Origin of the sequence: Aestuariibacter salexigens DSM 15300 (assembly GCF_000429145.1) — a bacterium.
GTDB classification, from domain to species: domain Bacteria; phylum Pseudomonadota; class Gammaproteobacteria; order Enterobacterales; family Alteromonadaceae; genus Aestuariibacter; species Aestuariibacter salexigens.
Window position 1 is genome coordinate 57,672 of record NZ_AUBH01000011.1, and the last position, 57,671, is coordinate 115,342.

Annotated in this window: 53 protein-coding genes (1 of these 53 only partly in view); 16 read left to right on the forward strand and 37 right to left on the reverse strand. The window is 49.4% G+C overall.

The annotated features are described in order from the left end of the window. On the reverse strand, nucleotides 1–2,030 hold the 5' portion of the coding sequence (locus G441_RS18745) for a hybrid sensor histidine kinase/response regulator (RefSeq protein WP_051275615.1). 1,063 nt of this gene lie to the left of the window's left edge; 2,030 of the gene's 3,093 nt are visible here — the first part of the coding sequence; the start codon lies at nucleotides 2,028–2,030; its stop codon lies off the left edge, out of view. Between the two features lie 156 nt (nucleotides 2,031–2,186). On the opposite strand from G441_RS18745, the gene parC reads away from it, so the two are divergent. Both parC and G441_RS0113790 read left to right on the forward strand, forming a co-directional pair. Beyond that, on the forward strand, nucleotides 2,187–4,490 hold the full coding sequence (gene parC / locus G441_RS0113785) for a DNA topoisomerase IV subunit A (protein ID WP_026376891.1): 2,304 nt from the start codon (nucleotides 2,187–2,189) through the stop codon (nucleotides 4,488–4,490). Nucleotides 4,491–4,701: 211 nt separating this feature from the next. After that, nucleotides 4,702–6,792, forward strand: coding sequence for a TonB-dependent receptor (locus G441_RS0113790; protein ID WP_026376892.1), 2,091 nt, complete (start codon nucleotides 4,702–4,704; stop codon nucleotides 6,790–6,792). A gap of 36 nt (nucleotides 6,793–6,828) precedes the next feature. On the opposite strand, the gene G441_RS0113795 is transcribed toward G441_RS0113790, so the two are convergent. The 11 genes from G441_RS0113795 to rpe form a co-directional block, all read right to left on the reverse strand. Then, nucleotides 6,829–8,178: a M24 family metallopeptidase gene (locus G441_RS0113795; protein WP_026376893.1), complete on the reverse strand. Its 1,350-nt coding sequence runs from the start codon at nucleotides 8,176–8,178 to the stop codon at nucleotides 6,829–6,831. Nucleotides 8,179–8,346: 168 nt separating this feature from the next. Then, complete coding sequence (locus G441_RS20020; RefSeq protein ID WP_051275616.1) at nucleotides 8,347–9,627, reverse strand: PAS domain-containing methyl-accepting chemotaxis protein; 1,281 nt, start codon at nucleotides 9,625–9,627, stop codon at nucleotides 8,347–8,349. 59 nt (nucleotides 9,628–9,686) lie between these two features. Then, nucleotides 9,687–10,070: a GFA family protein gene (locus tag G441_RS0113805; RefSeq protein ID WP_026376894.1), complete on the reverse strand. Its 384-nt coding sequence runs from the start codon at nucleotides 10,068–10,070 to the stop codon at nucleotides 9,687–9,689. A gap of 3 nt (nucleotides 10,071–10,073) precedes the next feature. Further along, nucleotides 10,074–10,613, reverse strand: coding sequence for a DUF4136 domain-containing protein (locus tag G441_RS19365; protein WP_051275617.1), 540 nt, complete (start codon nucleotides 10,611–10,613; stop codon nucleotides 10,074–10,076). A 49-nt stretch (nucleotides 10,614–10,662) separates the two neighbouring features. Continuing rightward, nucleotides 10,663–12,138 (reverse strand): succinylglutamate-semialdehyde dehydrogenase, encoded by a 1,476-nt coding sequence (gene astD, locus G441_RS0113815; RefSeq protein WP_026376895.1) that lies wholly within the window; start codon nucleotides 12,136–12,138, stop codon nucleotides 10,663–10,665. After that, nucleotides 12,138–13,175, reverse strand: a complete 1,038-nt coding sequence (gene astA, locus G441_RS0113820; protein ID WP_026376896.1) for an arginine N-succinyltransferase — start codon at nucleotides 13,173–13,175, stop codon at nucleotides 12,138–12,140. The genes astD and astA overlap by 1 nt, the downstream gene beginning before the upstream one ends. Before the next feature lie 27 nt (nucleotides 13,176–13,202). After that, a complete protein-coding gene (locus tag G441_RS0113825; RefSeq protein WP_026376897.1) occupies nucleotides 13,203–14,408 on the reverse strand; it encodes an aspartate aminotransferase family protein in 1,206 nt (401 codons plus the stop codon). Between the two features lie 300 nt (nucleotides 14,409–14,708). Beyond that, entirely contained in the window at nucleotides 14,709–15,875 is a 1,167-nt protein-coding gene (locus G441_RS0113830; RefSeq protein WP_034475194.1) for an HDOD domain-containing protein, read from the reverse strand. A 104-nt stretch (nucleotides 15,876–15,979) separates the two neighbouring features. Then, nucleotides 15,980–16,564, reverse strand: a complete 585-nt coding sequence (locus tag G441_RS0113835; protein ID WP_026376899.1) for an anthranilate synthase component II — start codon at nucleotides 16,562–16,564, stop codon at nucleotides 15,980–15,982. A gap of 4 nt (nucleotides 16,565–16,568) precedes the next feature. Further along, nucleotides 16,569–17,576 carry a tryptophan--tRNA ligase gene (gene trpS / locus G441_RS0113840; RefSeq protein WP_026376900.1) on the reverse strand — a complete coding sequence of 336 codons (1,008 nt, stop codon included), beginning with the start codon at nucleotides 17,574–17,576 and terminating at the stop codon, nucleotides 16,569–16,571. Between the two features lie 49 nt (nucleotides 17,577–17,625). Then, the gene (gene rpe / locus G441_RS0113845) at nucleotides 17,626–18,300 is read right to left on the reverse strand and encodes a ribulose-phosphate 3-epimerase (protein ID WP_026376901.1); all 675 of its coding nucleotides are present in this window, start codon (nucleotides 18,298–18,300) and stop codon (nucleotides 17,626–17,628) included. Nucleotides 18,301–18,619: 319 nt separating this feature from the next. On the opposite strand from rpe, the gene G441_RS0113850 reads away from it, so the two are divergent. The 3 genes from G441_RS0113850 to G441_RS0113860 all read left to right on the forward strand — a co-directional run bounded on the left by G441_RS0113850 (nucleotide 18,620) and on the right by G441_RS0113860 (nucleotide 19,960). Beyond that, nucleotides 18,620–19,258, forward strand: a complete 639-nt coding sequence (locus tag G441_RS0113850; protein ID WP_026376902.1) for a TorF family putative porin — start codon at nucleotides 18,620–18,622, stop codon at nucleotides 19,256–19,258. Nucleotides 19,259–19,437: 179 nt separating this feature from the next. Continuing rightward, on the forward strand, nucleotides 19,438–19,764 hold the full coding sequence (locus tag G441_RS19950; protein WP_026376903.1) for a hypothetical protein: 327 nt from the start codon (nucleotides 19,438–19,440) through the stop codon (nucleotides 19,762–19,764). After that, a complete protein-coding gene (locus tag G441_RS0113860; RefSeq protein WP_026376904.1) occupies nucleotides 19,751–19,960 on the forward strand; it encodes a DUF2970 domain-containing protein in 210 nt (69 codons plus the stop codon). Before G441_RS19950 ends, G441_RS0113860 begins: the two co-directional genes overlap by 14 nt. Before the next feature lie 7 nt (nucleotides 19,961–19,967). Here the strand turns inward: G441_RS0113860 and G441_RS0113865 are convergent, their stop codons facing one another. The 9 genes from G441_RS0113865 to pilM all read right to left on the reverse strand — a co-directional run bounded on the left by G441_RS0113865 (nucleotide 19,968) and on the right by pilM (nucleotide 28,668). Continuing rightward, a complete protein-coding gene (locus G441_RS0113865; RefSeq protein WP_026376905.1) occupies nucleotides 19,968–20,795 on the reverse strand; it encodes a Dam family site-specific DNA-(adenine-N6)-methyltransferase in 828 nt (275 codons plus the stop codon). 99 nt (nucleotides 20,796–20,894) lie between these two features. After that, nucleotides 20,895–22,253 (reverse strand): SPOR domain-containing protein, encoded by a 1,359-nt coding sequence (locus G441_RS0113870; protein WP_026376906.1) that lies wholly within the window; start codon nucleotides 22,251–22,253, stop codon nucleotides 20,895–20,897. A gap of 19 nt (nucleotides 22,254–22,272) precedes the next feature. Next, nucleotides 22,273–23,352 (reverse strand): 3-dehydroquinate synthase, encoded by a 1,080-nt coding sequence (aroB, locus tag G441_RS0113875; RefSeq protein WP_026376907.1) that lies wholly within the window; start codon nucleotides 23,350–23,352, stop codon nucleotides 22,273–22,275. Nucleotides 23,353–23,376: 24 nt separating this feature from the next. Further along, nucleotides 23,377–23,892, reverse strand: a complete 516-nt coding sequence (aroK, locus tag G441_RS0113880) for a shikimate kinase AroK (RefSeq protein ID WP_026376908.1) — start codon at nucleotides 23,890–23,892, stop codon at nucleotides 23,377–23,379. 245 nt (nucleotides 23,893–24,137) lie between these two features. Next, the gene (locus tag G441_RS0113885) at nucleotides 24,138–25,904 is read right to left on the reverse strand and encodes a type IV pilus secretin PilQ (RefSeq protein ID WP_026376909.1); all 1,767 of its coding nucleotides are present in this window, start codon (nucleotides 25,902–25,904) and stop codon (nucleotides 24,138–24,140) included. Further along, nucleotides 25,897–26,433, reverse strand: a complete 537-nt coding sequence (locus G441_RS0113890; RefSeq protein ID WP_026376910.1) for a pilus assembly protein PilP — start codon at nucleotides 26,431–26,433, stop codon at nucleotides 25,897–25,899. Before G441_RS0113890 ends, G441_RS0113885 begins: the two co-directional genes overlap by 8 nt. Continuing rightward, nucleotides 26,430–27,032 carry a type IV pilus inner membrane component PilO gene (locus G441_RS0113895; protein WP_026376911.1) on the reverse strand — a complete coding sequence of 201 codons (603 nt, stop codon included), beginning with the start codon at nucleotides 27,030–27,032 and terminating at the stop codon, nucleotides 26,430–26,432. The genes G441_RS0113890 and G441_RS0113895 overlap by 4 nt, the downstream gene beginning before the upstream one ends. Continuing rightward, nucleotides 27,029–27,613: a PilN domain-containing protein gene (locus G441_RS0113900; protein ID WP_026376912.1), complete on the reverse strand. Its 585-nt coding sequence runs from the start codon at nucleotides 27,611–27,613 to the stop codon at nucleotides 27,029–27,031. Before G441_RS0113900 ends, G441_RS0113895 begins: the two co-directional genes overlap by 4 nt. Next, nucleotides 27,601–28,668, reverse strand: coding sequence for a type IV pilus assembly protein PilM (pilM, locus tag G441_RS0113905; protein ID WP_026376913.1), 1,068 nt, complete (start codon nucleotides 28,666–28,668; stop codon nucleotides 27,601–27,603). The genes G441_RS0113900 and pilM overlap by 13 nt, the downstream gene beginning before the upstream one ends. Nucleotides 28,669–28,805: 137 nt before the next feature. Between pilM and G441_RS0113910 the strand changes: the two genes are divergently transcribed. From G441_RS0113910 to G441_RS0113920, 3 genes are all read left to right on the forward strand, one after another. Further along, entirely contained in the window at nucleotides 28,806–31,436 is a 2,631-nt protein-coding gene (locus G441_RS0113910; RefSeq protein ID WP_026376914.1) for a penicillin-binding protein 1A, read from the forward strand. Between the two features lie 76 nt (nucleotides 31,437–31,512). Continuing rightward, nucleotides 31,513–33,201, forward strand: coding sequence for an NAD-dependent malic enzyme (locus tag G441_RS0113915; protein WP_026376915.1), 1,689 nt, complete (start codon nucleotides 31,513–31,515; stop codon nucleotides 33,199–33,201). A gap of 4 nt (nucleotides 33,202–33,205) precedes the next feature. After that, entirely contained in the window at nucleotides 33,206–33,673 is a 468-nt protein-coding gene (locus G441_RS0113920) for a YaiI/YqxD family protein (protein ID WP_026376916.1), read from the forward strand. 2 nt (nucleotides 33,674–33,675) lie between these two features. Here G441_RS0113920 and G441_RS0113925 read toward each other — a convergent pair whose 3' ends face one another. Genes G441_RS0113925 through argC form a run of 7 tightly spaced genes read right to left on the reverse strand, consistent with a single transcriptional unit; the run spans nucleotide 33,676 to nucleotide 40,641 of the window. Further along, complete coding sequence (locus G441_RS0113925; protein WP_156896380.1) at nucleotides 33,676–33,894, reverse strand: hypothetical protein; 219 nt, start codon at nucleotides 33,892–33,894, stop codon at nucleotides 33,676–33,678. Nucleotides 33,895–33,931: 37 nt separating this feature from the next. Next, nucleotides 33,932–35,257: an amino-acid N-acetyltransferase gene (gene argA, locus G441_RS0113930; RefSeq protein ID WP_026376918.1), complete on the reverse strand. Its 1,326-nt coding sequence runs from the start codon at nucleotides 35,255–35,257 to the stop codon at nucleotides 33,932–33,934. Continuing rightward, entirely contained in the window at nucleotides 35,257–36,663 is a 1,407-nt protein-coding gene (gene argH, locus G441_RS18760) for an argininosuccinate lyase (protein WP_051275618.1), read from the reverse strand. Before argH ends, argA begins: the two co-directional genes overlap by 1 nt. A 2-nt stretch (nucleotides 36,664–36,665) precedes the next feature. Then, nucleotides 36,666–37,886 (reverse strand): argininosuccinate synthase, encoded by a 1,221-nt coding sequence (locus G441_RS0113940; protein ID WP_026376919.1) that lies wholly within the window; start codon nucleotides 37,884–37,886, stop codon nucleotides 36,666–36,668. 3 nt (nucleotides 37,887–37,889) lie between these two features. Beyond that, nucleotides 37,890–38,813 (reverse strand): ornithine carbamoyltransferase, encoded by a 924-nt coding sequence (locus G441_RS0113945; RefSeq protein ID WP_026376920.1) that lies wholly within the window; start codon nucleotides 38,811–38,813, stop codon nucleotides 37,890–37,892. Further along, the gene (gene argB, locus G441_RS0113950; protein ID WP_026376921.1) at nucleotides 38,810–39,610 is read right to left on the reverse strand and encodes an acetylglutamate kinase; all 801 of its coding nucleotides are present in this window, start codon (nucleotides 39,608–39,610) and stop codon (nucleotides 38,810–38,812) included. The genes G441_RS0113945 and argB overlap by 4 nt, the downstream gene beginning before the upstream one ends. Beyond that, nucleotides 39,607–40,641 carry an N-acetyl-gamma-glutamyl-phosphate reductase gene (argC, locus tag G441_RS0113955; protein ID WP_034475195.1) on the reverse strand — a complete coding sequence of 345 codons (1,035 nt, stop codon included), beginning with the start codon at nucleotides 40,639–40,641 and terminating at the stop codon, nucleotides 39,607–39,609. The genes argB and argC overlap by 4 nt, the downstream gene beginning before the upstream one ends. Nucleotides 40,642–40,953: 312 nt before the next feature. Between argC and argE the strand changes: the two genes are divergently transcribed. From argE to trmL, 4 genes are all read left to right on the forward strand, one after another. Continuing rightward, a complete protein-coding gene (gene argE / locus G441_RS0113960; RefSeq protein WP_026376923.1) occupies nucleotides 40,954–42,096 on the forward strand; it encodes an acetylornithine deacetylase in 1,143 nt (380 codons plus the stop codon). Between the two features lie 17 nt (nucleotides 42,097–42,113). Next, nucleotides 42,114–43,103: an alpha/beta fold hydrolase gene (locus G441_RS0113965; protein ID WP_051275619.1), complete on the forward strand. Its 990-nt coding sequence runs from the start codon at nucleotides 42,114–42,116 to the stop codon at nucleotides 43,101–43,103. A 100-nt stretch (nucleotides 43,104–43,203) separates the two neighbouring features. Next, the gene (locus G441_RS19370; RefSeq protein ID WP_084407386.1) at nucleotides 43,204–45,606 is read left to right on the forward strand and encodes a PAS domain-containing protein; all 2,403 of its coding nucleotides are present in this window, start codon (nucleotides 43,204–43,206) and stop codon (nucleotides 45,604–45,606) included. Nucleotides 45,607–45,717: 111 nt separating this feature from the next. Continuing rightward, nucleotides 45,718–46,182, forward strand: a complete 465-nt coding sequence (gene trmL / locus G441_RS0113975; protein WP_026376925.1) for a tRNA (uridine(34)/cytosine(34)/5-carboxymethylaminomethyluridine(34)-2'-O)-methyltransferase TrmL — start codon at nucleotides 45,718–45,720, stop codon at nucleotides 46,180–46,182. A gap of 12 nt (nucleotides 46,183–46,194) precedes the next feature. Here the strand turns inward: trmL and G441_RS19375 are convergent, their stop codons facing one another. The 5 genes from G441_RS19375 to G441_RS0114000 all read right to left on the reverse strand — a co-directional run bounded on the left by G441_RS19375 (nucleotide 46,195) and on the right by G441_RS0114000 (nucleotide 49,721). Next, on the reverse strand, nucleotides 46,195–47,328 hold the full coding sequence (locus G441_RS19375; protein ID WP_084407387.1) for a GGDEF domain-containing protein: 1,134 nt from the start codon (nucleotides 47,326–47,328) through the stop codon (nucleotides 46,195–46,197). Nucleotides 47,329–47,423: 95 nt separating this feature from the next. Next, nucleotides 47,424–48,428, reverse strand: a complete 1,005-nt coding sequence (gene gpsA / locus G441_RS0113985) for an NAD(P)H-dependent glycerol-3-phosphate dehydrogenase (protein WP_026376926.1) — start codon at nucleotides 48,426–48,428, stop codon at nucleotides 47,424–47,426. 5 nt (nucleotides 48,429–48,433) lie between these two features. Then, nucleotides 48,434–48,952: a protein-export chaperone SecB gene (gene secB, locus G441_RS0113990; protein WP_026376927.1), complete on the reverse strand. Its 519-nt coding sequence runs from the start codon at nucleotides 48,950–48,952 to the stop codon at nucleotides 48,434–48,436. A gap of 61 nt (nucleotides 48,953–49,013) precedes the next feature. After that, entirely contained in the window at nucleotides 49,014–49,277 is a 264-nt protein-coding gene (grxC, locus tag G441_RS0113995) for a glutaredoxin 3 (protein WP_026376928.1), read from the reverse strand. Nucleotides 49,278–49,292: 15 nt separating this feature from the next. Beyond that, entirely contained in the window at nucleotides 49,293–49,721 is a 429-nt protein-coding gene (locus G441_RS0114000) for a rhodanese-like domain-containing protein (RefSeq protein ID WP_026376929.1), read from the reverse strand. Nucleotides 49,722–49,991: 270 nt separating this feature from the next. On the opposite strand from G441_RS0114000, the gene gpmM reads away from it, so the two are divergent. The 4 genes from gpmM to G441_RS0114020 all read left to right on the forward strand — a co-directional run bounded on the left by gpmM (nucleotide 49,992) and on the right by G441_RS0114020 (nucleotide 54,076). Next, nucleotides 49,992–51,524: a 2,3-bisphosphoglycerate-independent phosphoglycerate mutase gene (gene gpmM, locus G441_RS0114005; protein WP_026376930.1), complete on the forward strand. Its 1,533-nt coding sequence runs from the start codon at nucleotides 49,992–49,994 to the stop codon at nucleotides 51,522–51,524. Between the two features lie 13 nt (nucleotides 51,525–51,537). Next, the gene (locus tag G441_RS0114010) at nucleotides 51,538–52,683 is read left to right on the forward strand and encodes a murein hydrolase activator EnvC family protein (RefSeq protein WP_240485145.1); all 1,146 of its coding nucleotides are present in this window, start codon (nucleotides 51,538–51,540) and stop codon (nucleotides 52,681–52,683) included. A gap of 42 nt (nucleotides 52,684–52,725) precedes the next feature. Continuing rightward, nucleotides 52,726–53,577, forward strand: a complete 852-nt coding sequence (locus tag G441_RS18775) for a divergent polysaccharide deacetylase family protein (protein ID WP_051275622.1) — start codon at nucleotides 52,726–52,728, stop codon at nucleotides 53,575–53,577. Between the two features lie 94 nt (nucleotides 53,578–53,671). Then, on the forward strand, nucleotides 53,672–54,076 hold the full coding sequence (locus tag G441_RS0114020; RefSeq protein ID WP_026376932.1) for a MerC domain-containing protein: 405 nt from the start codon (nucleotides 53,672–53,674) through the stop codon (nucleotides 54,074–54,076). Nucleotides 54,077–54,085: 9 nt separating this feature from the next. On the opposite strand, the gene G441_RS0114025 is transcribed toward G441_RS0114020, so the two are convergent. The 4 genes from G441_RS0114025 to rsgA form a co-directional block, all read right to left on the reverse strand. Next, entirely contained in the window at nucleotides 54,086–54,784 is a 699-nt protein-coding gene (locus tag G441_RS0114025; RefSeq protein ID WP_026376933.1) for a glycerophosphodiester phosphodiesterase, read from the reverse strand. Then, on the reverse strand, nucleotides 54,781–55,650 hold the full coding sequence (locus tag G441_RS0114030) for a DMT family transporter (protein ID WP_026376934.1): 870 nt from the start codon (nucleotides 55,648–55,650) through the stop codon (nucleotides 54,781–54,783). The genes G441_RS0114025 and G441_RS0114030 overlap by 4 nt, the downstream gene beginning before the upstream one ends. A gap of 13 nt (nucleotides 55,651–55,663) precedes the next feature. Further along, nucleotides 55,664–56,536: an archaetidylserine decarboxylase gene (asd, locus tag G441_RS0114035; RefSeq protein WP_026376935.1), complete on the reverse strand. Its 873-nt coding sequence runs from the start codon at nucleotides 56,534–56,536 to the stop codon at nucleotides 55,664–55,666. A gap of 69 nt (nucleotides 56,537–56,605) precedes the next feature. Then, the gene (gene rsgA, locus G441_RS0114040; RefSeq protein ID WP_026376936.1) at nucleotides 56,606–57,634 is read right to left on the reverse strand and encodes a small ribosomal subunit biogenesis GTPase RsgA; all 1,029 of its coding nucleotides are present in this window, start codon (nucleotides 57,632–57,634) and stop codon (nucleotides 56,606–56,608) included. Nucleotides 57,635–57,671: the final 37 nt, after the last annotated feature.

Below are 57,671 nucleotides of genomic sequence, written 5' to 3' on the forward strand. Positions count from 1 at the left end.
GTCAGCATTGTGGCAGTGGTTTTACGCGTAAATGGATAGGGATCGTAAATGACAATCTGCTTATCTTGCCAGTCAGGCTGAGGACTCAGATAGCGTTTATTACTCAACAAATTGGTTCTCAGGCTGATGCTAAAGCGACTGCCCTGACCCGGCGCGCTGTGCAACTGCAACCGGCCGCGCATCAGCTTGACCAGCTCCTGACAGATCACCAGTCCCAGCCCGGTGCCCTGATAGGAACGGCTGAGCGCGTCATCTACCTGCGAGAATGCACTGAACAGTTTTTTACGGTCTTTATCACTGATGCCAATCCCTGTGTCTTCAACATCCAGAACCAGCTCATACATTCCATGTTCCAGTTCTCTGCCACTGGCATGCAGACAAATATGTCCACTTGGTGTGAACTTGATAGCGTTACTCAACAGATTGTTGAGTACTTGTTTTATACGGAAGATATCACCGATCAACTTATCGGGCAGCGGCTCAAGATCAAAAATGAACTCAAGTTGCTTAAGGTGTGCTGATTTGGACATCAATGTGACCAGTTCCTCAAGCAGCTTATTGGGCGAAAAAGGCTGATTATTTACCTGCAGCTTGCCCGCTTCAATTTTTGAAAAGTCCAGCACATCATTGACGATGGTCAGCAGGTTGTCGGCCGCGGCATTAATAATGCGAATCTGCTCCTGTTTTTCTGGAGGCAGCGACAGCTGTGTAAGTTCTTTACTGAATCCGAGAATGGCATTTAAAGGCGTGCGGATCTCATGACTCATATTGGCCAGAAATTGCGATTTAACATTACTGGCTTTAATGGCATCTTTGCGGGCGATATCGAGTCTGGCATTCTGCTCTTCTATCAGTTCCATATTGTTGCGCAGGTCGTTAGTAGCTTGTTCTATTTCTATCTCAAGCTGGCCTCGCGTCTTGTCCATCAATGCTAATGAAAATAATCCAGACTCCAGAAACACACCGACCTGGAAACAATAAGTGGTAAATCCGTTTGATGGCAGGATACCGAGCAGGCTGAACATGCCAATCAACGCGCCCAATGCCAGCATGCCCCACGCAAAAATAAAATATCGAGCAGCATGAAAGCGGTTCAGATAGCTTTCAAAACCGGCCCATATATAGCTGCTGATGGCAAGGATACCCGCTACGTAGACCAGGCCGTTTTGCCACATCGACGGCAGTAGCTCTGATACAGACAACAGACCTAGTAATGCAAGTGCAGCAATGAAGGTCTTAATAAATGGGTAGGCGTTGGGCGCGGTTTGTCGGGCATCCAGAAAACTTAATGTGAATATGCCCGAACCAATTCCTATCAGCACGAATATCAGATCAATGTGGCTACCAAGCCAGACCGCTGCGCTGGCAGGCAGCATTAACGGCATATGTCCGCCCCACACAAATTGCCAGAACACCACGGTGATAATGTAGCCAACGTAGGCCAGCAGACTCTTTTCTTTGACACCGAAATACAGCACCAGATTGTATATGGCCAGAATGATCAGTCCGCCATAGAACAATCCCCACATCAGGTTATCAAATAGCACGGCCCGGGTATGGCTATCTTCAGGTTGTAAATCGACCGGTGCGACCAGACTGGATGATGAACTCTGGATACGAATAAACAGTTCAAGGCTACTGGCAAAAGGGAGCTCTGCCTGCATGGCAGGTAAGCGAGAACTACGTTTATTACTGTATTTACCCTGTTCGCTGAAGGCGATCACCTCACCGTCGCTCAGCAAATAAAAGTCGACCTCATCAAGTTGGCTGAAGCCGATATCGAATACCCAGTATTGTTCATTCGTCAGATTGGTAAAACTGGTATACAGCCATAGCCCATTTTCACTGAATCCATAATTAGGATTGCTACCTCTTGCCCAGGTAAATTGCTCCTTGGCGGCAATCACATCTTTCAAAGAGAGTCGCTGACCATCTTCATATAACAACCTGAAATGATCGGAAAGACGAATAACCGAGCTATCGTCTGTCACCTGGAGACGGTGTTGGGCATGGATCTGCAGTGACAACATTATTGTAACTAAGCCAATAATGCAGCGTAGAACAGGGGTCATAGTCTTGTTATTATCACGCTATGGTTATCGGTATTTAACCACTGCGCATGGGCGAATGGCAAACGCACTCAGCTCGCTACGACAATAACAACGATAAGTGAAGCATCAAAACACATGAGTAATGACATTACGATCAGCCGTGAAGGTGTAGAACAGCTCCCGATCAGGAATTTTGCTGAAGACGCCTATCTGAACTATTCCATGTACGTCATCATGGACCGTGCACTGCCGCATATCGGTGACGGGCTTAAACCTGTGCAACGCCGTATTATATACGCTATGTCGGACCTGGGACTGAGCGCAAACGCTAAGTATAAGAAGTCGGCACGTACCGTGGGTGACGTATTGGGTAAGTTCCATCCGCATGGTGACAGTGCCTGCTATGAGGCAATGGTGTTGATGGCGCAGCCGTTTTCCTACCGCTATCCACTGGTTGATGGACAGGGAAACTGGGGCGCACCGGATGACCCTAAATCCTTCGCCGCCATGCGTTATACCGAGGCCAGACTGTCCCGTTTCAGTGAAGTGTTGCTGACAGAGCTGGGGCAGGGCACCGCAGACTGGATCCCCAACTTTGATGGCACATTGCAGGAGCCCAAGGTATTACCCGCTCGCCTGCCACATATTTTATTGAATGGTGTCACCGGTATTGCCGTGGGTATGGCAACGGATATTCCTCCCCATAACGTACGCGAGCTGGCCAACGCCTGCGCCCATTTGTTGGACAATAGTCGCGCTGAGCTTGGCGAATTACTGGAGTTTGTCAAAGGCCCTGATTATCCCACTGAAGCAGAAATCATTACCCCTACCGAAGATATCCAGAAAATATATGAAAGCGGTCGCGGCAGTATAAAAATGCGCGCGGTGTTCCAGCAGGAAGGTGGAGAAATTATCGTTACCGCGCTTCCACATCAGGCCTCAGGTGCAAAAATCCTCGAGCAGATAGCAGGTCAGATGCAGGCCAAAAAATTACCGATGGTCAGTGACCTGCGCGATGAGTCCGACCATGAAAACCCGACCAGGCTGGTCATTACGCCGCGTTCCAACCGGGTCGATACGGAACAATTGATGCAGCACCTGTTTGCGACCACCGACCTTGAGAAAAACTACCGCGTTAATCTTAATATGATCGGTCTGGATGGTCGTCCACAGGTTAAAGACCTGCGCATGATCCTCAACGAGTGGTTGCAGTATCGCAAGCAGACCGTTACTCGACGACTGCAGTATCGTTTAGACAAAGTGCTGGCGCGACTGCATATCCTCGAAGGCTTACTGATTGCCTATCTGAATATTGACGAGGTTATCGCCATTATTCGCAATGAAGATGAGCCTAAAAAGGAATTGATGTCCCGTTTTGGTCTGTCAGACAAACAGGCTGAAGCGATCCTTGAACTGAAGTTACGCCACCTTGCTAAGCTGGAAGAAATCAAAATTCGCGGTGAACAGGATGAACTCAGTAAAGAGCGTGATGAACTGCAGCTTATTCTGGGCTCTGACAGACGTTTGAAAACACTGGTCAAAAAAGAAATCCTCGCTGATGCTGAAACCTATGGCGACGACAGACGCTCACCACTGGTGCAGCGTAGCGAAGCCAAGGCGTTGTCTGAGAAAGAATTGGTGCCTTCAGAGCCGGTTACAGTTGTGCTATCTGAAAAAGGTTGGGCACGCTGTGCCAAAGGCCATGATGTCGATTCGCCGGGATTGAGTTATAAGTCGGGCGATGCGTACCTGGCCAGCGCAAAGGGCAGGAGTAACCAGCAGGCGGTGTTTATGGACACCTCAGGCAGAACATTCGCCTGTGACGCGCATAGCTTGCCATCAGCTCGCAGTCAGGGTGAACCGCTAACGGGACGCTTCAATATTGTTGGTGGCGAGCACTTTGCCCACGTGATCATGGGCGCTGAAGAGCAAAATTATCTGATTGCGTCAGACGCCGGGTATGGCTTTGTTGGTAAGTACACTGACATGATCAGTAAGAACAAAGCGGGTAAGGCGTATCTTACCCTGCCTACCGGCGCCAAGGTGATGACACCCAAACCAGTGTTTCATGTCGAAAGCGACTGGTGTCTATGTATTTCCAACGAAGGCAGGATGCTGATGTTCCCGTTGCGGGATTTACCTATGCTTGGCAAAGGCAAGGGTAACAAGTTAATCAATATCCCGTCAGCCAAGGCGCAGAGCCGTGAAGAGTACGTCAAAGTTATTGCTGTAGTGCCGCAGGGCGCTGCAGTGAAAGTGATGGCTGGCAAGCGGGGTATGACACTCAGCGCGGCTGATCTGGAACACTATAAAGGTGAGCGTGGACGTCGCGGTAATAAACTACCCCGAGGCCTGCAACGTGTTGATGGAATTGAAATTGAGTTGCCACAACAGCACACGGGGCCCGCAGAGGAAAGCGAAACGCCTCCTGAAGAATAAGCGGCTCCGCAACATCCGTTATCCCGGCTCCGTAACTTTCGTCATCCCGGCTCCGCAGCATCCGTCACCCCGGCCACCGAGCCGGGGTTCTTCATTTTTGCGCAATGATCTCTCTTCAAGGTTGCAAATGATAATAATTCGCATTAACATTGTTGTTATCGAACGCTAATGAGGTGTTTACCACCTCCCCCTGAGTAATGGAGAGTGTGTCTTGAAATTTAAGATAAGTAGCATTGCCGTCGCAGTAATGCTGGGCAATACCGCTGTTGCAGAAGAAATGGCCGACATTGAGCGTGTTACCGTAACGGGCCAGTATTTATCCATTAATGAATCAAATTCTGTCAAAACACCTACCCCTGTTATCGACGTACCGCAGAGTCTTTCCATTATCAGTGCCGAGGAAATGACGCTGCGCAATATCAATAGTGTAGGACAGATTATTGACTACACGCCGGGTGTGAATACCACTCAGGGCGAGGGGCATCGTGATGCCGTTGTATTCCGTGGTGTGCGCTCTACTGCCGATTTTTACCTCGATGGTAATCGCGACGACGTGCAGTACTACCGCTCTTTGTACAATATTGAGCAGGTAGAAATTCTGCGCGGTCCGAACGCGTTATTATTCGGTCGCGGGGGGACAGGCGGTATTTTAAATCGCGTATCGAAAAAGGCTGAACTCAATCAGGCTTTCACCGGGTTCCAAACGTCCTTGAACTCGTTCGGCGGCTACGATGGTCAGATTGATACAAACTTCACTACAGGCGATGACTCAGCAGTTCGGATCAACGCCATGATCGAGCATCTTGAAAACCATCGCGACTTTTACGATGGCGACCGCTACGGCTTTAATCCCACAGCGCGCTTTTCACTGTCTGACAAGACGCTGCTCGATGTCTCTTATGAGTATATTAATCATGAGCGGTTTATCGACAGGGGTATTCCGACCGGTACAGACGGTCGACCCGTTGAAGCCTTGGAAGATATCGTCTTCGGTGATCCCGAAAATAACTATCACGAGCTTGAAGCCCATGTGTTCCGTGCCAACTTACAACATCAGTTTACGGACGGTGTGAAGGGCAACTTCAATGCCTTTTATGGTGACTACGATAAAGTGTACTCCAATTTTTATGCGACAGACTATAACAAGGGCAGTCGCACGGTCGAACTGGACGGATATATCGACTCAACGGTGCGCGACAACCTTATTTTGTCTGGCAATCTGATCGCAGAGTTTGACAGCGGTAGCATTGGTCATACTGTCATTATTGGCAGTGAATACATTGCTACAAACTCTGATCAGAATCGCTTTAACCCGCTGTTTAGCACCACTGGTAACGACAGAGAGCGTTTCCTGGTTGAAGATACGCTGAATTTCCGTGGTATGTCTGGTGTGAACCGAGACGGTCTTAACTTCACTGTTGGCTTTGATAGCATCAACGACGACACGCGCGTCGATCTGGATGTGTTGTCAATTTATGTTCAGGATGAAATTGAAATATCAGAGCACCTTGATGTTGTCATCGGTGCCCGTTTCGACCGCTTTGATATTGAAGTGTTTAACGCCGTTGCGATGGATACGCGTTCCAGAACAGATAACGAAATCTCACCGCGTGCTGGCGTCATTTTCAAACCACGTGAAAACTTGTCTCTGTATGCAAGCTACAGCGAGTCATTCCTGCCCCGAAGTGGCGAGCAATTCACTGATATCAATGGCAGTAAAAACCAATTGGAGCCTGATACCTACTCTAATCAGGAGGTTGGCATAAAATGGGATATTAATGATGCCATAAGCTTTACTGCCGCCGTGTTTGAGAACGAGCAGAGCTCTCCTCAGGTAGCCGATAACGACCCCGCTACCCTTGATGTGATCGATCAGGAGATCTCTGGCTTTGAAGTGCAGTTGAATGGTTATCTGACGGATGACTGGCTGATGACGGTGAATTACAGCAACCTGGATGGTGAAATTGTTGACCGTACCGGGCCGACCGGTCGCACACCGCGAGAGCTGCCAGAAAATACCTTCTCTGTATGGAGTACCTATCAGGTTAACGATGTATTTGGCTTTGGCATCGGTGCAACCTATCAGGGCGAGAGCTTTATTGATAATGGTAACAACGCGGTGCTACCAAGCTATACGCGAGTCGATGCAGGGCTGTTCTACGATATTTCAGACACTATGCGTGTACAACTGAATGTAGAGAATCTCACCGACGAGTTGTATTTCCCTAACTCACACTCGACGCATCAGGCAACTGTGGCTGCGCCGCTAAATGCAACGCTGACATTGGTTGGAAACTTCTGATAGAAATAAGTAGGCCGCTTAAAGCGGCCTTATTTTTTAGTGAATAACATGCCATTGGGTTTGTCGTCCGGCCAGATACCACACGCTCTCACCATCAAATACCGCACTTTGTTCCAGTTTGATCTGTACCCATTGATCATTCCATTCGGGAACCTGTGCTTTGATATTACCCTCAATCGCATAGGCCGTATTTGGATACAACAACCAGTCACCCTGCACCGGAGTTGGTCCCTGATTATCCCACATGCCAATGGTGGGTCCGGAAGCGTGACCCACGAAGCCTAGCGGATGCGTATAGGTACTGCTGAGAATACCCTCAGACTCACTCTGTTTAATGGTGTTGGCCAGGATAGTGTTCCCGCTGTCACCCGTGGTGAACTGCTCGGTGAGGATATCCTGCCAGCGATTCCCTTTCGCCAAAGCTTGTTTTAATCCTGGCGGGGCGTCGGTCTCACCTAGCTTAAGTACATAGCCCATCTCCTGCGTGTCAGTACACAGATTGAGGTAGCAAATACCAACGTCAGTATGCAGAACGTCACCACGCAAAATCGTGCGCTTGTCTTTACCCATAAACACGTCGTCTTCGCTGGTGTCGTCGCCCTGTCGCTGGATATTTACATAGGGCTGAAACCAGGGACGTAATTGCAAATCTTCAAACCGCTGTCGGATAAACCAGGCAACGTCATCGGTCGTCGTCGCGCCGGGTGTGATCACTTTATTAGAAAATGCCTCAGCGATAACACCCCGTGCTAGCGCAACGATGTGTGGGTAAACCTGTAACTCTTTTTCACTGCGTGTTTCCATCCAGCGCACCACCAGATTTTCGGCACTGGTTAGTCGCTGCTGATATTTCTGGGGCAAGTATTCGAGTAGTTTTTGATGTAAACCGACGCTCAGGCCATCCGCTAGCGCCCAGTTCTGACTGACATTAATACCAATACGAGTGGGATCCCGTTCTTCAATCACCTGTGCAAGCCTTTGCCACTGTTCCTCAGCTGTTCCACCCTGCCAAACAGTAGGATAAAAATCGCCAATCGGGTAACGACTCACGCTGAAACGTTCCACGCTACCGTCATCTTTACGATAAAAGACCAACAAGGTCGTGCGTCTGGCGGCAAATGTAGGCTGTGGCACAAGCGTATAGAACAATCTGTCCTCGCCATACTCGCGATTTATCACCAGCCACATATCCAAATCGGCTTCAGCCATCAATGTTGGCAGCAGGTTATCCAGTCGGTCTTTCACCATGTCATTGATGGGGGCGACACGGTCTTTAAATGGCAGGACATCGGGAAGCGCAGTGATCATTTTTCCCTGAGTGAAACTGTTGGCCGCAGCAGACACGCTAAAAAGGCAGCAGACAAGTAAAAGCATTTTACGCAACATATTGATCTCTCGTGCTTAATTTGAATTCAGTATGCCACCGATTATGGTGAATTACAGTAGGGGAAGATGCCCGCCGGTGCGCGGGCATGACAGAACCTTAACGCGGGCATGTCGGATGCTGGTGACGGGTCTTAACGCAGGCGATGATGACAAGGTAATCTTGTGTTTCTAGGCTTCGCCCACTTCCTGAATCACGTCTTTTAACACCTTATTCAGTTCATCAATGACCGATACCACATCTTCAATCATGGTCATGGCCTGTTCTGATTCAGTCTGTGTCGACGCAATGCTCTGCGTCACGCCTTTGGTCAGATTTTCATTCTCGTTGACTACGTCAGTGATTTCCGACGTTGAATTGCTGGTTCTACCGGCAAGTTGACGCACTTCATCCGCAACCACCGCAAACCCTCGCCCCTGGTCGCCAGCCCTGGCTGCTTCTATCGCTGCATTCAATGCCAACAGGTTAGTCTGGTCGGCGATAGAGGCGATGGTGCTAACCATGCTATTGATCTTTGCAGATTGCGTATTCAGGTTGCTCATTTGTCCCGATACTGACGTAACTTGCTCTGTAACCCGTCGCATCAGGTCAACCATGTCAGAGAGGACATGATTGGCTCTGCCGGACACCTCTTCGGCACGCTCTGACGCTTCTTTCACGCGTTGCGCTGATGCCTGCTCAGCTAACACTCGAGGCGTCACATTTTGTCCGAACTGAACAATCTTATAAAAGTGACCTGACGCGTCTTTTATCGGATTATAGTTACCGCCAACAAATACCGGGTCGCCACTCCTGGACATGCGAGGAAAAAGTCCTGGCACAAAATCCCCATTCTGTAATTTTTGCCAAAACCCCCTGTATTCGGCGCTATTAGCGAAACTCTCTGCACAAAGACTTTTGTGATTGACCTTACCCAGATCGTTACTGCTTAGTCCAAACGTGTTGAGGAAGTTGTCGTTCGCTTCAATGAGCGTACCGTTCATATCATATTCGGCGACTGCCATGGCCCTGTGCAGGGCGCTAATCAGTCTGCCTTGTTCATCGCTGTGATGTGCGTCTGCACTGATATCCTGGAACAACACAATATGCTGTTCATGAAATGCAAACACCTGTGCATCAAATACCTTGGCACTGCCATTATTCAAGTGATTGTGTAACTTAACTGAAGTCGCTTGATCAGAGGCACGGTTAAATAATGTATCCACTGACAGTTCTTCAGGTGCATAGACGCCAAATATATCAGCAAAACGCTTGCCAATCATGGACGTAGCGTCAGCGCTGACGCTTTGCATCGCTGCGGAGACTTCCTGAATAACACCTGTTTTATCGCAAATGGTCACGGGCACTGCATTTTTTAGCGCGTGCAGGAAATCAAGCTCGTGTTGCTTAGCATCCGTCAACAGTAAACTTGGATCGACGTTAGATTGTGATCGGTTAAAAAATGACAGCATGAAAAGGTAATCAATTGTTGTTGAAATTACCCTTAAGCGTAGTCTCGTTTTCGCGTTTGTTAGGTCGCTTTACTTTTATGTGCCAGTTTATGTGCATTTTTTTCCCAGTTGCTGCCATCAAAGGCGGTAACTGTCATATCCGCAATAGGGGTATCGATGCAATTCACGTTAATATCAATACCATCCGGATTAGACCGAGGGGTATAAAATGGCTTTACGCCGCAATGACGACAGAACGTGTGCCTGGCGATGCCGGAGTTAAAGGTGTAAGTCTCTAGCGCGTCTTCACCGCGTAGCAGCGTAAATCTTTGCAGTGGCACAATCAGATGCAAATACCCGCTTTTACGACAAATTGAACAATTACATTGGTCTACGTCTAAATGCTCAGGTGCTTCGACGCTGAATGTGACCCGACCACAGTGACAGCTTCCCTCGTATTTCATGTTCTATTCTCCTCGCGACGGTGGTGGAAATTTTTCCAGGATAGTGCGTATCAGTTCCAGCTGCGCATGCTGCGCCGCCTGTGCAGATTGCGTATCGAGTTTTAGCTGGTGGCGGCCCTGCCAGATAATCTTACTGTCTGCGACAACACGCACTTCTGCCCATTGATAATCCAGCCACTGTTGGCCAACTGGCACGCTAACGGAGCCTCCAATGCCTATACCTCCTGAACGTCCCCAGCTGCCACTGCCCAGTCCTATCGAAAAACGTGACTCATTGGCCTGCTGGGTTTGGCCGCTGACAATGTCGACCAGAAAATCACTGCTTCCTTCACTACGCTCAAACCCTTTGCCAATCAAATTGTCTATCACCGCCTGTCTCATGCGCTGCGTCTCCAGACCGAGTGGCTCTGATGCAGGTTCGGAAAGTTGGAAACTACGCAGCGATGAAAAATCAAATGCGGCGTTATAATCGATGGTAACTGAATGATTGGCACAGCCGCTAAGGGCAATGAAAAGTGTAAAAAAGATGAAGGGTTTGAACATGATGAATGGCGTGTAGACTTTTACTCAGTCTACACGCCACCGCCATAGTTTAGAAGTGCAGGCCCGGGCTCAGGGTGGCAGGCATAGAAACCTGTTCGAGTTCTACAGATGCTACCGGATAGGCGCAGTAATCCGCTGCGTAGTAGGCACTGGCACGATGGTTACCACTGTCTCCGATACCGCCGAATGGCGCCGCGCTGCTCGCACCGGTAATTGGACGGTTCCAGTTTACAATACCGGCACGAATACGAGCGAAGAAGTAGTGGTAATCAGCCTCACTGTCTGCCAATAAACCCGCTGACAATCCGAAGCTGGTATTGTTAGCTTGTTCTATTGCCTGGTCAAAGTCGCTATAGCGGATGACCTTAAGCAGCGGACCAAAGTGTTCTTCATCCGGCATGCTATCGACAATTGCTGTGACGTCCACGATCCCTGGTGAGACAAAGCCGGTCTCAGGATCAAGGTGCTCAAGCTCAAGCAAACTGGTTGCACCCATTTCTAACAATTGCTCCTGCGCAGCTGCCATCATTGCTGCCGCACGGGCTGAAATCATCGCACCCATGAAAGGTTGCTCTTCGTCATCATAGTGACCGACTTTGATTTTGCCGGCGACATCCAGCAATCTTGCTAAAATGGCATCGCCTGCTTCACCTTCCTGAATGAACAGGCGACGAGCGCAGGTGCAGCGCTGACCAGAAGTGACAAATGCAGACTGCACGATATCGTGTACTGCGGCATCGACATCGGTGACATCCTTAACGATGAGCGGGTTATTACCGCCCATCTCCAGGGCCAGAATTTTACCTGGATGGCCAGCGAACTGTTCATGCAGCACTTTGCCGGTGCGTGAGCTACCAGTAAAGAACAAGCCGTCAATATTGGCATGCGATGCCAACGCCTTACCAGTTTCGACCTCACCCTGTACCAGATTCAGTACGCCATCCGGCAGGCCAGCCTGTTGCCATAGTCTGACCGTTTCTTCGGCGACCAGCGGGGTCAGTTCACTTGGTTTGAAAACGATAGTGTTACCCGCAATCAAGGCTGGGACGATATGTCCATTTGGCAGGTGGCCGGGAAAGTTGTAAGGGCCAAACACGGCTACCACACCATGCGGCTTGTGACGGATGAATGCTTTACCCTGAGGCATCGGGTTTTCGACGATGCCGGTACGCTCGTTATAGGCACGCTCTGAAATCGAAATTTTGCCAATCATGGCTGCCACCTCGGTAGCGGTTTCCCATTCTGGCTTGCCGGTTTCCCTGGCGATCACTTTGGCCAGGGCTGGCTTGTTTTCTTCCAGCAGTGCGGCGAATCGCTTAATGATCTCAAGGCGTTGCTCAACGGTCAGTGCAGCCCACGCTGGAAATGCCTGACGTGCCGCGTTAACTGCCTCATTCACTTGCTCGCTGGTGGCACTGTGACCGTGCCAGATTACGGCTTTTTTGGCCGGATCTACCGACTCTACTGCGTGTCCCTGACCTGTCTGCCAGGTACCGTTAATAAAGTGTATTGTCTGATGTTGCATTACATACCTCGCAATGACACTGGGGCAAATCGAACTGCATCGCCCTGTTTAACATTGAGGGCTTCGGCGGTGCGCGGTGAAATAAGTGCGGTCTTATTGTCTTCATCAACCGCCAGTGGCGCAGCAACACCTCTAAAGCCTTCGATTTGCGTATTAATAATAAATTGTTCTGTGCCGACAGAGTCGGCATGTTCCACTATGGTTACAGGCAGTCGTCTGCTGGCCCGTGCCGTCTGGATATTGTGCAGATTCGCCTCAACGGTTGGGCCTGCATCGAATATGTCGACGTAGCCCCGACAGCTAAAGCCTTCCTGTTCCAGCAATCTCAGTGCAGGTTTGGTCTTCTCATGTACCTGACCAATCACTGCCTGCGCTTCAGGACTGAGCAGGCTGACGTAAATCGGATATTTTGGCATCAGCTCTGCGATGAACACTTTATTGCCTATGCCGGTCAGATAATCTGCGGTGGGGAAGTCCATCGAAAAGAAGTGCTCTTCAAGCCATGCCCAAAAAGGAGACTTGCCGTTCTCATCGCTGACGCCGCGCATTTCAGCAATGACGGTTTCGGCAAAACGTTGCTGATGCTCCATCATGAACAAGAATCTGACTTTTGACAGGAAACGTCCATTCAGTCCGCCTCTGGCCTGCTCTCGCAGGAACAGCGTGCAAAGCTCAGTGACGCCGGTGTAGTCATTACAGAAGGTCAGGATATCTACCGCATTGTGGATATCCAGCTCCCGTGACGCGTGCACCACTTTACCAATATGGTAGTGATAGAATGCGTCGTCCAGACCGACTGCCGCTTCGATACCGGTAGTGCCTACCACCTGCCCGGTATCAGTGTTTTCCATGACGAAAAGGTAGCTTTCACAGCCGGGTGCAGTCACCTCTTTGCTGAAAGATTCTTCCGAACGGACAATCTTGTTAGTTAGCAGCTCCTGATTGACCGGCAGTGAAGTAAAACCTATTCCGGATTCTTCAGCAATGTCGTGCAGTGCTGGGTAATCAGCCTGCCGGATCGGGCGAATGACAAACATGTTCGCTTACCCCCAGTGAGGTTGATATCAGGCGTTTACAACGCTGCTAATGGCTTTTTCAAAGCGCTTTAAACCTTCCAGAATATCTTCATCCGGGATCACCAGTGACGGTGCAAATCGAATAACGTTAGCGCCCGCTACCAGACACATCAGATGCTGCTCAGTCGCTGCCATCATAAAGTCACGAGCACGGCCTTTGTAATCTTCATTGAGCGCACAACCAAGCAGCATGCCTTTACCGCGGATTTCACTGAATACGTGATACTTCTGGTTGATTTCTCCCAGTTTTTCACGGAATAGCTGCTCTTTGGCAAGTACGCCTGATAGCACTTCAGGACTGTTGACGATATCCAATACCCGTTCTGCTACAGCACAGGCTAGCGGATTTCCGCCATAGGTACTGCCGTGGGTGCCGGGCTTGAGGCTGGCGGCAATTGTTTCGGTAGTCAGCATCGCGCCAATGGGGAACCCGCCACCCAACGATTTCGCAGTGGTAAGAATATCCGGCGTTACGCCAAGGCCCATGTATGCATAAAGGTGACCAGTACGCCCAACTCCGGCCTGCACTTCGTCAAAAATCAGCAGCGCATTGTGTTTGTCACACAGTTCTCTGACGCCCTGTACGAACTCCATGGTTGGGCTGATAATACCGCCTTCACCCTGCAACGGCTCCATCATCACTGCACAGGTGCGGTCTGAAATCAGCTCTGCCAGTGCATCAAGGTCATTATAATCAACGTGATCGACAGCACCTGGCTTGGGACCAAAGCCATCGGAATAAGCTGCCTGGCCGCCAACCGTAACGGTGAAGAATGTACGGCCGTGGAAACCTTGTTTAAAAGAGATAATCTGATCTTTGTGCTCACCATAATGGTCCAGAGCGTAACGACGGGCCAGCTTGAGTGCCGCCTCGTTTGCTTCTGCGCCTGAGTTAGCAAAATATACACGGTCGGCGAAGGTCAGGTCGGTCAGCTTCTTGGCCAGTCTGATGGCCGGTTCGTTGGTAAACACATTACTCAAATGCCAGAGCTTACCGCCCTGTTCGTTAAGCGCTGCGACCAGCTCAGGGTGGCAGTGGCCAAGCGCATTAACAGCAATACCGCCCGCGAAGTCGATATACTCGTTGCCGTCCTGATCCCATACGCGAGAGCCTTCACCCTTAACCGGGATCATTTGCGCTGGATTGTAGTTAGGTACCATTACCTGGTCGAATAATTCACGAGTTACTTTCATCGAAACACCCTCTGGTCACTGGTCAGTTTATGCATCGGCTGACCAAACTTGCGACGGAAACACGTTCTTCCATCATGAAATTTGCTCACTATTATTCCAGAAAATAGCCGGTTTGTCTCCCATCAAACCAAGCTGTAGCCCTTTAAAATTAAGGGTTTACGTAGATTTGCAAGAAAAATGAATAACTATTTACTGTTATTTATCAAGGGTTGGAATAGCTTACCACTGCTCCCTGAGTATAGACGCAGATAGCGGTGAAAATTCGGGTTTGCATGAATATCTGTAAAAACAGATAAAAAATTACTGGCTGTCGTCCATATCCAGATGCATGTGGCGCAGATCAACGGTCTTGAGCGTACTTAGCGCACCGTTAGGCATTCTTAATGGTACTAAAAAGGCTTTTGCTTCTTCGACGTTGATCAGTCGATAAGCTTTCAACATGCGGTATTTGGTGTAATTAACGCCTTGTAATAACACGCGGGACAGTGGGGTCATTTCAGTCACGGGGACGTTTTGCGCGTATTCCTGCATGGCAGTGGAAATAAATACCCGCTTCAGATCCATCATCGATACCATTTTTGCGCTTAGCGATGCCCCGAGTTCGTTAATCAACTCCAGCAGGTAGTCACCGCTAGGGGCGATCTTTGTTAACGCGTCATGCTCGTCATGCTTCTTGTCGCGTTGTGCCTCCACCAATGCCGCACGTTGCGTTTTATCGAACAGTCTGAAGTACAGTTTCGTAACAATGTTACGGCCCAAATCGTGAAATAACCCGAGGGTATATGCGTGGCTTGGGTCCACTTTGCACAACGGTGCGATAGCCTGGCAGCTCAATGCAGTACCCAGTGCAAACTCCCAGATGCGAGTTTTCAATTGCGGGTAAGGGTCGGTAATTTGCGGAATGGTGCGTCTGAAGGAGAGGCTGGGAACCACAATTTTCAGGTTATCGATACCCACAAAACTCAACGCCGTGCGCAAGGTATCTACAGTCACGACGTTGCCTTTGGCATCCAGACGACGGTATTTAGGACTGTTGACGAATTTGGTCAGATCATCGAACAACCAGGGTATGGCGACTGCCGCAGACTCGATGCGAGGGATAGTCGCCGCTTTTACTGTCAGTAGATCTAAAAGTGGCGCAAGTTCATTGTCTAGGCCGAGCACTTTTCGAAACAGGAAATCCGTATCTTTGAGGACGTCATCAAGCTCTTCACGCAGGGCGACGTGCACCATGTCGCGCATACTATCAATGTAGCTTTGTTCAGATTTTGCATTGAGCTCTTTATCGCGGATCGCCAGTTTTTCCACACGCAATAATTCGCGACGTGCATTGGCCTGCTCTGTTTGCTCAAAATTGACTTTGCCGGCCAGAGAAACACCCAATTTCTCCTGTACATTATCGAGCCCTAAAAACAGCTGATCAAAGCGATAATTGATGGTTTCTTGTACTGACGGTTGCTGGCTCACACTGCTCTCTCTGAAGGTGCCAGTTCAGTTACTTGCTGGCGATTTGCTCTGCATATTATAGTTTTCGGCAAACCCCAAGAATATTGCAGGGCTAGGCGCATAATTCAACCTTTATCCGCTATTTTCAGGAAGTTCTGCAATATTTGATGGCCACAGCTGGTGAGAAGTGACTCTGGGTGAAATTGCACGCCCATAATGGGCAATTCACGGTGTTCAATAGCCATCACTTCATTTTGTCCATTTTCTGTCGTCCACGCGGTGACAGTAAACTCTTCACTAATGGTATCTTCAGCCAACAACAACGAGTGGTATCGGGTAGCTTCAAATGGATTACTGATATCCGAAAATAGCGCGCTGTTGTTATGCATAACCTGTGAGGTTTTGCCATGCATGATATTTGCTGCGCGCACTACTTGCGCGCCAAACACCTGTCCCAATGCCTGATGACCCAGGCATACACCCAAAATGGGTAAACTGTTAGCGAAGGTTTCAATGGCGCGCAGCGAGATACCTGACTGCTCTGGCGTACACGGACCCGGTGAAATCACCAGATGGTCAGGATCCATTTGTCGAATTTGGTCAATGGTGATGGCGTCATTTCTGACCACGTTCACCTGCTCACCAAGCTCAACAAAATAGCGCGCCAAATTGTGAGTGAATGAATCGTAGTTATCAATCAGTAACAGCATGAAGTTACGGTTTGGCCACAAACCCCAGTGCCTGATAAGCATTGGCCAGTGTTTTTGCGGCTCTCTGGCTGGCTTTGTCAGCACCGTCACGCATTATCTGGTCAAGGGTCGGGCGATCGTGTCGAAGCTGCTGATAGCGCTGTTGAATGGGTTCAAGCAATGCAACAACTGCGTCGGCGACATCGCCTTTCAAGTGCCCGTACATCTTATCTTCATAATCCGGTATCAGTGACTCAACGCTTTTGCCTGTCGCGCACGAGAGCAGCGTTAGCAGGTTAGAAACGCCAGGTTTTTCTTCTGTGTCGAAGTAAATACGCGCCTGTTCATCGGAGTCGGTAACCGCACGCTTAATTTTTTTGGCGATCTTTTTAGGGTCTTCAAGCAGGCCAACAAAGTTATTCGGGTTGTCGTCCGACTTCGACATTTTTTTGGCCGGATCTTGCAGGCTCATGATGCGAGCGCCGAATTCAGGAATATAGGGATCGGGTATTGTGAACACATCGCCGTATAAATTATTGAAACGCGTCGCGATATCCCGGGTAAGCTCAAGATGTTGTTTCTGATCCTCGCCCACAGGTACGTGGTTAGCCTGATAGAGAAGAATGTCAGCTGCCTGAAGAACGGGATAGCCGTACAGACCGACGTTAATGTTGCTGACATTTTTGGCTGACTTGTCTTTGAACTGGGTCATACGATTCAGCTCTCCCATCTGCGTGTAGCAGTTGAGTATCCATGCCAACTGGGCATGCTCTGGGACGTGAGACTGAACAAATATGGTACTTTTTTGTGGGTCAATACCGCATGCCAGATACAGTGCCAGTCCGTCCAGACAGGCTTCGTACAACGCCTTAGGGTCCTGGCGCACGGTAATGGCATGCAAATCCACCAACATGTACAGGCAATCGTGATCCTGTTGCATGTTTACCCACTGACGCAATGCCCCCATGTAGTTGCCGATAGTCAATTGTCCGGATGGCTGGCAGCCGCTTAGTACGATGGGTTGTGTGGTCATGGGCGTTTTTCAGTTCAGTTTGTCGGTTAAAAGAAACGTGATGTAAATATTAGACGTTGGCGTTGGCCAGTTCGCTGCGCATTTCACTGATCACCTGTGCATAATCTTGCTGATTGAATATGGCTGACCCGGCAACGAACATATCGGCTCCCGCTTCCGCGATGGCGCGAATATTATCGACTTTTACGCCGCCGTCAATTTCTAGCCGGATATCTCTGCCACTGGCGTTAATCAGGGCGCGAACCTGACGCAGTTTATCCAGTGTCTGCGGAATAAATGACTGACCACCAAAGCCGGGATTTACTGACATCAGCAACACATAGTCCAGCATATGCAGGGTATGATCCAGGTAGTGCAGTGGCGTAGCGGGATTAAATACCAATCCTGCCTTTAGGCCTCGGGACTTAATGAGCTGGAGACTGCGGTCAATATGCTCGGAGGCTTCCGGATGAAAGCTAATATAGCTGGCACCTGCATCCGCAAACATCTCAATCAGTGGGTCGACTGGCTTAACCATTAGGTGCACATCAATATCAGCGTTAATCCCATAGTCCCTGAGCGCTTTGCAGACCATAGGGCCAATGGTTAGATTAGGTACGTAATGATTGTCCATCACGTCGAAGTGCACTACATCGGCCCCCGCCGCGAGTACAGCGTCCACCTCTTCACCCAACCGTGCGAAATCAGCGGATAATATTGAAGGCGCAATAAGATAGGACGGCATGACAGTGATCCGTAAAAAATTTGCGACACTTTACCGAAAAAGCCAATTGATAAAAAGGCGTGACCTTGCCCAAAATTGGGGCTAATGTATCAACGTGGTGCAACCCAACGTAGTGCAATGGGACGGCACGAATTCTTTCTGTTATGAAGGTGCGTAAATATCCTATATAAAACAATGGGATATATAAGCTTTGCTGAAAAAAATAGAGAGTTGGCTGATACGGCATCATCTTTGCTCAACTCCTGTACGCAATAATAAAAAGTTCAGACAGAAACGTAATAATTCCAAAAGGTTACTTTTAATAACGGAGAACACACACATGAAAACTTTCAAGCATGCGTCAATCGCAGCGGCTGTATTGGCAGCAGCGTCATTCAGCCAAACAGCATCAGCGGCATGGACGGCCAATCTTGGGTTAATGTCTGACTACCACTTCCGTGGCGTTCAGCAGGCAGAGTCTGCGTCTGCGATGGGCGGCGTTGACTACGAAAATGAAGGCTTTTATTTCGGCACTTGGGCTGCTGAAGTTGAGGATGGTCTCGAAGTTGACATTTATGGTGGCTACGGACTCGAACTGGAAAGCGGCGTAGGTCTTGGCATTGGCTATACGACCTATCAGTACACCGGCGATTTCGACAGCGCCTACAACGAGGTCAACCTCAGCGCGTCTTACGGTATGCTGAGTGTTGGTTATAGCATCGGTTCATGGGACGGCGTAGTAGGAAACGAAGCGGCAACAGAGTCTGACTACACGTTCCTTGAGGTGACCCTTTCACACAATGGCTTCTATGGCACCTTTGGTTCATGGGGCGATGAGTTTGAAGGCGAGTATGGTGAAATTGGCTATGGTACTGACGTCGCTGGATTCGACGTTGGTGTAGCACTCGTAGTCAGTGGTAACGACCTGGATAACAGCGAATCACTGTACTTCAGCATCAGCAAGACATTCGATCTGTAATCACCTCATACAGACGTAAAAACGCCCCTTTGTGGGCGTTTTTTTGTATCTGCAGGAACTAATTTGTCACAAACCGTGTCCATTGCGGTAGAATTCACGAAATTTGCGCTTAGTTGACGTCCGAAAGCGCCAACATCGCGTATACTTTATCAACAGTTTCAAATACGAGTGACAACGAAATGAACAGGAAGTCCATTTTTAAAACCTCTGCGTTAGCCGCTGTGCTGGTTGGCGTTGTAACAATTGGCCAGGTAGCCGAGAGTGAAGAGGATAACGCACTATGCCAGGCATCAGGCTCTTTCGCATTTGACCATTCATTACCAATGAGTCACCCGGTTAACCGCTGCGCGGCACAGCAGGAAAATGGTATTAGCTGGCTGACGTGGTTCAGCGGTCGCTCGTCATCTTATCAATTTCATTTTTTGGATCTGCTAGAGCTATTGTCCAGAAATACGGCATCAACCTCTTCACATGGTGGCAATGCCCCTACCGATGGCGGACAATAAGCCACAGCCTGGTAAACAACAGAGCTGGAAGGATGTGCTGAAAAGCGTCGCCGCCAGCGCTTTCGGCGTGCAGAGCTATCGAAATTATCAGCAGGATTTTGCACAAACGTCCGTTGCACCGTTTGTGATTGTAGGTGTGCTTTTTGTCATTGTGCTGGTGGTTGGTTTGACGTTGCTTGTCTCTCTTATCGTATGAACAGAGCCTAACACCGGTAAAGTGCCAGTAGTTCGCCTACCTTTACCCGTTTCTCACCTTTTTGACTTATCGAGCGTCGCACCTGTAGTTCGGTCAGCCTGGCATGCCGGTAAATTTCACGGGTGAAAGGCGTATCGTGATTGCTGATTAACACCGGAATGTTGCGTTTGTGACCAGCGCGCATGGCCAGCCTGGCCAGTTCTATTTGATCCTGGGCACTGAAGCCGCCTTTGGCATAGTGGGTAAAATGGGCAGTATCGCTTATCGGTGCGTAGGGAGGATCGCAATAGATCACGGCATTCTGACGGGCCTTGCTGAATACTTTCTGAAAAGGTAAGCAGGTAAATTCAGCGCGCTGGGCCTTTTCGGCGAAAAAGTACAACTCATCGCGCGGAAAATAGGGCGCCCGGTATCTTCCGAATGGCACATTGAAATAGCCACTGGCATTGTATCGACACAGGCCATTGTAGCCGTGTCGGTTTAGGTAAAGAAACAATACTGAGCGGCTATAGCTATCCTGACTTTGATTAAACTCTTTGCGAAGGGCTTCATACCGTTCACGCTGATTATTGGCGGCACAAAAAAGTTGCTGTGCATCGCTAATAAACTGCTCGGTATTATGCTTGAGAGTATTGTAGAGATTGATCAGGTCGGGGTTGATATCGTTCAGTAAGTATTGCTTGTAAGACGTGTTCAAAAATACTGAACCCGCTCCGACAAAAGGCTCGATGAGCTTGTTGGCAGAGGGCAACTGTTCATTAATTTCTGAGACAAGCGAATACTTACCTCCAGCCCACTTCAGGAATGCGCGTTTTTTCTTATTATTTGATTTCATTCTTGTGCGACTAGGTAGCGCCACTCCATGTGGATGATTCAAGCGCAATACTGCGTGGCTGGTCACATTGTACGAACTGTCGCTGTAAACAACAATGCTTTACTGCGATACCAGAGACAGCTCCTGCTGAATGGCTGACAGACGTTTCACAAACGCTGAAGGAGCCTGCCTTGAACCGCTTTCTATAGCGGCACGCGCCTCTTCCAGAGTCGCGTAAGCCTTTGCATCCAGCACGACATACCAGTCCCCGCCATAGCGCCTGGTGTGGTAGACGAGCGAATCCTTAGCAGCTGTGTAAGATGAGAGGAACGACTGTAATACTTCCTGTGACGACATCGCGGAGCGCTGGATAAAGAACTTCTCGCCACTCATAGCCATCAACGTTTGGTTAGACAAATTCAGTGTTGCGTCGTCCTGTGGCGCTGCAGACATGGGTTGTTCCAGTTCTGTATCCTCCTGAACGGGAATATCAATCTCTGGTTCGACAGGCGGCTGTTCCTGAACAGGTGTTGTGATGTCGGATAACCCTTTATCCGCAGCCGCTATGCCTTGTTGTTCTGTGGTATCTGATTGCTGCGCGGGTGGCAATGACTGAATTGCTGTCTGCCAATCAGTGACACGCGGCTCGATACTCCCAGACGTATCGACGACAGGCTGTGCTAATTCATCGACGACAGCCTCCTCAACAGTTGGTACAGCGGACTGGAGTTGTTCAGCTGCTATCTCTGCAGCGGGCTGTTGTGGGTCCTGCGGCGAGACCATCGCTGTTAGATCATCTCGATATACCCAGGCCAGAATGGCCGAAAATAACACCAGAAATAACGCCACGATGGTGATTTTTGCCCACCAGTTGGCCAACAATGAAGGTGGAACCTGTGGGTTGGCACGTGCGATTCGTCTGGCTTCCAACTGAGCACGTTTAGCTGCCATCATCTGTTCTAAATCAGATTGTTCGCGCTGTGGGGAGACGACTGACTGACTGCTAAGCAGCAGGGGTTTGTCGCTGTTGCGAGCTGGTAGCCACGCTTTAGCTTTTTCAGTCCAGCTTGTCTCGCCAAATAGCAACACATTAAGGTGTTGCTTGTTACTTTTAAAACGGCTTTGTAAAACTAGATCCCAAAGCTCCTGAACAAATGCATCGGGGAGCAGCTCTGAACGAGAAATACAAAGTAATACGGGACCCTCATGATGATTCAGCGAAGCAAGCAGCTCATTGAGGGGACGCATAAACGCGCCGACTGACTGACCGAGTAGCTGACGACAGATCTGGCGGCGCAGGTCACTGATATCGCCGTCCTGCTCTGCGATGACATAGGCGACTTCGGCTGTTTCGCTTTGTTGACTTAGAAAGGCCTGTACGGTGCGATTCTGCAGGGCAATAGTATCCCCGCTGACAAAAATCAGTTGTGATGAATAGTTGACCAGATGTTCAAGTCTGCTCTGAAATTCTGTGTGCACGTGACCCTCACGCTACCGATTATCCCAGTACGTTTGCAAGCAGAGTGTCATCTACGTCATCAGTCACGACAGCCTGCCCAATGGATTTTGGCAGGATAAAACGTATTTTGCCACGCAGTACTTTTTTATCATGGCGCATGTGGCGAATGTAATCGTCACTCGACATATCAACTGGCCCCTCTACAGGGAGATTAAACTGCGCTAGCAAAGTGCTCACTCGTCGGGTTTCTGACGCTGATAACCACGCTTTTTGCTCTGCTACCTGACAAGCAATAACCATGCCTGCGGCCACGGCTTCGCCGTGCAGCCATTCTCCGTAGCCCTGTTCCGCTTCGATCGCGTGACCAAATGTGTGCCCTAAATTTAACAGCGCACGCTGACCCTGCTCGCGCTCATCATTTGCAACGATCTCAGCCTTTATTTCACAGCAGCGTTTTATGGCGTAGACCAGGGCATCGGTATGTTTGCTTTGCAATGCGTCGATGTTTTGTTCCAGCCAGGCAAAGAAGTCAGCGTCATAAATGATGCCGTACTTTATGACTTCAGCCATACCGGCCGCAAACTCTCGCGCCGGCAGGGTATGTAGTGTATCGGTATCGATGACAACTGCCTGCGGTTGGTAAAACGCGCCAATCATATTCTTGCCGAGTGGATGGTTGACCGCCGTCTTGCCACCTACTGATGAATCAACCTGAGAAAGCAGCGTTGTGGGGATTTGCACGAATGGTACGCCACGCTGGTAGCACGCTGCAGCGAAACCGGTCAAGTCACCAATTACGCCACCTCCCAGCGCTATAATAAGGGTGTCACGGGCTGCATGTTGCTCGAGCAGGGCGGTCTGAATATTTGCAAACCACTCCAGGCTTTTGTTGGCTTCTCCATCAGGAACAATAATGGTGTTTACCGAGTCTGCCGCGAGGCTACGTTGGCACGCATCAAGATACAATGGGGCGATAACATCATTGGTAATGATGGTCACTTTTTGCAGAGATAATGCGTTTTGCAGAAGTGTATGCAATGCGCGGGGCGTAGTCAGGGTTCCCTGACCAATGTGGATAGGATAGCTGCGCTCTCCCAATTCAACACGAACGATGGTCATGAGCACAGCCTCCGAAATGTAGGATTAGATACCTATTTTGTCGATAATCTGGTTAGCTACCGCACGCGCGCTCTGGTCATCGGTATCGACAACATAGTCGGCCACTTCTTCATACATTGGATTACGTTCTTCCGCCAGTTGACGCAATACCTTTTCAGGGTCGTCATTTTGCAGAAGTGGACGTCGCTTGTCTCGCTGAGTGCGCGCGACCTGTTTGTCGATAGTGGTCTGTAAATACACAACGATGCCGCGTGCTGATAACCTGTTGCGAACGGCTTTATTTACCACTGAGCCACCGCCAGTCGCAAGCACGATGCCTTGCTTGTCAGTCAGCTCGTAAATCATATCTTCTTCGCGCTTGCGAAAGCCTTCTTCACCTTCAAGGTCAAAGATCCATGAAATATCAGCACCAGTGCGGCGTTCAATTTCCTGGTCTGAGTCGAAAAATTCAAGATGCAATTCGTCGGCAAGGTGTCTGCCAATGGTACTTTTACCGGCGCCCATTGGGCCTACAAGGAAAATATTTCGTTTTTCAGCCATGTCTGCTTATTTCACTACTTTGAATGCTATCGGGCAGGAAAAATAACGCTAGCACCGCCCACACAAATGCTTATGGCACGGGCCAAACAAGCACACTTAAATACCTCGTCAAAATTTCGAGGGCGGGATTATCTCAGTTTTGCGCGTCAAGATGCAAGTTTTGTCTGCCGGCAGCCTGTAATAGGAGGGATTAAGGGCTAAAGGGGAGATAGGCAGTATGGTGTCAGCATACTGCCTTGCACAATTTACAGTGAGTCAGTCAGTATTTTGGGCGTCACGAAGATTAACAATTCCCGTTTTTGATCCAACACTTGCTTGTTTCTAAACAGAGCGCCAACAACGGGCAGGTCGCCGAACAGTGGCACTTTTGACTCTGCCTGGGTGCTCTGCTGTTGGAAAATACCGCCTAACACGATGGTTTCGCCATTGTTGACCAATACCTGCGTGCTGATTTCCTGAGTATCAATCGCTACTGCAGGACCGGTTGATGTCTGCAGTGTTTCACCACGCGTATCCTGTGTTACAACCAGATTCAGAATGATTCGGTTATCCGGTGTGATATGCGGTGTCACTTTGAGACTCAATACAGCCTTTTTGAATTCAACAGAGGTGGCACCGCTTGATGTCGCCTGAACGTAAGGAATTTCAGTACCTTGTTCAATGTAGGCTTCCTGCTGATTAGCCACAGTAATGCGCGGACTGGCAATGATTTCACCTTTATTCTCTGACTCCAGAGCGGAAAGCTCGAGATCAAGAATGGTGCCGTCAACCAGACTGGCGACCTGGAAGCCGATGCGGCCCGCCGCACTGGTCACTGGCAGGTTCACATTGAGTCGGTCAGAAAGTGCAGGGATCACACCACCGGCGACGGTTTCTGCACCCTGCAGTGAGCCTGATACGCCATCATCATTTTGCTGGTCTGTGAATCCCCAGCGCACACCTAACTGTTCATCAACGTTATCGCGAACGGTCACCATCCGAGATTCAATCAGTACCTGTCTGACTGGGATATCTAACGCTTCAATCAGCGCACGGGCTTCATCAATTGATTCCTGTGTGTCACGGATCAGCAGGGTGTTGGTGCGCTCGTCAACGCTGACAGTACCACGTGCTGACAGAATGCCGCCTTCTGCATTGCGCAACAGCGTTGCCATCTCTTCGGCTTTGGCATAGTTAACGGTTACATTAGCGATACGCAGTGGCGCAAGTTCCTGCACCTGCTGCTGCGATTGCAGCTCCTGAGTCTCTCTTGCGGATAGCTCTTCACTAGGCGCGATAAGTAATATATTGCCTTCCAGGCGCTTCCCTAACCCTTTGATTTTCAGAATCATGTCTAGAGCCTGGTCCCACGGCACACTGTTCAGATTGATGGTCACATTGCCTGAAACTGTATCTGTCGTGACCAAATTAAAGCCATTAACCTGGGCGATGATCTGTAACACCTGTCTGACGGGCACGTCTTGGAAATCCAGAGAAATAGGCTTGCCCGAGTATAGGCTGTCGGTCTGTTGTTGCTGTTGCTCTTGTTCACTGACTGGTTGAATTTCAACGATAAGGCTGTTGCCATCGCGCTGTTGAGTAAAGCGCGTGGCGCCAGTGGTCAACATTTCGATGCGACCGTCTTTATCTTCCTGGAACGTTTCGATAAGCGTAATCGGGGTGCCAAATTCCACTACGTCGAGTTGGAATAACTGGTCGTCAGCAATCGCAGTGGCTGGCATTTGAATAAACAGCTTATTCTGCGCTTCAACAAAGTTTGATTTGAAGTCGTCGTTATCGAAAGTAAACACCGTGCGACCAGCGCCGTCCGATGTTCTGGTGAATGCCACGTCAATCAGCGTTGCCGCAAAATCTTGCTGCGTTTCGGCATAGGGATCCAATAACGGTGGAGGCGTGTTCTGCTGGGCAACCGATGAAAAGGCGACGGCTATCATTGCCAGCAACGCCAGCATCATCCACAGTTTGTGGTGTGATCTGTTCAGTTTTTTATTAAAAATATATCGCTCAGACATTATTAGATTCTCCTGCCGTCGACGACATGGTCAGCGTGGTTTGCTTCTTCTGCCAGCACCCTGCACCATCGGGCAGCATTTCAGTAATAGCTACCTTGCCATTTTGAATTGACGTGATTTCACCAAAGAACAAACCGATATGGTTGCCCACCGTTGCTTTATATAACGAACCATCATTGGCTTTGACCAGGATCCATTGTGTGCCCTGACTGGTAAACATGCCCGCCATAGACAGTGCATCAATACCATATTGCTCAAGTGGCTCTTTTTGACGGCTAAAGTCGGGTTGCAAACAATTGGCTTGCTGTCCGGTGACTTGTTCTACCTGTTGATTGCGAGGACGTGTAAACGGACTGCGCAATTCCTGTGCGGCATATTCAAACGCCGGCATGGTTTTAAATTCTGGGTAAGGTTCAATAGACACCTGCGTGTTGGCCTTAACCTGTTCGGTGTACTGACGTAAATCTTCGGTACCGCCCTTACATCCGGCCAGCAGCAAAACCGTAGCGATGATCAGCCACTTTTTCATTGCTTAACCTCCGCTGCCGTAGATGTGCGATAGGTTTTTGCCTGCATATTCAAACTCAGCTCACCTGTGCTTTGGGTGATATCAAAATCATGCAACGTGACGATACGGGATAGATTCGCTACCGCAGAAGAAAACTCGCCAATCTCATGGTAGGTGCCACTGACCTGCAATTGTATAGGCAGCTCAGTGTAAAACTCTTTCGGCACTTCCTGCTGCCAGTTAAGTAGGCGGAAGTTAAGTCCGGCCGTTGTGCCGACACGCGTCACGTCGTCCAACAGGCCCGGCGTTTCATTGCTGGTTGGCAATGACTTGAGCATTGAAGAAAAGTCTTCTTCGATTCGGGCAAGTTGTTCCTCATAGGCAGCAAGATTGACGGCGATACGATACTTAGCGGCGTACTGCTGCTTGAGGTCTATTTCCTGCGCCTCAGCTTTTTCAAGCACCGGGATTTTATCACTGACAACGGTGTAATAACCGAGTACGCCCACCAATATGGCAACTACTGTGGCGACAACGATTTTAACTTCGGCAGGCCAGACCGGGATTTGCTCGAAATCCAGGTCATTCATTTCCTTTAATTTTGTGACATCAAATTTCATTTGGCCTTCTCCTGCTCAACCACCGACACAATGGGGGCAATTGACGGACTTATGCTAAAGGTCAACTTGAAGTCGCTTACGGCATCAGTGCCCTCTGTATCGGCAACAATTGAAGATAGTACGCCTTGGGTGAACACCTTGGAGTCTTCCAATTCGCGCATAAATCTGGACAGGCGATTATTTGATTCGCTGATGCCTAGTATTTCAATCTTGTTACCGGTGCGTTTCATGGTTTTGAACGCAATGCCCGGCGGCAAAATCCTGGCCAGTTCGTCGAACACGATGGGCGCAATGTTACGACTAGCCTGAAGCTGCTCAATCAGTGCCATACGCTGTTCGATAGCGGCTTTATTGTCTTTAATGTCGCGGATTTTAGCGACCTGCGCATCGAGGATGGCAATCTCATCCTGCAGATAGCGGTTACGCTTGTTCTGCTGATCTATCAGTGCGTTGAAGCCCTGCCCGATGAACCAAAATAGCAAAAACGTGATTATCGCGGTGGCAAGCAATGCCATCATGTATTGCTGCTTTTTATGTTGACGCTGAGCATCGCGCCACGGCAGTAAATTTATATGTGCCATGGTGTAAAGCTCCTGCTTGCAAGCCCAGCTGCAATAGCCAACTGAGGGGCGAAGTCAGTCAGTGTCTCAGAATTGACTTTGTCACTCGTTGCCATATCAGCAAAAGGATTGAATACACTGACACCAATACCCAGATCCTGACTCAGGTCGTCAGCAATGCCGGTGATACACGCACCGCCGCCGCATATGACAATGGAGGCAGGGCGTTGCGCATGTGTGGAGGACGTATATAACTGAATGGCACGATTAATTTGTTGCTGTAAATTGGCCAGAAACACCGGATAAGTGTCGGTGCGCCAGTTGGCAGGCAAGGTACCCTCAAGCAGCTGCTGTTCAGCCTCATCTTTCTCGAGTGAGTGCACCAGTGCCAGGTCCTGAATCAAATTATCCAGTCCGAACGTATGCTCTTTGGTGTATTTCACATTGCCTTCTTCATCTAATACGCACATTTGCATAAGCGATGCGCCGATATTGAAGCAACAGGTTTCCTCACCAGCCCCGGAAGGATTGAAGAATTTCAGCGCGTTCGCTAACGCGTTGCTTTCGACATCCATCACTTTAGGCTCAAAAGGTGCCTCTCTGAGCAATAACATTCTGGAATCAATCAAGTCTTTATGTGCAGCAGTCAGCAATACTTCTACTTTGCTGTTATGTGATGCACTTGGCCCAAGTTCTTCAAAGTCGAGATACACTTCATCAAGCGGGTAAGGGATCAGACTATCCGCCTCTATCTCAATCTGACCCTCTAACTCATAGTCAGTTTGCTCAGGCTCCATAAACACAATTTTGCTGATCACTGAAGGGCCCGCGACAGCTGTCGCAATAGCTTTATTCTTGATTTTCAGGCTCTTCTTAACTTTCGCCAACGCCTTGCTGACGGTGTCAAAATCCTTGATTGCTCGGTCATCGAAAGCGTTGCCACCAATAGATTCACATACGGCTTGTTGAATCTTATAGCCATCGCCATCTTTTTCCAGCAATACAGCTTTAATGAAACGGGTCCCGATATCCAGGCCGATCATCTGCGGTATTTGTTTCTGAAAAAGCGCTTTAATCACAATAATTTCCAATCATAACGATAGCGTTGAAACGACATTATTACCGAATTTTTTCATAAGTATGGTTCTAATAACGGTACATAGGTATAAAATATAAGCCATTTCAACGATTTTGCCTTGGTATTATAGTCTTTGTGAAGTACATAAAGCCTTTGTTTTACACAATTTCTGTTGCAGCACTGGTCGGGCTGGTAACAATTACAGGTATTTATTTTTATATCAAACCTGAGTTACCGAGCGTCGACGTTCTCAAAGATGTGCGTTTACAGACACCCATGCGCATCTATACCAGCGACGGTAAACTGATCTCGCAATTCGGTGTAAAACGGCGTATCCCGTTGACTCTGGACGACGTACCAGAGCAGCTTATACAGGCTGTTCTGGCCACAGAGGACAGTCGCTTCTATGAGCATCCTGGTATTGATCCTATCGGCATCGTGAGAGCTGCCATTAATCTAATTATTACCGGTGAGAAACAACAGGGTGCCAGTACGCTGACAATGCAGCTTGCGCGCGGCTTTTTTCTGACTCGTGATAAAACTTACATCCGTAAAATAAAAGAAATTTTTATCGCCTGGCATATGGAGCAGCTGTTATCCAAGCGTGAAATTCTTGAGCTGTACCTCAATAAGATTGAACTTGGTCATCGGGCGTTCGGATTTGGTGCAGCCGCGCAGGTGTATTACGGCAAAGATATAAAAGACCTGACGCTTGCTCAGCTTGCCACTATTGCTGGCTTACCGAAGGCGCCTTCCACCATGAATCCCATCAGCCGCCCAGACCGTTCGATTGAACGTCGCAGAGTGGTGCTGCTGCGTATGCTCGACGAAGGTTATATAGACCGGGCGCAATTTGAGCAGGCTGCCAATGCGCCGGTGACCGCCCGCAAGCATGGCGCTGAGATTGAGCTGGACGCTCCCTATTTGGCCGATCTTATCTATAACGAAATGGTCGAGCTGTATGGCAAGGAAGAAGCAGAAACTGGCGGATATAAAGTCTATGCAACCGTACCGTCGCACTTGCAGCAAGCGGCGCAAAGAGCGGTGGTTCAGAATCTCCATGATTATGATGAACGGCATGGCTATCGCGGGCCGATTAGGCAGCTATGGCAACCGATTGATTATGAAAATCTGGATGAGCCAGATATTACCGAAGGTCCGATAGACGACCCTGCCTGGAGTGAACAGCAAATGCTTGAGGCATTAGCCGACGTCAATGCTATTGATCCGCTGGTGCCGGCTATCGTGACACGCGTCGACCATCAAAATATCGAAGTGTTTGATGCCAGCGGTCAATATATCGACATTGGCTGGGACGGGCTGATGTGGGCTCGCCCATACATTGCTGACAATCGCCAGGGGGACGACCCCAAGGTCGCCGCAGACGTGGCTCAGCAGGGACAGCTGGTGTGGATAAGAAAACGTTTTGATGACGGTCGTTGGCAGCTTTCGCAAATGCCGGAAGTGAGCGGAGCCTTTATTGCCTTGGACCCGCACAACGGTGCCGCGCAGGCAGTGGTTGGCGGCTACAGCTTTTATGAGAGTCAGTTTAACCGGGCGACGCAGGCTAAGCGTCAGGTTGGCTCAAATATTAAGCCTTTCGTTTATTCTTCCGCGCTGGAAAACGGTTACACGATCGCCAGTATCATCAACGACGCGCCAATCAATCAGTGGGATAAGAGTTCAGGCGTTGCGTGGCGTCCACAAAACTCACCTGCTGAGTATGACGGCCCAATCAGAATGCGCGTTGCACTGGGCAAATCCAAAAACGTAGTGTCGGTACGCTTACTTCGCGGTGTGGGGCTAGACAATGCTATCGATCATTTGACTCGATTTGGATTCCAACGCGACGAAATCCCTCGTGATGAGACCGTATCTCTTGGTTCCGGCTCACATACGCCGTTAGAAGTGGCCAGAGCCATGGCGGTGATCGCCAATGGCGGCTTCCTTGTGGAACCCCATTTCATTCAACGTATTGCTGATGATCAGGACAACACCCTGTGGGCGGCTAACCCTCCGGTAGCGTGTGAAGACTGTGAGCTCACTGCGCAGGTTAACCAGCCGGTAGACGATACTGACGTGGAATCCTTGCTGGAAGCCGAGTTGTCAATCCTGACCAGTGAGCCTATGAGAAAGGAACCTGTTATTCCTGCGCCAAGGGTAATTTCCGAACAAAACGCATTTTTAGTCGCAGAGATGTTGCGCACTGCGGTGCGTGCAAACGGTAACTGGAGCAAGAAAACCTACTGGATGGGCACCGGATGGCGGGCCAGAAATATTCTTGAGCGTGAAGATATTGCCGGCAAAACAGGAACGACCAACGATTCCAGAGACACCTGGTTTACTGGCTTTACCCGGGATCTGGTTGCAACCAGTTGGGTCGGTTTCGATGATATGAATCGTCAGCTTGGAAGAACGACCCGCAATCAGAATCTGGTCAATCTCAATCCGGAAAAATTCAATTGGATTGGCAATGCGTTAATTGGCGCTGAAGATGGTGCAAAAGCGGCGCAACCGGCTTGGATCCGCTTCATGCAGGTGGCGCTGGAAGATGTGCCGGAATCTTTCATGCCCATACCGGATGATATCGTCACCGTGCGAATCGACCGCAATAGCGGCAAGTTAACGCGACGCACTGATCATACTGCGATGTTTGAATATTTCATGAAAGGAACTGAACCTCAGGTCTATGTATTAGACGAGGAACTGGTCGATCCACTTGAATCTGAAGACGAAGATCGCCCAGAACCGGTAGAAATATTTTAAACTTCGCGCACAACAACAGACTAACTTGATTATCACACCCTGATTTCACGTATGTGCTCGGGGCTTGGGATACACCATGACACAACAACAAAACTACCTGTATATACCACATGCCGGACCGTCTCTGCTTGAGACGCCGCTGCTGAATAAAGGCAGTGCATTCAGCGCCCAGGAGCGCGTCACATTCAACCTGATGGGGTTGCTTCCGCCTCGGTATGAAACGATCGACGAGCAGGCCGAACGCGCCTATATGCAGTACCGCAGCTTTTCAGAAACCATCAATAAGCATATTTACCTGCGCTCTATTCAGGACACCAATGAGACGCTGTATTACAAGCTGATCCAGGATCATATCGACGAGATGATGCCGATCATCTATACGCCGACGGTGGGCGATGCCTGCGAGCAATTCTCAGACATCTATCGCAGTTCACGAGGATTATTTATTTCCTATTCTGAGCGCCACCAGATTGATGACATCTTACGAAATGCGACTAAACGCAAAGTGAAGGTTATCGTAGTGACAGACGGCGAACGTATTCTGGGACTTGGCGATCAGGGTATTGGCGGTATGGGGATCCCAATCGGTAAACTGTCTCTGTATACCGCGTGCGGCGGTATTAGCCCTGCCTATACGCTGCCAGTGATGCTGGACGTGGGTACCAATAATGAAAAGCTGCTGAATGATCCTATGTACATGGGGGCACGGCACAAGCGTATCGAACAGGATGAATATAACGAATTCGTCGATATGTTTATGCAGGCCGTGTATCGCCGCTGGCCAGAGGTGATGGTGCAATTTGAAGACTTCGCCCAGCCCAATGCGATGCCACTTCTGACTCGCTACCGAGATAAAGTATGCTGTTTCAATGACGATATTCAAGGTACCGCGGCCGTCACGGTGGGTACCATTCTGGCTGCCTGTCGTATTAAAAACGCTAAGCTTAGCGAACAGAAAGTGGTATTCGTGGGTGCAGGCTCGGCAGGGTGTGGCATTGCCGAGATGATCATTGCGCGCATGGTACAGGAAGGCATTAGCGATGCGCAGGCCCGTAAACAGGTGTTTATGGTTGACCGCTACGGCTTGCTGACGGAAGGCATGCAGGGCTTGCGGGACTTCCAGCAGAAATTGCAGCAGTCGCAGGACGATTTGGCATCATGGCAATACAGCGGCGAATGGCCAACCCTGATGGATGTTATTCACTGTGCCAAGCCGGATATTCTCATTGGCGTATCTGGTCAGGCTGGATTATTCACCGAACAGGTTATCCGCACCATGAAACAGCAGTGTGAGCTGCCAATCATCTTCCCGCTGAGTAATCCATCACGACAGGTTGAAGCGCGACCTGAGCAGGTGATCGAGTGGACTGATGGTAATGTTATCATTGCTACCGGCAGCCCGTTTACGCCAGTGAGTTACGGTGACAAGGTGTATCCGATTGCGCAGTGCAACAACAGCTATATTTTCCCGGGGATTGGGCTTGGTGTGGTGGCTTCAAAAGCAAGGCTCATTAGCGATGCTATGCTGATGGCCGCCAGTGAGGCTCTTGCCGATGCCTCACCGCTGGCGAATACCGGCGAGGGCGAGTTATTGCCCTCACTGCGTGATATTGCTGCACTGAGCCGCAAGATTGCCTTTGCAGTCGGTAAAGTAGCGCAGCAGGAAGGACTGGCGCTGGAAACCTCTGATGATCAGTTGCAAAGCAGAATTGAACGGAACTTTTGGACGCCGGAATATCGTCCGTACAAGCGGGTGAGTATCTAACCTTATGCAACAACGCGCTGCGCAAATATGGGTCGATGCGGATGCCTGTCCGGTTCCGATTAAAGAGATCCTGTTTCGCGCAGCCGAGCGACAGCAAGTGCAGTGTACATTGGTGGCCAACCAATCTATGCGCACGCCAGCGACGAAGTTCGTCAATTTATTGGTGGTAAGTCATGGGTTTGACGAGGCCGACAATGAAATCGTGCGCCGTGCCGGAGAAGGTGATCTGGTGGTGACCAGTGATATCCCGCTAGCGGCTGACGCATTGGCGAAAGGTGCACAGGTCGTCAGTGCCAGAGGTGACGAATTCAGCCGTGAGAACATACGCTCGCGTCTGAATATGCGTGATTTTATGGATACTATGCGCGCCAGTGGCGTGCATACCGGAGGCCCGCCGCCGCTCAGTCAATCCGAAAAACAGGCATTCGCTAACTACCTGGACCGTTGGCTCACTAGACGACGCATATCATAGCGCTATTTGCTGCGGACGATCAAAACAAGCCCGCCGATGATGCCGAAGGCTGCCATACCGCCGGCGATTATCAATGTACCTCTGTACCCTTCAGGATCTTCACTAGCCTGCACCGCACCGTGTGTACGTACATAACGAAACTGTTTATCATTCACCAGGCGGTAGGTACCGTAGGCAGCAAATAAGCCAATGGCAAGTAACATGATGCCGAGCTTTTTCATGGTGTTTTCCATTTAACGTCATCGCAATGACAGTCTGTCATACCGGCGAACCTGTGTGTAAATCCAACGTGAAGACCTTCGAATTGCGCTGATAGTTGTACAGCGACTTCTTGGACTCAGGCAATGCATCAGGCGTAGACGGTGCAAAACCTTGTTCGAGGAACCAGTGCGCGGTCGTTGTAGTGAGTACGAACACATAGTCCAAGCCGAGCTCAAGAGCACGTTGTTTGAGTGCCTCCATCATCCGTTCGCCACGATTTTTGCCACGATAATCCGGATGCGTGGCGACGCATGCGATCTCTCCGCAACGATCGTCGATGTAGGGATACAGCGCTGCGCAGCCAACAATAGCGCCATCGCGCACCAGTACGGTGAAACGTTCAATCTCATTTTCTAACAACTCGCGAGAACGTTTTACCAGCACCCCCGACTCTTCCATCGGCTTGATCAGCTTTAGGATCCCACCGACATCTTCGATCACCGCGTTGCGTAGCTGTTCATAATGCTTTTTCATCACCAGTGAACCGGTACCATCGCGGGTAAAGAGCTCCTGCAACAGTGCCCCATCCTGACGGTAACTAATATAGTGACAGCGAGGCACACCGGCCTCTACGGACTTGGCAAGCGCGTCCACGATCCCGTGCTCTTTCTGCAAATGCGGATGACCGGCCAGTTCAATGAGTTGTTCCAGCTCAATGGTGCGCTTTAACTGGCCTTCGTCTGTCATGATCCCCTGACTGGGACCAAAAATGATGAGCTTATCTGCCTTGAGCGTGATAGCCGTTTGGGTGGCAACATCTTCATGAGACAGATTGAATACCTCGCCTGTCGGAGAGTATCCCATAGGTGACAGCAATACGATGGAACCGTCATTGAGGTGATCATTAATGCCCTCTGCATCGACACGCCTGACCAAACCTGTATTTTCAAAGTCTACGCCATCACGCACCCCAATCGGTTTGGCGACCACTAAGTTACCCGAGCACACTCTGATCTGTGAGCCATGCATGGGTGAATTAGCCAATCCCATGGTCAGCAGCGCTTCGACCTGCGCCCGCACTGAGCCAGCCGCATCCTTGACGCACTCCAGCGTTTCTTTGTCGGTAATGCGGATATCCTGATGAAAACGTGCGTCGAGCCGTCTTAGTGCTACACGCTCGTCAATTTGTGGTCTGGCACCGTGCACCAGCACAAGGCGCACGCCGAGGCTATTCAACAGCGCGATGTCATGAATAATATTGGCGAAATTACTGTCTTCGATCGCTTCGCCGCCAAACATTAGCACGAAGGTTTTGCCGCGATGCGCGTTAATATAGGGCGCTGAATGCCTGAACAGCCTGACGCTATCACGTTGTGAAACCATTAACCTCTGTCCTTTTCGGCTGCTGCCATGAGTGCTTTCAGATGCGCTTTCTCGCGTGCAAGAGCCTGCTGAACCGGCTTTTGTCCTGTGCCACCAAGGATATTGCGCTTATCAACCAGATAATCGAGCTCCAGAATGGCATACACATCGTGATCAATTTTGTCACTGAACTGTTTGAGGACATCGAGCGGTAGCGACTCTATCGCCACACCCTTGTCTAATGCAGCCAGCACAACCTGCCCTGATATATCGTGGGCGGTGCGAAACGGAATGCCTTTATCGACCAGATAATCAGCCAACTCCGTGGCGTTGGCATAGCCAGCCTGGGCGGCTTTTGTCATGACATCAGTGTTAAGCTCCAGACTATCCAGTACTTCACTGCTAATGCGCAGGCAAATATGCCATTGGTTGACACTGTCAAACGCACCTTCCTTGTCTTCCTGCATATCTTTATTGTAAGCCAATGGCAGGCCTTTCATGGTGACTAACAGCGCCTGCAGGTGACCAAATACCCGTCCGCACTTGCCTCTGACTAGCTCCATTGCATCGGGGTTTTTCTTTTGGGGCATCAGTGATGAGCCGGAGGTCACCGCGTCTCCCATGCGAATAAACCCCGCTTCACCGCTGTTGTAGAAAATCAGATCCTCAGCCATACGCGACAGATGCATCATGCTGGTGCTGGCAACAAACATCAGTTCCAGTACAAAATCTCTGTCCGATACCGCATCCAGGCTATTCTGACAGGGAGCGTCAAAGCCCAACTGGGCGGCAATGTCTTCGCGGTCGACAGGATAGGTCGTGCCTGCTAATGCGCCGCAGCCCAGTGGACACTGATTAAGGCGCTTGCGTAGATCATCCAGGCGTGACAAATCTCGCTTGAGCATTTCGACATACGCCAGACACCAGTGCGGGAAGCGCACTGGCTGGGCACGCTGCAAATGAGTATAGCCGGGCAGGATAGCGTGCTGATGACGAGTGGCGCTATTCAGCAAAGACTGAATGGTGGACAAGACGTCCAGACGAAGCTGGTCTATATGTTCACGACACCAGAGTCTGAAATCCGTCGCCACCTGATCATTGCGACTGCGTCCGGTATGCAGCTTCCTGCCAATATCGCCAAGTTTGTCGATCAGGGCAGCTTCTACAAAACTGTGAATATCCTCCTCGCCGCTGCTGGCAAAATCGAGCTCATTGCGTTTTGCACTGTCCAGCAGCTCACTTAACACCTGCTCTATTTTTTGCTGTTCATCACTGCTTAGCACACCGGCCTTGGCAATCGCTCTGGACCAGACAATGGAGCCAAAAATATCCTGTGCGGCCATGATCTGATCAAACGGCAAAGAGTCATTGACCTGCCTGAACATGTCACTGCTATCAGATTGGAAGCGTCCTCCCCAAAGCGCCATGATTATTTTCCTTTATCCAAATCGTGTAAGGCTTTGATGCGACTGGACAAGCTGAACAGACGAATAAAGCCTTCTGCGTGACGCTGGTCATATACATCGTCAGCACCAAAGGTGGCAAAGTCCTCCGAGTACAGACTGTTCGGAGAGCGACGCTGGATCACTGTGGCCTGACCTTTATAAAGCTTGACCACAATATCGCCGGTGACCAGTTTGGCGAAGCTAGCCGCGCCAGCGAGCAGAGCATCGCTTAAGGCCGTAAACCAGCGCCCGTCATACATCACGTGAGAAAACTCCAGGCCGAGCTGCTCTCGATGTTTCAACGCTGCCTTATCCAGCACCAGCGTTTCCAGTGCTTTGTAGGCCTTGAGTAAGACGGTGCCGCCGGGCGTTTCATAACAGCCCCGTGATTTCATACCGACCAGGCGGTTTTCGACGATATCGATGCGGCCGACCCCATGCGCACCGGCAATGGCATTGAGGGTGACCAGCGCATCATAAGGACTCAGTGGTTGATTATTCACCGCAGTCAGGCGCCCCTCTGAAAAGCTTAAGGTTACCTTTTCCGGCGTATCGGGCGCATCTTCGGGATCCACCGTCATAGTCCAAACCTGTTTGGTTGGCTCACACCAGGGATCTTCCAGTTCTCCACCTTCATGACTGATGTGCCATGCATTGGCATCACGGCTGTAAATTTTGGTCGCTGACGCCGAGGTTTTTATGTCTCGGGCAGCGAGGTACTCGAGCAGATCTTCGCGGGACACCATATCCCATTCGCGCCATGGAGCAATCACCGTGAGGTCGGGCGCCAATGCCGCAAAGGTGCTTTCAAAACGCACCTGATCATTGCCTTTTCCGGTACAGCCGTGGCTAAGCGCATCGGCACCAACTTTACGAGCGATCTCAACCTGTGCCTTGGCAATAACGGGGCGTGCCATCGAGGTACCTAGTAAGTACTCACCTTCATATACCGCGCCGGTGGTGATGGTCGGGAAGATATAATCAGCAACGAATTCCTGTTTTAAATCGACGATATGACATTCACTGGCACCAGAGCTAATCGCTTTTTGCTCAAGGCCTTCAAGCTCTTCGTCTCCCTGTCCAACATCGGCTGCAAACGCGATCACTTCACAGTCATAGTTTTCTTTTAACCAGGGAATGATGGCTGAGGTGTCTAATCCCCCAGAATAGGCCAGCACCACTTTATTAATATTTTTCGAGGGCATTGATTACTCCACGTTAGGCTCAGCAAGCAGGTTGACCAAAATGGCATTCTGGCCATGCATACGGTTTTCTGCTTGCTGCATTAGCAATGAATATTGACTATCGATCAGACTGCCGGTTATTTCCAGATCGCGATGTGCCGGCTGACAGTGCATCACATATTGTGCACCGGTTGCAGCCATTAACTGATCGTTGATTTGATAAGGCATAAAGGTGTCTTTGATTTGTTCAAGCGGCGTTGTATCTCCCATAGACAGCCAGGTGTCCGTATACAACACTTGTGCGCCCTGTGCAGCCTGCAGATCATTACTTACTGTCAGCGTTGTCTGATTGTGCTCAGCCAGTTGAGCCGCCAGGTGCGTGATCTGCACATCGGTTTCATAGCCTTTGGGCGTGACCACGGTGACATTACAACCGGCCAGTGCCGATGCGATCATCAGCGAGTGGGTGACATTATTGCCATCGCCAATGTAAGCCACGGTCACGTCTTTAAGGTCACCATACACCTCAGTTAAGGTGAGTAGGTCAGCCAGTGCCTGACAGGGGTGGAAACGATCACACAGGGCATTAATCACCGGTACCTTGCTGGCTTGGGCGAACATTTGCAGCGTTTCATGCTGATAAACCCGGGCAACAATGGCATCCGCCCAGCAGGCAAGATTGGCCGCTACGTCCACATTGTCCTCACGACCGGATAAATTATTGGCCTGGCTATCCAGGTACACCAGATGTCCACCAAGCTTGTTGATCCCGACGTCAAAGCTGACCCGGGTGCGCAACGACGGTTTTTCAAACAGCGCAACGACTGACTTTCCTGCCAGAGCATCGCGGTACGCTAATGGCGTTGTTTTAATAGTTTGTGCCAGCGAAATAAGAGCCTTAAATGACTCACTGTGCCAATCGCTGAAGGTTAATAAGTCACGTTTCATGGCGTTGCTCCTGCAGCCTTATTTGAAGGTAAAATACGTGTCCCGGGTAAATCTCCTGACAATAATCCCAGTAACTGTGAGGGTTGTTGCCAACTAGCAATGGTCACCGCCTGATTTAATGTGTTTGCAGCATCCTGTGCTGCTTTGACTTTGACCAGCATGCCGTCTGCGATAACCCCGTCGGCAACCATTTTGTCGACTTGTTGCGGGTCGAGTTGCTCGCACAGCTGTTGTTCACTATCGAGCACGCCGGTGACGTTTGATAATAAAAATAGTCTTGCGTGCAATAAGGTGGCCAGTGCCGTTGCAGCCTGATCGGCATTCACGTTAAGTAGCCGGCCACTGCCATCAGCCCCAATAGAACTGACGACAGGCAGATAACCTTGCTGCAGTAATAATTTGGGTAAGGCATCATTCGCGGGCGTAGCATCGCCCACTGCACCCAGGTGCTCCGATAAGGGATGGCTCACAATCATGCCGCCATCGGCCAGACATAGCCCCACGGTGTTAAGCCCAGCTCGTTGAGCCAGTGCACAAAGCTGTTTATTTGCGGTGCCACCGAGAGCTCCGGCAATATATTTCATATGCTCGTCGGGCGTGATACGAAGACCCTGATATTTTTCACTGGGCAAATTCAGGCTTTGCATCAACTCTTCAACCAGTGCACCCCCGCCGTGCACCAGCACGATGAGAAAGCGCTGCTGGAGCTGCTCAAGGACATGTAGAAAATCGATAGCAATATCGGGTTTTTGCAGCAGTTCACCGCCAACTTTTATGACCAGGGTGTTGCTACTCATAGCGCACCATCCTGCTTGCTGGAGACTAATCCCTGATGTGAGGGCAATCCAGCCACAATATTGGCACACTGCATTGCCTGGGACGCCGCGCCTTTAAGCAAATTATCAATCGCTGACGTTACTACCAGATATCTCGACTGTGGATCGTACTTCCAGTGTAAATCGCAATACGGTGATCCCACTACATCATCGAGTTTGGGAAATTGCGTGCGCATTCTGACAATAGGCGTCTTTGCATAGGCTTCATAGTACGCATCATTGACCTGTTTAGCACTGATACCTGCCGCCAGCTTGGCGGTGATAGTGGCGAGTATGCCGCGTTTGAAGTTACCAAGGTGGGGCGTGAAGATAACCGGACATCCCAGATACGCTTCGATTTCAGGAGTGTGACGATGCTGCAATACACCGTAGGCCTGTAGGCTGACTTCACAGAAGCTGTTACTCAGTGCTGCTTTGCGCCCGGCACCGCTGACACCCGATACTGCATTGATAATCGGCCTGACACTGTCATCCAGCAAGCCGTTTTGAAATAAGGGTTTAAGCGCTGTCAGAGCGGCAGTCGGATAGCAGCCGGGTACAGCAATGAGTCTGGCATCTGCAATCTGTGCGGCGTGCCAGTCTGCCAGTCCATACACTGCACTGGATAAAAGCTCGGTATACATGTGGTCAAAGCCATAAAATGCCTTGAACGTTTCTGTATGCTTGATTCGAAACGCACCGGATAAATCCAGTATCTTCGCCTTCCCCGAGGTCAGAACGGGCATCCAGTCATGGCTGGCCTCGTGAGGTGTAGCCAGGAAAATCAGGTCCATGTCATTGGCAAGCGAGGCAAGCGCTTCATCCTCCAACGGCTGCAGGGGAAGATCAACCGTGCCTGCAAGCTGACCGTGTAAATCACTTAGCAATTTGTGTGCATCAGCACTGCCAGACGATACGTACACGTCAGATAATTCAAATAAAGGATGGTTGGCGAGCAGTCGACACAGCTCTGCACCGGTATAGCCACTGGCCCCAATAACACAGGTTTTCATAAGCACTTTTATAACGTAAAAAAGAAAAAATCGCCCTTCTCTGGAAAGATACGCTGTCGTACCTAGGCAACACCAGAAAAGGACGGGCTATGCATGCGTCAAGTTATTCATCGTCGCATGATGTGATGCGCATAGCCAGGCTGGGAGAAATCTTCAATGTGGCAACAATTCATACTGTGTAAATCTTCAAAACACGCTACTGTTAATGGAATAACTCCATGCAGACGTGCTGTTAATAGTTAAGTTGCTTGCTAGTATCCTTTAATGTGGATATATATGCAATAAATTAGAATAAATATATTTAAAGATTTTATGCGGATCCCTGATTTCATAGAACGTTACCGTCAAATTATTAGTGTCCCAAGCATTAGTGCTTTCGACCAAAAAATTGATCTTTCCAATCGGCCTATGCTGGATCTCCTAGCAACCTGGTTTGCTGATGCAGGATTCGACATAACTATTCAACCTGTGCCGTCGGCACAAGGTAAATACAATATGCTGGCCAGGCTTGGTAGTGGGGAAGGCGGATTATTGCTAGCCGGACACAGCGACACGGTACCGTTCGACGAAGGACGATGGCAGCAAGACCCATTTACCCTGCGACAGGCCGACAACCGGCTTTACGGCCTGGGCAGTTGCGATATGAAAGGCTTTTTTGCGTTTATTCTCGAAGCGGTAAAAGACATTCCCGTAGACGCATTGAAAAAACCGCTGTATGTGTTGGCCACTGCAGATGAAGAAACGTCCATGGCTGGCGCCCGCTTTTTTGTTGAACAACAGCTGATAAAACCCGACCTGGCCATTATTGGTGAGCCCACCGAATTAAAGCCGATATATAAACACAAGGGCCATATGGCCCACACCATTAACGTGGAAGGCAAAGCCGGACACTCTTCTGATCCGGAACGCGGTGTCAATGCCATCGAAATTATTCATCAGGCTATTACTCAGTTACTAAAAGTAAAGCAGCAACTTAGCCACTATCGGGATGACGCGTTCAGCGTGCCACAGTCAACGCTGAACCTTGGGCATATTCACGGCGGTGACGGTGAAAACAGAATATGTGGCCACTGTTGTCTGAATTTTGATGTGCGCACTATTCCTGGCCTGTCAGACAGTGAGGCACTGGCTCTGATCGACGATGCATTATCTGAAGTGCAGATCCGCTATCCAAATCGTTTGACCCGCGAGTTTATGTATCCGTCAGCGCCTTCTTTTGCGTGCAAGAATGAACACGGCATTGTTGAGCTGGCAGAACAATTGACCGGATTTACCGCCACGTCTGCAAATTACAGCACTGAAGCGCCCTATATTAATGAACTGGGATGTGACACGCTGGTGCTTGGACCGGGCAGTATCAATCAGGCTCATCAGCCAGATGAGTATATTTCACTGGATTATGTTGCACCGACAACCAGTATGTTGCAGGGTTTCATTAAACGTGTCTGTCTGTAGTGGTCCGAGAGTAAGCAATGTCTGTGACATCCAAGCAATGGCAACTGACAACGGAGTCAGAGCTGCCGACAAAATATCAGGCTGAGATTGAGCCTTTCTGGCAGCAGCACGTGAATCATGGGCATTTCAATGGCCGTGACGATGTGCAAATCTACTATGCCAGCGCAATACATCCTAATTCACGCGGCGATATTGTGATCTCGAACGGGCGCATCGAATCTCTGCTCAAATATAAAGAAGTGATCTTCGACCTATACCAAAACGGCTTTTCTGTATTTGCGCTCGACCATCGAGGTCAGGGTAAGTCAGGCAGGATGCATAGTGATCCACATCGAGGCTTCGTCCGGCACTTTGATGATTATGTTGCTGATCTTGATCACTTTGTGCGTCATGTCGTGAAGGACATGAGTCAGCACCCTCTGAATTTATTGTGTCATTCGATGGGCAGTGCGATTGGCGCAATGTATCTTACTCAACATCCCAACATGTTTTGCAAAGCTGCCTTTTGTGCGCCGATGTTCGGTATTCAGCCGGTACTGCCGCCTTGGTTGAGCAGAGCGATGGGGCATACTCTGATTGGTATCAATCGTTTGCTATCATCCACGCCCTGGTATTTCCCCGGACAAAGTGGCTATAGGGCATTGTCTTTTGAGCAAAACGTCCTGACCCGAAGTCAGGTCAGATACCAGATTTTCCGCGACGAATATCAGCGTTCACCCGACATCCAATTAGGCGGCGTGACGTCACATTGGTTGCTGGCGGCTGTGAACGCCATGCAGCACATCCTTACCAACGCTCAGCACATCACACTGCCAACTATGCTACTGCAGGCAAAAGCAGATCAGGTGGTGCACAATATCAGTCAGAATGCGGTATTGGCGGCGATGCCTAATGCGCACAAGTATATTTACGATGACAGTGAGCATGAAATTCTGATGGAACGTGACGAGATAAAGAATAAGGCGCTGGGAGACATCATGACATTTTTCACTGTCAACGTGCCGTAACAACAAACCACAGTTATTTTTACTGCTATTCTTCATACAAAGGTTGTCACGATTACGTTATTTGTTTCGTATCAAAAAATATGGCTAGCGAGTATTACTATTGAACCGAATTAAAGGTAATGAACAGCATCGCTTATATCTCGAATTAAGAGAATTATTAAGAAGCGACGATCGTATTTTTGACTTTATTGAACACTCCTCTTTAGATGGTTTGTGGTTTTGGGATTTGGAAAATCCTGAACACGAATGGATGAGTGCCAAGTTCTGGACCACCCTGGGTTATGACCCTTCCTCGAAGCAGCATCTTGCATCTGAATGGCAAGAGATTATCAATCAGGATGACCTCAAACTCGCGGTCGAAAACTTTGAAAAACACTGCGCTGATCCAACATATCCTTATGACCAAATTGTCAGGTATACACATAGTTCGGGGAGAACCGTGTGGATACGTTGTCGGGGTATGGCAATCAGGGATGAAAATGGTAAACCTATTCGGATGCTAGGAGCACACACTGATGTTTCGGCATTGAAAGAGCAAGAACTAGAACGTGTAGATAAAGAGACACAGCAGAAATTAGCATTTAAGAAGCAAGCATTATTATTAGATGACCTGGAGAGAACCGCCAATATTGGTACTTGGGAAGTTGATCTGATCGCACAAACAGTAACATGGAGCCCTGAGACAAAACGCATTCATGAGGTCCCTAACGACTATCAGCCGACTCTGGAAACTGGGATTAATTTCTATAAAGAAGGAGAAAGCCGCAGACGTATAACTGAAGCAGTTGAGTTAGGCATCAGTAATGGAACGCCCTGGGACTTAGAGCTGGAGCTTGTCACCGCGACGGGTCGCGAAATATGGGTAAGAGCGCTCGGCAAACCTGAGTTCGTTGACGGTGAGTGTGTTCGATTATTTGGTGTGTTTCAAGATATATCCCGACAGAAAGAGGTTGAGCATCAACTTACTGTCGCGCGAGAAAATGCGGAGGCGGGCTCAGTGCGCCTGCAACTCGCCCATGATTCCATCGGTATGGGTGTATGGGAATGGGACTTAGTAACGAATGACTTGATATGGGATAAATGGATGTATCTCCTCTATGGTGTTTCTGAAGGCCAGTTTTCAGGTGCCTTCGAAGCATGGGAAGCTAGTATACATCCCGAAGACATCGAAAAAGCAAAGTCATTGTTAAATCTAGCGATTGCAGAGAAGAGTTCTTACGATACTGATTTCCGCGTAATAGGACCTGATGGTGCTATTAAAAATATAAAGGCCAATGCAACTGTCATTACGGACAAAGCAGGTGCAGTTGTAAAGGTAATCGGTGTGAATTACGATATCACCGATAGAGTCAGAAATTTGGAAGTCCTCAGACAGGCGAAACTAAGAGCAGAAGCTTTAACAAAGGCGAAAGGTGATTTCTTGGCAAATATGAGTCACGAAATTCGGACACCTATGAACGCCATATTGGGAGGACTGCAACTGCTCAAAAACGCTGAGCTAGATGAGAATCTTAGAACCATTCTTAATAACGCAGTTTTCTCTGCGCAAAGTTTGCTCACTATCCTCAACGATATCCTGGATTATTCAAAAATTGAATCAAATAAGCTCAGCCTTGAATCTGCAGCATTCTCCTTAACCGAGATAGTCAATTCTGTGGAATATGACTTGAACGCATTAGTTAACAATAAAGGAATAAGCTTCAGTACGGTAATCGCGGATGACTTCGTTGATGGGTTTATCGGGGATATTGTTCGAGTCAAACAAATACTCCTCAATCTGGCATCTAATGCAGTCAAGTTTACTAATAAAGGCGGGGTAACAATTGAGGTGGGTTTCCACGAGCAAAATGATAGTAGAGCGATCTGTATCAGGGTCATTGATTCTGGCATTGGCATGAGCGAGGAAGCACAAAGACGAATATTTGAAAGGTTTTCACAGGCGGATACGTCAACGACTCGCAAATATGGTGGTACAGGCTTGGGAATGTCGATTACCTACAGCTTGGTGGAGATGATGAAGGGGCAATTGCATTTGCATAGCGTTGAGGGCAAAGGCACGACGATAACGGTCATATTGCCTCTGGAACAAACGCCTGTTAGTCCAAAGCACGATATAAATGCTGGATTGTCTGCACCCATTATGCGCGGTAAAAAAATACTTATTGCGGAAGATAATCACATCAATCAAGTGGTCATACAAAGCATGCTAGAGCCCACGCAGGCCAACATCACACTAGTAGACAACGGTAAGCATGCAGTCGATGCTATCAGCAAAGAAGACTTCGATTTAATTTTAATGGATATCCATATGCCTGAAATGGACGGCGTGCAGGCGCAGCAACAAATTAAGATGATGAAAAAGCATATACCCGTAATAGCGCTCACAGCCAATGTTATGCCAGAAGACATTGCTGAGTATGTGAAACAAGGATTCGCGAGCCATTTAGGCAAACCCGTAGATATGAATATGCTTTATAGCTTGCTGAATCAATACAGTAACTAAATGATTAACTGGTCACATTGTCTGTCCTTTCATCTAGAACGCTATATAAACATTGATTCACGAACGCACTTATCAGTACACTCTGGCGCCTTTCAATGTCACGACACCGCCATGCTGGATATCGTTTTATATCAACCTGAAATCCCGCCAAATACAGGCAATATTATCCGCCTTTGTGCGAATACCGGGTTTACATTGCATTTGATTGAGCCCTTAGGGTTTGACTGGGATGATAAAAAAGTGCGCCGTGCCGGACTGGATTATCATGAGTTCGCCAACGTTCAGCGCCACGCGTCGCTGGATGACTATATTGATGCAGCAAAGCCTGCGCGATTATTTATGTGCGAAACGTCAGGACAGAACAACTATACTCAGGCGGGCTTTCAGGCAGGAGATGCCTTGTTGTTTGGACCCGAGACTCGCGGTTTACCGGATAATGTGATGAAAACCGTGCCATCCTCACAGTGGCTGCGCATCCCGATGAAACCTGGCTCAAGAAGCATGAATTTGTCCAATGCTGTTTCAGTGTTTGTCTACGAAGCGTGGCGTCAGTTGAATTTTGACGGGGCGGTGTAAACCCAGCGAGGCTTAGTTGAAGCTTTTGACTAAGTTCCGACCTGATTCTTTGGCCATGTACAGTGCTTTGTCGGCCTGTTTGAAAAGTTGTTCGTACTGCAGATCGTCATACTGGGTTGCCACACCGAAGCTGGCTGTGAAGCTGATGATATGTTTATCAAATTCGACCGTTAACGTAGCGATTTCAGCACGCAATCTCTCCGCTATCGCCAGCGCTTCCTGATGCTCCGTATTCGGCAGCAGCACAATAAACTCTTCACCACCTAGTCGACAACATGCGTCGCTCGCTCTGGCCAGCGATTGCATAAGTTGTGCAATCCTGATGAGAACGACATCGCCGCCATCATGCCCATACTGATCGTTTAAGGCTTTGAAATGGTCGATATCAATTGCGATGGCACTGAGCGGCTGCTTGTTTCGTTTGAGTGAGGGCACAATCAATGCCAGAGACTGGTCAAGACCACGACGGTTAAACAGTTCAGTCAGGGGATCACGGGTCGATAACAGGGCCAGCTTCCTATGCTCACTGATCATGATAGTGGTCATAAAACCAATACCCACGACGATAAAGCCGGCCGATGAGGCGATAAACAAAACGCCTAAGGCATTACTCGCATCGCGTTGGTTTATTAACAAAAGCAATGCTATGAAGCCACATAACGCTTCGATGACGGCAGCAATACCAATTATCCCATCCCCTTTATTATGCGAACGGCGTTCCCGCTTTAGGCAAATGATGGCGATAGAAACATAGATAATTACTGTGAAAAGCGATGCGACAGTAAGCTGGGTCAGTTCATCTTGAAAAAATAACGTTAACAGTGCCGCCACGATGTAGAGCAAAATCGCATAAAACCCAGAGGCAGAACGCCAGTGCGCATTAGAGGTGGCGAAAAATAACAGTATGCTGGAAAAATAAAATGCCGGAGCATTGATGGATAAAAAGATATTGTCGGTCAGATTTTGTGTCAGCCAAAGAAACACCCAACCGGCCACACCCGTCACAAAATACAGGTAATACACGGACGTATTGATTGCTACCGTGCCGACTTTACGCAATGAAAATATCGCGTATACGAAAAGGGAGATGGACACGATGATGGTTAAGTACACACCGTGCATATAAAACGAATCTGGGATGTTCATACTACATACACCAGCAAAACCTTATCGCTTATCTGCGTTTTATATACAACATAGCGCAAAATGGTTTGCGTCTTAAACCGCACTAATAAAAAAGATTATTCAGATTCGTCTTTCTGTTCTCTGCCAAGCAATGCATAGGCAGCATCGACAGCGGCTTTACCTTCGTAAAGTACTTGGTAAATTTGCTCGCAAATAGGCATCTCAACGTGTGCACGCTGCGCGAGCAGATGAACCTCTTCGGTATTGCGATACCCTTCTACAACCTGCCCGATACTTTGCATGGCTTCTTCAACGTCCATGCCTTCGCCAAGTGCCAGACCAAAGCGTCGGTTTCGGGACTGATTATCGGTGCAAGTAAGAACCAGATCGCCAAGTCCGGCCATGCCCATAAAGGTGTCCTTAACAGCGCCCATTTGCACACCGAGCCGCGTCATTTCTGCCAGACCTCGAGTGATCAGCGCGGTGCGTGCATTGGCTCCGAATCCAAGTCCATCTGCCAAGCCTGCGCCGATGGCAATCACGTTTTTAATCGCGCCACCTAACTGTACGCCAATGAAATCGTTATTGCGGTAAACACGGAACGAGCGAGCGCAATGCAGCTTATCGGCAAATTCAGACGCCAGATTTTCATCGGTTGATGACAGTGAAATAGCAGTAGGCAATCCCGCGACCATTTCTTTGGCAAAAGTAGGTCCTGATAGCACTGCCATCGGGATGTTGTCGCCCAGGATCTCTCTGGCGACTTCATATAACAAGCGGCCGGTTCCTGGCTCCAGTCCTTTGGTCGCCCATATCAGACGATGTTGCTCTGTTAACAGAGGCTTGATGGATTCGAGCGTAGGACGAAATGCGTGGCTAGGGACTACGACTAAAATATCAGTGCTGCGCGATATGGCATCGGGCAGAGAGGCCTCGACATGTAAATCGTCAGGGAAGTAAGCGCCAGGCAGATAACGGGTGTTTTGCCGGCTATCTGCAAGCTGCTTCATGTGCGAGGCATCACGCCCCCATAAATACGTCGCTATGCCGTTTCGCGCCAGACAAAATGCTAAAGCGGTGCCATACGACCCCGCTCCCAGAACCGTTACCGACCTGGCCATTTAGCTTACGCGTCCAGCTGTGGTGCACTTTGCTGCTGGTTTTGCTCTGCTTCAGCGCGCTTCTGCACGTAAGCCGCATAGATGGCATCAAAGTTAACTGGCGCCAGATTCAGCGGCGGGAATGTACCACGATTGACCAGACTGGCCACGGTTTCACGGGCGTAAGGGAAAAGCGTATTAGGGCAGAATGAACCTAACATGTGAGCTTTATTCTGCTCTGGCATCTCACCGATTGCAAAGATACCGGCTTGCTGTACCTCACACAGGAACGCCGTCTCATCACCGAGTTTAGCTGTTACGGTAATCGATAAAATCACTTCGTACAGGTTGGGTTCTAAGGTGTTAGTGCGCGTATCGATATCCAGCTTAACTTCAGGCTTCCATTCTTTAGTGAAAACGGCCGGTGAATTAGGCGTTTCAAATGAAATGTCTTTAGTGTAAATACGCTGAATAGCAAACGGAGTTTTAGTCTGCGCCTGCTGCTCGGCACCTGCTGCGCCGTTTGCCTGATTTTCTTCTGCCATGATTTTTCCTAGATCTATTTAATTAATGTTTTACAGTTGCGCGAATCTGATGCTGAATGGCCTAATTGTTCGCGTTCAATAATGGGTCTAACTTGCCCTGAGCCTCGAGCGCGTACATATCATCACAGCCACCGATATGTTGGCCGTCGATGAATATTTGGGGAACGGTGTATCCGCCGTTAGCACGTTGGATCATCTCTTCACGCAGTGCCGGCTGTTGGTCGACAGGGTATTCGTCGAAGCTGATGCCTTTTTTCTGTAACAACGCTTTTGCGCGATGACAGTAGGGACAGTATCCCGTCGTGTAGATTTCAACTTGGCTCATGTTGTATTGACCTGGCTATTTCTTTTTAACTGGCAGTCCCGCGCCCGTCCAGGCACCCATTCCGCCTTGCAGCACTGACACATTGCTAAAACCCGCTTTGAGCATCTGCAAGGCTGTGCGTTTGGCATTCATGCCCATCGCACATACCACGATAATGGGTGTGGATTTGAATTTTTCAAGCTTTTGAAAATCACCTTGATTCAATTGCTCAGCGGGGATCTGACGAGCGCCCAGGATATGACCTTTATTAAAATCTGCTAAGGGGCGCGTATCAAGTACGACGGCGTCCTCCCGATTCATTAACAGAGTAGCATCCTGTGTGCTTAGCATCTTAACTGGCGAAAAGGTGGCGTTCACAAAGCTGTAAACCAGCATAACGAACAATGCCATCCAGATGCCTGAAAGGATGTAATGATTGCCGATAAATTCGACCAGCTGATCCATGTAACAACGCCTCGACAGTGGTGGACAAGTTAAAAACGACCGCAAAGTATATAGAAATTTTGTGCAGAAACCAGCGCTAGGCTTGGCTGGATGCCGAACAATTGCATAACTTATTGTTTTTTCGCCACTGGTTCTTACACCTGTGACACGATAAAATCAAAACCATTGTTCACAAAATATTCAGTTCTGGTCGCTAGCTGTATGACGCTGAAATAGCGCGTCACGGCATGGCGAGACTTCACCAGAAAGCAAATCTACTACGGAGCTACTATGAGCGAGGCTAAGACACCGCTAGCGTTAATTATTCTTGATGGTTGGGGATATCGGGAAGACACCAAAAATAACGCCATTGCCAACGCAAACACGCCTGTGTTAGACGAACTGGTTAAGCATTATCCCAACACACTGATATCTGGCTCAGGCGCCGACGTTGGTTTACCAGACGGACAAATGGGTAACTCTGAAGTGGGTCATGTGAACCTCGGTGCAGGTCGAGTGGTATATCAGGACTTCACCCGCATTACCAAATCTATAAAAGACGGCGACTTTTTTGATAATCAGGTGCTGGCAGACAATATCGATAACGCCGTTGCCAAAGATGGCGCCGTTCATGTGATGGGGCTGATGTCGCCGGGCGGTGTACATAGCCATGAGGAACATATCTTTGCCGCATTGAAAATGGCTGCGCAACGAGGTGCAAAAAGCGTCTATCTTCACGCATTTTTAGATGGACGGGATACACCTCCACGCAGCGCGGAGGACTCGCTCAAAAAAGCCGATGAGCTGTTTGCCGAGTTGGGTGTGGGTAAAATCGCCTCGCTGGTAGGGCGCTATTTTGCCATGGACAGAGATAAGCGCTGGGACAGGGTCCAGCAAGCGTACGACCTGCTGACGCAAGGCAAAGCCGACTTCACTGCTGAGTCTGCACTTGAGGGACTGCATGCAGCCTATGAGCGGGACGAGAACGATGAGTTTGTTAAACCAACGGTGATTGGTGAACCCGGTGTGATTAAGGATAATGACACTGTGATCTTTATGAATTTCCGTGCTGATCGCGCCAGAGAGCTGAGTCAGGCATTTACTGACAAAAACTTTGATGGCTTTAGCCGCAGCAGCCAGCCTGAACTGAGTGGCTTTGTGATGCTGACGGAATTTTCGGCCGACATCGACGCACCTGTTGCCTTTCCGCCCGAAGCCTTACATAACGTGATGGGCGAGTGGCTGGCTAAACATAACAAAACGCAGTTACGCATCTCCGAGACTGAGAAATATGCCCACGTGACCTTCTTTTACAGCGGTGGCCGAGAGCAGGAATTTGAAGGTGAAAAGCGCGTTTTAGTGCCGTCGCCAGATGTGGCGACCTATGATTTACAGCCGGAAATGAATTCCGAGCAACTGACTGATGAGTTAGTGAAGGCAATAAAGTCAGGCGAGTTTGATGTCATCATCTGCAATTATCCAAACGGCGACATGGTTGGACATACCGGTAATTACGATGCCGCGGTGAAGGCTTGCGAAGCCGTCGATCGCTCAATCGGGCGTGTGATTGACGCATTAAAAGAAGTAGGGGGCGAATGTCTGATCACCGCCGATCATGGTAATGCTGAAAAGATGGTCGATGAACAGTCAGGTCAGGCGCATACTGCCCATACCAGCGATCCGGTGCCATTTATCTATTTTGGTCGCGATGCCACAGCTCGCTCCGGCGGCGTGCTCAGTGATGTCGCGCCCACCATGTTGCATCTGCTGGGTATGCCCCAGCCTGAAGAAATGACAGGTAAACCCATAATGACGTTGAAGTAATGCGTTGAGACGTATGATGCGACAAGGTTTTTTCCCTGCCATAGCGGGCTTTATGCTCGCCATCTTGCTTGCGCCTGCAGGCATGGCTCAACAATCTGAACAAGATCGTCTGGAGCAATTACAGCAGCAGATCAGGGCCAAGCAGCAGGAAATTGCCAATCAACAGTCGACGGCTAATGAACTGGAACAGCAGTTAAAACAAGCCGAACTTGATATCGCGCGCATCGTCACAGCATTAAACAAAACAAGGGAGTCACTGAGCAGTAATCAGCAGCAGCTTGACAGCTTGCAAAAACAGCAGCAGGAGCTTATCGAGCTACAACGCGCACAGCAGGGCGCACTGGCAAGTCAGCTGCGCAGTGCTTACATAAATGGACGACACGATTACGCGAAAATGCTTCTTAATCAGGAACAAGCCGGAAAGTTTGAGCGTCTTATTACCTATTATCAATATCTCAACCAGGCCCGTGCAGAAGAGATAGCAAAGCATCGCCAATTAGTCACGCAAATCCAGAATGTTGCCGATTCGCTCGCCAAAAAGCAGCTTGAACTGGCTGAACTTGAAGCGCAGCAGCGACAGCAGCAAAACGCGTTGCAACAGCAGCAAGTCACCAGGCAAGCCACCCTGAACCAGTTAAATAGTAAAATTGCCTCAGCGACATCGCAGGTAGAGAGGCTACAAGCCAACGAACAGGCGTTGATCAGTGCAATCGAAGAAGCACAGCGTCAGGCTGAACTGGCAGATGCGTCGACGCAACCACTGGATGGCCTGGCGAGTGTTAAAGGTGACTTGATCAACCCGACTGACGGACGTATGCAACGTCTTTTCGGCAAGCGCCGGCAAGGACAAGTGCGCTGGAAAGGCGTATTAATCAGTGGCCGTGAAGGGAGTCCGGTGCGTGCTGTGCATCAGGGACGGGTATTATATGCTGACTGGGTAAAAGGCTTTGGACTGGTTACCGTACTGGACCACGGTGAGGGGTATATGAGCTTATATGGACATAATCAGGCACTGCTTAAGTCGGCAGGAGACGTTGTCCGTGGTGGTGAAACCATTGCACTGGTTGGTCAGAGCGGCGGGCAGGATGGTCCAAGCTTATATTTTGAGATCCGTCATAAAGGTAAAGCGCTCAACCCCAGCAGCTGGATTGGTCGATAGAAAATTCTTGGGATTTTTGCGTACCTCAACGTATAACATTGTGTGCCAGAAAACACTGCCATTCAGCCTCTGCTGTTGATATCCTCTCGTACAAATAACAAGAACCCCGTTAACATGGTTGTTATCCATATTGCACGTTTAATCCTGCTCGTCTGTCTTCTGGTCGCCCCCTTGCGTGCTGCTGAAGTCGCGATCATCATTGATGATATGGGTAATGGTCTGGAAGACCACAAGGCCTTCTCACTGCCAGTCGAGATTACTTTTTCTATCCTTCCTCACGCCCCATATTCAACGCGATTTGCCCGTGAAGCCGCGATGCAGAACCGTGAGGTCATGCTGCATATGCCGATGGAATCACTGCGTGGAAGACGTCTAGGACCAGGAGCGTTAACCGCAGAGATGGATGCCGAGCATGTGCAAATGACCATTGAGTCAGCGCTGGCCAGTGTGCCTAATGCTATTGGCCTGAACAACCATATGGGCAGCAAACTTACGCAGCTCACGCTGCCCATGTCCATTACGATGGATGTGCTAAAGCGAAACGGACTGGTGTTTGTTGACAGCCGCACTACCCGCTACACCAAAGCACAGTCAATTGCGGATGCCTATGGCGTGCCTAATGCGCGTCGCCATGTGTTTCTGGACCACCACAGAGATGAAGCACGTATTCGCGAGCAGGTTAGAACCCTGGTTAACAGAGCGAAGAAATACGGCTCTGCGTTGGGCATTGGTCATCCCTATCCGCAGACGGTGAACATTCTTATGGAAGAATTGGCATCATTGTCAGATCAGAACGTCACTCTGGTGAACATCAGCGACTACCTTGATTTACAGGATGACGTTACTCGTCCCTATCAGGTGGCAAATCAATCCAGACTTTCTGCACCACAATAAATTACCGTTCAATTTCTCGGCAATAACATCACTTTGCGCTTGCGTCGCACGTTAAATGTTATATTATAACGTTCCTTTTCGTGGCGGCATAGACATGAGCAATCAAACCGACAACAACCTGATTGATCGTATCGGCATCTGGACCTCTGGTCTGTGCGCCGTGCATTGCCTTGCGCTGCCCGTTTTGCTGCCAATAATGCCTATCATTGGCGCCTCAGTGTTTGCTCAGGACTGGTTTGAACGCACGATTCTCAGTCTGTCCATGCTAATAGGTTTCTGGGCACTATTCGTCGGGTTTTTCAAATACCACCGTCAGCTTTATCCTGTTTATTCTCTCGCCCTTGGGGGACTGGTGTACTGGAACAAAGATATTTTTGGTGAAGCCTACGAACCGTTCACCATCGCTGCAGGTGCATTTTTGATTATTGCAGCACACGTCATGAATATCCGGCTTTGCCAGTCTTGCCACGGCTGCAATGAGGCCTGCCAGAGCGCATAGCCTGCCAAGCTACACGAGCTGAGAATCCAGATAGGCGCGCGCCTGCAGTGGGTTGTTACTGAATACGCCATCAACGCCCCAGCTTGCCAACTGACGTAAGGTTTCGGCCCTGTCTACCGTATAAACCAATACACCCATGTTGCGCCGATGCGCATCTTCAACAAGAGCATGGTCGACGACGTTGATGTCAATGTGAATATTCTGCGCGCCAAGACGCTGTGCCTCGGCAGTGAAATCAAGTGGGTAATGGGCGATCAAAGCCGCGATCCGGGTCTGCGGTCGGTGTTGCTTGATCCTGAATAACCAGTGATGGTTAAACGACGACACCAGTAACTGTTTTTCAGTAAAGCCCTGGGTCAATGCCCAGTCCAGTAATGTGCAAAATTGCCGGTGATCATGCAGACCCTTCAGTTCGAAATTCAATTCACAGCGGCCGCCAACCAGCCCAACGAGCTGTTCGACGTAGGGGATGTCCTGTCCCTCACCCGCATCCAGCTTCTTAAGCTGTTGTGGAGATAGCTGGTAGATACTTCCAGTGCCCGTTGTCGTTCTCTCCAGCCATTGGTCATGGATCACAATGAAATCGCTAGCATGTTGAAAAACGTCAAACTCAATGCCGTCGGCACCGTGATCCAGCGCAAGCTGGAATGCTTTCATGGTATTTTCAGGAGCCAGTGCACTGACGCCTCTGTGCGCAAAGATTTTCATGACTGCGGACGCTGCCGGTGTGCGTTAATCGTCTCATAGACGGCAGCGGAAACGACCAGCACGCCGCCTACCAGGGTCTGCCAGGTCGGCGATTCATTCAACAGTATGACCGCAAAGATAACACCGTAAAATGGCTGCATGCAGGCAACCAGAGAAAAGGTTTTTACTCTTAAGTATTTCAGACTGGTAGCGATCAACGCGTGAGGTAATGCGGTGAATAAAGTACCAAGCAGACACAACATCCATAGTGTTGAGGTCGACGCGCCTTTTAGATCATCGGAGATAAACAATACCAGACAAACGCTTATCACTAATGTCTGATAAGCCATGGCTTTTGCACCACCATGGTGAGAGAAAAGCTTGCGGTGTAGCAGATTGCGTACTGAGTACAAAAATGCCGAGCCAACCCCAATAAGTACACCAAGAGTGACGTCGTTTTGTAGGGATGTACTTGGAACAATCAGATAAATGCCTATCAACACAGTGATGGCACTGGCGATATCCTGCCAGTGCAGTGTGATCTTTTCGAAAAACGGCTCCAGAAACACGGTAATAACGGGGAAGGTAAACAGCGCAATCATGCCGACTGACACCCCCGCATACTGCATGCCGGCAAAATAAGTGATCCAGTGCACCGCCATGATCACGCCCAGCAGCAAGGCTACCCCATAGTCTTTAGTGCTTTGTAATCGTAACGAGCCGCCCGTCAGTTTAACGAAGATGATCAGGCAAACACAGGCAAACACCGAACGAGCAAAGGTGATATCGGTGGCAGAAAGTGGAATGAGAATAGAAAACAGCCCGGTTGCGCCCAGTAGCATCATGGTGATGTGCAGGGATACCAGGCTGCGCTTTACAGGATCCAAGGTCGCTGACAGCCTAGTCGTTAGCCATCGTTTGGAAAGTAGCCAGGTGTTCACCTAATCTGGTGGTCATACCGGCCTCAACATCATTGAAGTCGATCATGCCAGGCTCGAAGCACAAAATGACGGTTGAGCCTAACTTAAACATACCCATCTCCTCTGCACGCTTTAGGGTGACAGCGTTTTCACCGTCGCGTGGATAGGTCCAGTGTTGTACTGATTTTCCAACTGGTGGCGTTACCGTACCTTCCCAGGCGGTAACGATACTGGCTACGATGGTTGCGCCTACCAGGACCATGGCCATCTTGCCATGTTGCGTTTCAAATATGGCGACGACGCGCTCATTGCGGGCGAACAGGCCTGGCACGTTCTTGGTGGTTAGCGGGTTGACTGAAAATAACTCACCGGGCACGTACAGCATATCAGTCAGGGTGGCGTCACACGGAATGTGAATACGATGATAGTCACGAGGGGACAGATAAATGGTGGCAAATTTGCCGTCCTTAAATGGCTCGGCGATATCGGGTCTACCGCCCAGCAATGCGGTTAGACTGTAGTCATGTCCCTTGGCCTGGAAGACGGAATCATAGCGGATGTCGCCCGCCTGGCTGACCGTACCGTCAACCGGATGCGCGAGTTGCTCTGGGGGCACCACAACAGGGCGAATACCGGGCTTGAGTTCGCGGGTAAAAAAGTCATTAAACGTGGCGAAATCTTCTGGTTTTTCCAGTACCGCTTCGGACATATCGACATCAAAATGCTTGATAAATACCTTAATCAAGCTGGTTGTCAGCCAACCTGCCTGCGCAGAAGCCAGTCCGCCTACGGCTCGGGAAAGCAAATGTTTAGGCAGAATGTACTGGGTTTTTACCTTTAACCAATCAATCAATGTAAGCTCCGGAAAAATAGTGTCGGCGCGGATTGTACCCTAAACCATGCTCAGGTGAATAACGCCTGTTCATGTCGGTTTGGAATATGCTGGTCTTTTTTCGTCCATACTTTCCACAATGCGCAGATAGCTGAAGTAACGCTGCTCGTCGACATCACCGTTTTCTACCGCTTCGCGGATAATACAGCCGGGGTCGTCGATATGTTTACAGTCGCGGAATTTACAGCCGCCAAGGTAGTCTCTGAACTCTTTGAAACACCAGGTCACTCGTTCTTTGGATAAATGCCAAAGACTAAATTCGCGGATCCCAGGCGAATCGATTAAATCGCCGCCCTTGGCGAAATGTAGCAGTTTGGCACTGGTCGTGGTGTGCTGCCCCAGCCCTGAGTTGGCAGAAATTTCTCCCACAGCTTCTTCTGCTTCTGGCAGTAATTGATTCACCAAGCTGGATTTTCCGACGCCTGACTGGCCAACGAAGATACTGATATTGTCCTTAAGCTGGGCACTTAGTTCATTGATACCTTCACCACTCTTACAACTGGTGTAAATCACCTTATAGCCTATATCCTGATAGACCTGTAGTGCCTGCTCGACGTATGTGCGAGCATCGCTATCCAATAATTCCACTTTGTTTAACACCAGAATAGGCTGGATTTCGACATCTTCGGCAGCAACCAGATAGCGGTCGATGATATTGGTTGACAGTTCTGGTACCACAGCGCTGACAACAATGATTTGATCAATATTTGCTGCGATGGGTTTAATGCCATCATAAAAGTCAGGACGGGTTAATACGGAATTGCGGTCGTGCACTGCCTCGATGACGCCGCCGGTCTGTTCGTCGGTGATGCCGGGTCTGAATTGTACGTGGTCGCCGCACACGACTGAATCGATTGTACGACGAATAAAACAACGGTGCACAGTGCCTTCCTGGCTCTCCACATCAGCGTGTTTGCCGAACCTGCCGACTACCGTTCCATTCTGCATATCGCCGAGCTGAGAATCTTTTAGCTCGTCTTGTTTTGCACTTAATCGTTTGGCACGGTTTTCTGATACTTTGCGCCGCTGATTTTTTGTCAGTTTAGGTCGTTTCGCCACGAGTTTTGGTTGTCTTTTGCGTATTGGCGTGTGAATG

Bases quoted from the DNA above. Each gene is read 5' to 3' on its own strand.
- parC (WP_026376891.1), top strand. From the start codon at position 2,187: ATGAGTAATGACATTACGATCAGCCGTGAAGGTGTAGAACAGCTCCCG.
- G441_RS0113795 (WP_026376893.1), bottom strand. From the start codon at position 8,178: ATGTTGCGTAAAATGCTTTTACTTGTCTGCTGCCTTTTTAGCGTGTCT.
- G441_RS20020 (WP_051275616.1), bottom strand. From the start codon at position 9,627: ATGCTGTCATTTTTTAACCGATCACAATCTAACGTCGATCCAAGTTTA.
- G441_RS0113805 (WP_026376894.1), bottom strand. From the start codon at position 10,070: ATGAAATACGAGGGAAGCTGTCACTGTGGTCGGGTCACATTCAGCGTC.
- G441_RS19365 (WP_051275617.1), bottom strand. From the start codon at position 10,613: ATGTTCAAACCCTTCATCTTTTTTACACTTTTCATTGCCCTTAGCGGC.
- astD (WP_026376895.1), bottom strand. From the start codon at position 12,138: ATGCAACATCAGACAATACACTTTATTAACGGTACCTGGCAGACAGGT.
- astA (WP_026376896.1), bottom strand. From the start codon at position 13,175: ATGTTTGTCATTCGCCCGATCCGGCAGGCTGATTACCCAGCACTGCAC.
- G441_RS0113825 (WP_026376897.1), bottom strand. From the start codon at position 14,408: ATGAAAGTAACTCGTGAATTATTCGACCAGGTAATGGTACCTAACTAC.
- G441_RS0113835 (WP_026376899.1), bottom strand. From the start codon at position 16,564: ATGCTGTTACTGATTGATAACTACGATTCATTCACTCACAATTTGGCG.
- trpS (WP_026376900.1), bottom strand. From the start codon at position 17,576: ATGACCACACAACCCATCGTACTAAGCGGCTGCCAGCCATCCGGACAA.
- rpe (WP_026376901.1), bottom strand. From the start codon at position 18,300: ATGCCGTCCTATCTTATTGCGCCTTCAATATTATCCGCTGATTTCGCA.
- G441_RS0113850 (WP_026376902.1), top strand. From the start codon at position 18,620: ATGAAAACTTTCAAGCATGCGTCAATCGCAGCGGCTGTATTGGCAGCA.
- G441_RS19950 (WP_026376903.1), top strand. From the start codon at position 19,438: ATGAACAGGAAGTCCATTTTTAAAACCTCTGCGTTAGCCGCTGTGCTG.
- G441_RS0113860 (WP_026376904.1), top strand. From the start codon at position 19,751: ATGGCGGACAATAAGCCACAGCCTGGTAAACAACAGAGCTGGAAGGAT.
- G441_RS0113865 (WP_026376905.1), bottom strand. From the start codon at position 20,795: ATGAAATCAAATAATAAGAAAAAACGCGCATTCCTGAAGTGGGCTGGA.
- aroB (WP_026376907.1), bottom strand. From the start codon at position 23,352: ATGACCATCGTTCGTGTTGAATTGGGAGAGCGCAGCTATCCTATCCAC.
- aroK (WP_026376908.1), bottom strand. From the start codon at position 23,892: ATGGCTGAAAAACGAAATATTTTCCTTGTAGGCCCAATGGGCGCCGGT.
- G441_RS0113885 (WP_026376909.1), bottom strand. From the start codon at position 25,904: ATGTCTGAGCGATATATTTTTAATAAAAAACTGAACAGATCACACCAC.
- G441_RS0113890 (WP_026376910.1), bottom strand. From the start codon at position 26,433: ATGAAAAAGTGGCTGATCATCGCTACGGTTTTGCTGCTGGCCGGATGT.
- G441_RS0113895 (WP_026376911.1), bottom strand. From the start codon at position 27,032: ATGAAATTTGATGTCACAAAATTAAAGGAAATGAATGACCTGGATTTC.
- G441_RS0113900 (WP_026376912.1), bottom strand. From the start codon at position 27,613: ATGGCACATATAAATTTACTGCCGTGGCGCGATGCTCAGCGTCAACAT.
- G441_RS0113915 (WP_026376915.1), top strand. From the start codon at position 31,513: ATGACACAACAACAAAACTACCTGTATATACCACATGCCGGACCGTCT.
- G441_RS0113920 (WP_026376916.1), top strand. From the start codon at position 33,206: ATGCAACAACGCGCTGCGCAAATATGGGTCGATGCGGATGCCTGTCCG.
- G441_RS0113925 (WP_156896380.1), bottom strand. From the start codon at position 33,894: ATGAAAAAGCTCGGCATCATGTTACTTGCCATTGGCTTATTTGCTGCC.
- argA (WP_026376918.1), bottom strand. From the start codon at position 35,257: ATGGTTTCACAACGTGATAGCGTCAGGCTGTTCAGGCATTCAGCGCCC.
- argH (WP_051275618.1), bottom strand. From the start codon at position 36,663: ATGGCGCTTTGGGGAGGACGCTTCCAATCTGATAGCAGTGACATGTTC.
- G441_RS0113940 (WP_026376919.1), bottom strand. From the start codon at position 37,886: ATGCCCTCGAAAAATATTAATAAAGTGGTGCTGGCCTATTCTGGGGGA.
- G441_RS0113945 (WP_026376920.1), bottom strand. From the start codon at position 38,813: ATGAAACGTGACTTATTAACCTTCAGCGATTGGCACAGTGAGTCATTT.
- argB (WP_026376921.1), bottom strand. From the start codon at position 39,610: ATGAGTAGCAACACCCTGGTCATAAAAGTTGGCGGTGAACTGCTGCAA.
- argC (WP_034475195.1), bottom strand. From the start codon at position 40,641: ATGAAAACCTGTGTTATTGGGGCCAGTGGCTATACCGGTGCAGAGCTG.
- argE (WP_026376923.1), top strand. From the start codon at position 40,954: ATGCGGATCCCTGATTTCATAGAACGTTACCGTCAAATTATTAGTGTC.
- G441_RS0113965 (WP_051275619.1), top strand. From the start codon at position 42,114: ATGTCTGTGACATCCAAGCAATGGCAACTGACAACGGAGTCAGAGCTG.
- trmL (WP_026376925.1), top strand. From the start codon at position 45,718: ATGCTGGATATCGTTTTATATCAACCTGAAATCCCGCCAAATACAGGC.
- G441_RS19375 (WP_084407387.1), bottom strand. From the start codon at position 47,328: ATGAACATCCCAGATTCGTTTTATATGCACGGTGTGTACTTAACCATC.
- gpsA (WP_026376926.1), bottom strand. From the start codon at position 48,428: ATGGCCAGGTCGGTAACGGTTCTGGGAGCGGGGTCGTATGGCACCGCT.
- secB (WP_026376927.1), bottom strand. From the start codon at position 48,952: ATGGCAGAAGAAAATCAGGCAAACGGCGCAGCAGGTGCCGAGCAGCAG.
- grxC (WP_026376928.1), bottom strand. From the start codon at position 49,277: ATGAGCCAAGTTGAAATCTACACGACGGGATACTGTCCCTACTGTCAT.
- G441_RS0114000 (WP_026376929.1), bottom strand. From the start codon at position 49,721: ATGGATCAGCTGGTCGAATTTATCGGCAATCATTACATCCTTTCAGGC.
- gpmM (WP_026376930.1), top strand. From the start codon at position 49,992: ATGAGCGAGGCTAAGACACCGCTAGCGTTAATTATTCTTGATGGTTGG.
- G441_RS0114010 (WP_240485145.1), top strand. From the start codon at position 51,538: ATGATGCGACAAGGTTTTTTCCCTGCCATAGCGGGCTTTATGCTCGCC.
- G441_RS0114020 (WP_026376932.1), top strand. From the start codon at position 53,672: ATGAGCAATCAAACCGACAACAACCTGATTGATCGTATCGGCATCTGG.
- G441_RS0114025 (WP_026376933.1), bottom strand. From the start codon at position 54,784: ATGAAAATCTTTGCGCACAGAGGCGTCAGTGCACTGGCTCCTGAAAAT.